Raw genomic sequence first — 57259 nt, forward strand, 5'->3', positions numbered from 1 at the left:
ATATGCGTATCATGGCCGCAGGCGTGCATCACACCGGTATCATTGCCCTCTCGGGTTTTGGCGCGCACTTTGGATGCAAAAGGCAGTCCGGTTTTTTCAACCAGCGGCAGGGCATCCATATCCGCGCGGACCATCACCGTCGGGCCATCGCCATTTTTCATCACCGCAACGACACCCGTGCCGCCGACTTTTTCGGTCACATCAAAGCCAAGCCGCTTGGCCTCAGCCGCCAGCTTGGCCGCTGTCTGAAACTCTTCGCCGCTCAATTCGGGATTGGCATGCAGATCACGATAAATTTCCATCAGCGATGGCAAGTCCGCCTGGATCGCATCTCTCAGTGGATCAGCTTGCGCCGGTGTACACAACAAAACAGTACTGGCCGCAACCAAGGCGGCTTTCGAAATCATACGCATCACTATCCCCGAGTTATTTCACTAGCTTGTGAACCTAACTGCTCAAACACCGCTTGTCAGGCACAAATTTAATCGGCGACGGGAGCCAGTTCCATGACATTCACAACCGACTCATAATAGGGATAGGGAAAAACCATGCGCCAGCGTTTCGGACCGATACGTTCAACCACGGCGGCCTGATCCCGCTTTTCCGTTTTTCCATAAGGCACGGCCTTGTCTTCATAGCCATAGAATGACGTACCCAGATAGATGGAATGGCGAGTGCCTGCCTCATACAACCATCCTGTCGTGCGTTGAGAGCCGGTCAGTTTGATAAAATGGCGGCGATCACCATTAACGGTGACACGACATCGAAAAGCCGGATAGGCTATGTAAGGTAAGCCGCCACTGGCATCGCCATCCAGTTTGGTGACCGAGCAGGAATAAAGTCCCGCCGGAATCTTGCTGTCCGGCAATGCTGCCTCTTCTTCAAAGAGCGGTTTCCTCGCGGAGAGTTTGCCCCCTTCGCCGCCTTGGGTAGCGCCGGCGCGCCCTTCCTGCAGAGCCTTTTGCCAGTCATCCAGTCGTTTTTGGTCTGCCGCTGTCGCAAGCTCTCGCCATTGCGATTCCGGATGCGGGCTGTCTTTGGCCACTGCTACCGAAACCAATCCGGCCGACGCCAGCATTGCCATGATCACAAGCCGCCCGCGGGTCATTGGGCCGTCCAGCCGCCGTCGATGGAGATATTCGCGCCGGTGATTGCACTCGCTTCATCCTTGCACAAGAACACAGCCAACGCAGCGATCTGATCGATCTGGACAAATTGCTTGGTCGGTTGCCCTGCTAAAAGCACATCATTCATCACCTGCTCACGGGTCATATTCCGCGCCTTCATTGTGTCGGGTATCTGGTTCTCGACCAGCGGCGTCCACGCATAGCCGGGCGAGATCGTGTTTACCGTAATTCCCTGTTGCGCAACCTCCAGCGCAACCGTCTTGGAAAATCCCGCAATCGCATGTTTTGCGGCATTATAGGCCGATTTATAGGGGCTAGCGACCTTGCTGTGCATAGACCCTGTATTGATGATCCGGCCCCAGCCGCGTTCCTTCATGCCCGGCAAAACCGCCTTGGTCGTGTGGAATGCGCTGTTGCAGATGATGTCCATGATCGCGTCCCACTTGTCGTCGGGAAACTCATCGACCGGGGCAACATGTTGAATTCCGGCGTTGTTGACCAGAATATCGACTTCTCCCAATTGCTCTGTGCAGTCTGTCGCCATTTGCCGAATTTCCTCCGGCTTGGTCATGTCGGCATTGCTGTAAGCGGCCTTGGTTCCACTCAACTTTTCCAGTTCCTGCCGTAGCGTTTCGATTTCGCCTTCATCACCAAAGCCGTTGATCATCACCGCCGCGCCCTCAGCAGCCAGCGCTTTTGCATATCCACCGCCAATGCCCGAGGTCGACCCAGTCACGAGAGCGGTTTTACCCTTCAGAAACATAGATTTTCTCCTTTGGGCGACCTTAAAACAGTCACAAGTGACTGCAACGGCTTTTTGTAAAAGAATTGCGCAACGCTTGCGCTTTTGTCCGATTCAGGCGAATTGAACTCTAATAGGAGAGAAGCCATGCGTTTAGATGATCTGGACCCCAGCAAAAATGCCCGCGACCATGGAAGTGGTGGCGGCCGCAGAGGATTTGGCGGCGGCGGTGGAGGTGGCGGTCTGGGACTGCTACTAAGCTTCCTGCCCATGTTGCTCGGCCGGAAAATGGGCTGTGGAACCATCCTTTTGATTGGCGGCGCGGTATTGGCCTTTATGTATTTCGGCGGCGGTGCCGGTATGTTGACGGGCGGTGGAACGCAATCCGGCGGGTCGGGGGACGCGGTTGCCTATGACACTCAGGAAGAACGTTTTGCCGGTCAGGTGCTGGCTTCTACCGAACAGACCTGGTCCAAGCTGTTTCAGGCCAATGGATCTCGATACCAACCAACAACAATCAACTTCTACCAGGGCGGTGTAAGTTCGAACGGCTGCGGCTCTGCCAGTTCGGCCGCGGGGCCATTTTATTGCCCAGCCGACCAAGGCATTTATCTCGACACGTCTTTTTTCAATGAACTTGAAACAAAAATGGGCGCACGCGGCGATTTCGCCAAAGCCTATGTTATTGCCCATGAAGTAGGCCATCATATCCAGACTCTAAGCGGTGTCTCCCGGCAAGTTCGGCAGGCCCAGAGCCGAGCAAGCAAAGCAGAAGGAAATGCACTTCAGGTGCGCATGGAGTTGCAGGCAGATTGCTATGCCGGTGTGTGGGCCGCACAAAATGCCGATCGTATGGAACCCGGCGATGTCGAAGAGGGCCTGACCGCAGCCCATGCTATTGGTGACGACACCCTGATGCGCGGGGCTGGACAACGCCCTGTGGAAAGCATGTTCACCCATGGCACGTCCGAACAGCGCATGGCGTGGCTGAAAAAGGGTATGCAAACTGGCGATCCGGCCGCGTGCGATACTTTCGCACGCGGCGCGGTTCGCTAGTCTGTTGGCTTAGGTCGCCGGTCCTTTCTGCAAAGACCGCGACCAGTCAAGTCGGCGGGTAACGAACATCACCCCGGCCAGTGCAGCAAAGATCAGCAGCGATCCGATAAGCAGCGAGTAAGCCTCCAGGCTCAACAGGATATAGATCACGCCGTAAAGCGCAGCCAATAGTCCGCCGATAATCGATGCCCTTCGCCAACTCGACAGGACCGATGCAGCATAAGCGGTTATCAGCCCGATAGTGGCTATCGATGCAACGACATAGGCCAGCGCAAAGCCGATAATCTCGGCAAAGGCCAGCAGCAGGATGAAGAACAGTACCAGCGCTACCCCAACCAGAATATACTGAACGGACGAGATGCGAACGCCTCCGATCAGGTCAAACAGCAGAAACGCGACAAAGGTAAATCCGATAAACAGGAAACCATATTTGGTCGCGCGGCTCACCTGGTCATAGAGGTCAACCGGCTGGATCAGGTTTACGGTCACGCTTGAAGGATTGCCCGCGCCGCCGCCGTCATAAGAGCTGTAAGATCGATTGCCGGACTGCGGGTAAACTTGTTGTCCAGCCTGCGTGGATGTCAGAGAGCTGCCCAGCGCGAGGTTCGAGATACCATATTTCGCATCAAAGCCGGCATCGCTTACTTCATTGTCCGGCAAGAACCCGCCGGTGAAGCTGGGGTGCGGCCATTTGGATTTTACTGACCAGTTGGTTTGTCCGGCATCCGGCACCATCGTCAGGCTTTCGGTTCCGCGGAATTTCACGTCAAAATTCACCGCCATTTCACCATCTGCCAGCGCGGTGGCGTCCAGCCAGGCAAAGAAGCCGGTATTGCCCGTCTCGCCAAGACCTTTGCCAGGTTGCAGCACGAGCGACTGGCCGTCCACGGTCAACTTGTTATCTGCTGACAGGCCCCTTGCATCGGACAAGCCAAAGCGGATTTCGGCGCGAGCGAAATCAATGTCCGCGCGGTCAATACCGGAGCGATCGAAATCTTCCGGAAGTTTAAACGAAGCAGAGCCGGTCACATTGGTGTTGTAAATCACCACTTCATAGATGGAGCGGCTTTTGACTTCTGTCAGGATATCACTGTCAAAGGTCATGACTTCCGGCGAGATATAGAGTTCGCGGGTCACGACATTGGTGCGGGTTACGGTCTTGCCATCCTGCTCCACTGATTCCTGCACCTTGGCCTTGTAAGGTAGTACGATTTTCGGTCCGGCAAATACCTGCTGCCCGCCCCAACCGGTGACAATGGATTGCTCCGCCTGCTCACTCTGCGTCTGGCGGTCATATATCAGCAACCAACTCGCGAACAAAGGAATTGCCAGCAAAAAGCCGGTTAGCAGCACCAGCAGGAACTTGGCTCCGGGCGATCGTTCCGGTCGCCGCGGTGATTGAATATCTTCGTCGGTTTCAGTCATAGTGAATTTCCCTCTAAATCCCTGTATTTGCTGGACCACCGCTATTGCAAGCCGCAGCCATTGCTCTAATCATAAACCCCGAGCTCTTCCATCCGAGCGACGAATCGAGGCTTACGTGCGACGAATTACCACAATTACGGATTGCCATAACGTGAACGACTTTCGTTCTTTGGCCAAAAAGCGCCTGCCTTTCCCGATTTTTGACTATATTGATGGTGCCGCAGACGACGAAGTCACCCGTCGCCGTAACACCGAAGCTTATGAAGCATGTGATCTTGTGCCCAATGTGCTGGCCGGTGTCGAGGATATCGACATGACAACTTCGGTCATGGGGCAAAAACTCGCAATGCCATTATTTCTGTCTCCTACCGCCCTGCAACGACTGTTTCATTGGCAGGGCGAACGCGGTGTAGCGAGAGCGGCCGAGAAATTCGGAACCTTTTTCGGGATATCCTCTCTGGCCACGGTTAGCATCGAAGAAATCGGTGAAAGCATCGGCACTCCAAAGATGTTTCAGCTTTACGTCCACAAGGACAAAGGGCTTAACAAGTCGATGGTCGAACGCTGTAAGGCGGCAAAGTTTGATGCGATTACCCTGACCGTCGACACTATTGTGGGCGGCAATAGAGAACGCTGCCTGCGCTCTGGTTTTACCAGCCCCCCCAAAATCACGCCCGCCAGTTTTCTGAGCTATGCGACCAAACCGGCCTGGGCGCTTAACTACATGTTCCGCGAAAATTTTGAGCTGTCTAACCTCAAGGATCATGTCGCTGAGGGTACCAACGTTGCCCTGTCGGTAGCGGAATATTTCTCGACCATGCTCGATCAATCGCTGGACTGGACGATGGCCGAAGATATCCGCAAGGACTGGGGCGGTGAATTTTGCCTGAAAGGAATTATGTCGGTGGAAGATGCCAAACGCGCCGTCGATATCGGTGCGACCGCGATCATGGTGTCCAACCATGGCGGGCGGCAACTGGACGGGTCACGCGCACCATTCGATCAGCTTGCCGAAATTTGCGACGCCGTGGGTGATAAGATTGATGTGATATGCGATGGCGGCATCACACGCGGCAGCCATGTTCTGAAAGCGCTCAGCGTCGGTGCCAAGGCCTGTTCTGGCGGGCGCCTATACCTTTATGCACTGGCAGCCGCCGGACAGGCGGGGGTTGAACGTAGCCTCAGCTTGTTGCAAGCTGAGATTGAACGGGACATGAAACTTATGGGCGTGACATCCGTTGGTCAGTTGAACCGCGACAATTTGCGGTATCGAGCTTGACCACAAACAGGGAAAAGTGATGAAACATATTGCAAAATTAGCGACAACGTCAGCAGCAGCACTGCTTTTCCTGTCTGCCCCAGCGCAGGCACAAAGAGCCGATCCGGATGAAACAGCTGAAGAACATGCCCGGGATGCAGCAACCACGCCGGCCAAAGATGTCGGCCTAAAAAAGACCAAAATTCCTGCCAAGCTTATTGCCATTCAAGAAGATCCCTATTCTCTCGAAGGTTTGCGCCGCTGCTCCGCGATCATCAAGGAAGTCAAGGAACTGAATTCCGTGCTAGCGGCTGATGTGAACGAGAAAGTCGATAAATCCAGAGCCGAAAAGCGCGAAGAAACTGCGAGCCGTGTCGGTGGTGGATTGCTGGGCGGATTGATCCCCTTCCGGGGAATTGTGCGCGAAGTATCCGGGGCAGCAGGCGACGAACGCAAATATAACAGAGCCGTCTATGCGGGCGTCGTTCGTCGCGGTTTCCTAAAAGGTATTGGCAGAGAAAGAGGTTGCAAAGCCCCCGCCCGTCCATAGTCTATTTTATCAAGAGATGGCGTTCCTGTGTGCCGATCGGTTCGGCAGTTCAACGTGCCTGAACAATCCAGATACCACCAGGCAAAGCGACGCGTCCGCCATCATCATGAGGCGAAAGCGCTTCTTTCAAAGCCGCCAACAATCGAGACTTGAGATCATCATCAACCTCGCCTAGCGCCCGTGAAGCTGGTCCGATTTGCGATGAAAAATAGACCGCATCGTCAACACCACCAGATTGCGACATACAAATCTCAACAGAATGAGGTGCCATCGAAATCTCGTCAAAACCCGCTTCGGTCAATATATTTTTCAACCGCTCCGCATCGGCAAAAGCAAACGGACCAGGCGCATGCGGGTCAGTTTCCGGTGCTTCCGGCAATAGAGGCTTAATAGCCGCCATTGGAACCATCACCCACAGATTGACCTTCGGGCTCTGCCAGCAAGCAAAGACCATCCTGCCGCCAGGTTTCAGATTGGCTTTGATATTGGTGAAGGCCGCAACCGGATTTTCGAAAAACATCACACCAAAGCGTGACATGATCAGGTCAAAACCTTCGTCGTCCCGATATTCGGCGGCGTCAGCCAGCACAAGCGATCCACGTCCATTTGCCCTTGACCGTGCCAGTTCCAACATAGGTTCAGATACATCTACACCCGTGACCTCAGCGCCAGCGTCCATCGCAATTAACGACGTCTCACCAGTACCACAACCAATGTCCAGAACACGCTCGCCCGGCACAATCGCGGCAGCATCTATCAATAGGGATGTGACCGGCGCCAGCAAGGCGTCCATAACGTCCTGCTGTTCGGTCCACTTTACACCTGCATTGTCATTCCAATATTCGATCTGTTCTTCATTGGACATGACAGGCGCAAACTCCGTTAGGATGGTTGGAAACGGTCACTAGTGCATCAGGATGTGGCGAAAGCAGCCAATCAATAAACCCGCTTCTTCGGCTTCACATATTCTGCTTCGTCGGTCAGTGTAAAGTCATGGACCGGACGATAGCTGATATCGACTTTGCCGGTGCCGCGCGCCTTGTCAGGGCCGCCCCAACCGTCAAATGTCGCAACCGTGTGCTTCATCCATTCCTTGTCATTCCGGTCTTCATAATCTTCCTGCATATGGGCACCGCGGCTTTCCTTGCGGTTAGCGGCACTTTCCATTGTCACAACCGCCTGAGCCATCAGGTTATCGAGCTCCAGCGTTTCGATGAGATCGGTATTCCAGATCAACGAGCGGTCGGTGACGCTGACATCGCTCAATTTATTGTTCACCGCCCGCATTGCCGTCACGCCTTCGGTCAACAATTCGTCATCGCGGAACACAGCACAGTTTTTCTGCATTGTTTTCTGCATTTCCGTGCGCAGTGCGGCGGTCGTTGTGCCGCCTTTCGCATAACGGAAATGGTCCAGACGGGACAGTGACAGATCAGTTGAATCCTTGGGCAATGGTTTGTGCGATTCACCCGGCTTCAGCTTCTCTTTGAGACGCAGGCCGGTTGCGCGGCCAAAGACCACAAGATCGATCAGTGAGTTGGAGCCCAAGCGGTTTGCACCATGCACGGAAACACAAGCCGCTTCGCCGACCGAATAAAGTCCCGGGACCACAGCATCCGGATCATCCTTGGTCGGATTCACCACTTCGCCATGATAATTACAGGGTATACCGCCCATATTATAATGGACCGTCGGCACCACGGGTAGCGCCTGACGCGTCAGATCAACGCCCGCAAAAATCTTGCCGGTTTCGGTGATTCCGGGCAGTCGTTCTGCCAATACGTTAGGGTCGATGTGGTCTAGGTGCAGATAGATATGATCTTTCTCTGGGCCAACACCACGACCTTCCCGAATTTCGGTAGCCATACAGCGCGATACCACGTCGCGAGACGCAAGATCTTTTGCGCTTGGCGCATAGCGTTCCATAAAACGTTCACCTTCGGAGTTGGTCAGATAACCGCCCTCCCCGCGCGCGCCTTCGGTAATCAACACGCCCGCACCGTAAATGCCGGTGGGGTGGAACTGAACAAACTCCATATCCTGCAAAGGCAGACCAGCGCGCAATACCATGCCGCCGCCGTCACCAGTACAAGCATGAGCAGAGGTCGCACTATAGTAGCAGCGGCCAGAACCGCCCGTCGCGAGCACTACGGCATGCGCACGGAAGCGATGGATCGATCCGTCTTCGAGGCAGATAGCGATAACACCGCGGCACTCACCATCTTCCATGATCAGATCGATGGCAAAATATTCGATAAAGAAGTCAGCATCATATTTCAGGCTCTGTTGATAGAGCGCGTGGAGCATTGCGTGACCGGTTCTGTCCGCCGCTGCGCAGGTACGCTGTACCGGAGGACCATCGCCCATATTCTGCATATGACCGCCAAAGGGACGCTGATAGATAGTGCCGTCTTCATTGCGTGAGAATGGCACGCCAGCATGTTCCAGCTCGTAAACCGCCTGTGGCGCTTCGCGGACGAGATATTCAATCGCGTCCTGATCACCGAGCCAGTCAGAGCCTTTAACCGTGTCATACATATGCCAGGACCAGTGATCCGGCGTATTGTTACCCAGTGAAGCGGCGATGCCGCCTTGCGCCGCAACGGTATGCGAACGGGTTGGAAAAACCTTGGTAATACAAGCGGTTTTCAGGCCAGCTTCGGCAGAACCCATGGTGGCGCGCAAACCGGATCCACCGGCACCCACGACAACCGTGTCGAACGTGTGATCAATAATCTTGTAAGCGGGTTTTGAATCTGTGTCAGTCATTAAGCGACCACTCCGGTAAAGGCGACCTTGGCGACAGCGAAAATTCCCAGCGCTGCTCCACCAATGGCGAAAAAGTTAAGCAAGATGATAAGGCCGAATTTCATACCATGATCAGGAACATAGTCCTCGATCAGAACCTGAAGGCCCAGGCGCAAGTGCCAGAAGATACTCACCAGCATCAGCATCATCGGAACCGCAACCAGCGGCGAGGATAGCCAGCCAATCAGCAATTCATGCTCATAATTGGGCAATCTCAGTAAAGAGATGAGCAGCCATGCAATCAGAGCGAGATTGCCGACCGCCGTAACCCGTTGGATGATCCAGTGATGAGCGCCTTCCTGAGCAGAGCCAAGACCGCGAACCTTGCCGATATTTGTTCCTGATCCCATCGTCTTATCCAATCAGCTTTGCATAAATGACAAACCAGAGAGCGGCAGTCGAAAGCAGTGCCAGCACCGGCACGGCACCGGACCATAGTTTGTTCGTCTGAAGTTCATAACCTGCTCCGGCATCAAGCACGAAGTGGCGCAGGCCGGAATATGTATGTTCGAACAGGGCAAAGGTCATGCCTATCATCACGATAAAACCCGGGATTGTCGTCATAATGCCGACAAAAGTCTCATAGGCCTCTGGACCAGCAGAAATACTGTACAGCCACCACACCAATATCGGGGCTCCCAAAAAGGCGAGCGCATCACCCGTAGCACGGTGAAGGATGGAAACCAGCATATGTGGTCCCCATTTATAAATTCCCAAATGCGGCGATAACGGCCGGTTCGTTGGCTTAACCAATTTCAGTCCCCTGATCACGGACCCCGCGTCTTCCTCGGAGTCTTTGTAAACGAACCAGTGCTTTAGCGAAAACATGACAGCATGCAAACAGGATCACGGGGTTTTTATCGCCCACTTGTCAGCTTTTTGGGTGCAAATCCTTGCTTGGCGCCTGCAAATCACGAAAGTGCTGTCAAATTTATGAGGCTTTTAGCATCTCTTGTTGGACCTTTTGCGATCACGGCCTTATTCGTCCGCAGCATGACTGATGCAAAAACACATATTTTGGTGACTGGCGCCAGCCGCGGTATTGGCAAAGCGATATTGGATAGTTTCGGCGGGGCCGATGTTATGGCGGCTGGGCACAGTACTTCCGGTGAGGCAGACTTGCTGAAATCAGATTTTGCGAACTCCGATGAAGTCTCGCAATTGTGGCAGGATGCACTGGAAAGGCTGGATGGCCGGATTGATGTCTTGATCAACAATGCCGGTATCTTTGATCCCAACCCTATTACCGGCAGCGACGCAGACTGGCTGGAAAGCTGGAGCCGCACCATGCAAATCAACCTCACCGCCTCGGCGCAGCTTTGCCGACTGGCCGTGCAGCATTTTCAAGAGCGCGAGACCGCCGGGCGCATTGTCAACATCGCCAGCCGTGCTGCCTATCGCGGCGACAGCCCGGATCACTGGCACTATGCGGCATCCAAAGGCGGAATGGTCGCCATGACCAAAACCATCGCCCGCGCCTATGCCCATGAAGAAATTCTGGCCTTCGCCATCTGTCCGGGCTTTACCATGACCGGCATGGCCGAGGACTATCTGGAAAGCCGGGGCGGCGACAAGTTGCTCAAGGACATCCCATTAGGCCGCGTTGCGCAGCCAGAGGAAATTGCATCCATGGCGAAATATTGCGCACTGGAAGCGCCGCCATCCATGACCGGCGCAGTGCTCGATGCCAATGGTGCGAGCTTCGTCAGGTGACACCGCGCGTTCTTTTGGACACAGCCGAAATTCCCAACGGCGGGGGTGAGCTTCGGCTCTTTCAGCGCGGCCATGAATTTTCAATCATGCTCGGCAGTAACGAGCTGATGAACAGCCGCCTCAGCGGCTCAGAAGAAGCGCTCGCCACTCTGCCCTGCGAACGTCTGTCCGACCGGACCGCAGCACGCATATTGATAGGCGGCATGGGCATGGGCTTTACCCTGCGCGCCGCCCTGCCCTTACTGGATGCAAAGGCAGAGATTATCGTCGCCGAGCTGGTACCCGCTGTCGTGCAATGGGCACGAGGGCCGATGGCGGAAACATTCGATGGCAGCCTGGACGACCCGCGTGTTACCATTGAAACGGTGGATGTATTTGATCTGATTTCCCAGAATGAAAATCATTATGACGCGATCCTGCTTGACGTAGATAATGGGCCCGACGGTATTACCCACGCCTCTAATGATCGCCTATATACCACTGCCGGTTTGAAAACCGCGAAAGGGGCACTGCGTTCAGAAGGCATATTGGCCGTCTGGTCCTCTGCGCCGGACACAAAGTTCACAAGACGGTTAAGAGATGTCGGCTTCGCGGTCGAGGAAGCACCAGTACGTGCCCGCGGCAAACGTGGGGCACATCATATGATATGGTTGGCGCAAAACTAATATGCGACCAATGTCTGCTTTGGGCGCAAAAGCGGACGTTAGATATTCAGCTGATCGACAAACTCTCGCGGCCACCCTAAGCATATGAAATGATGGCAAGTACGAGAGGTTAGATTTGAGCACAACTCTATTTTACTGGGCAGCAGCGCTGATTTGCTATGCTACGGTTCTGATCCATATATTCGCTGGCGGAAGAGTGTTCGTCCGGCCATTCATGGGCGTCGAAATGGAGCCTAATTTAAAATGGATGGCCTACTATAGCTGGCATATTGCAACCATAATTATTGCCGTGGTTGCCTTGGGTTACACGGCAGCGGCTATTTGGTCAGCGCGGTTGGACTATGCCATTGTCTCAACCGGGATAGCCTTTTCTCTGGTAGCGCTAGCAATAGGCGTGGCGGTAAAAGCAAAATTGCCTTTACGGACTTTTCCAATCATCCCATTATTTGGTTTAGTGGTCGTTCTTGGGTTAGCCGGAATTTGGGTATAATCTCGGTTGTTTCGCAAGGAGGCTGGTCAATCTCGATAGTCAAAGTCATAGGCCCATCAATCTCCCCCTTTGTGACAAAGGTAAAGGCAGCGATTGCCTATAAGAAACTTCCTTTCGAACATCAGGAATATGTAGGCATATCTGAACTCAGGAAGCTGAACCCTCAAACTGGGAAGGTTCCAATAGTTCTGATTGGCGATGAAGTGATTTTTGACTCCAGTCTAATCTTACGCAAATTAAATATCGAAAAACCATCGCCTCCTCTGATTTCAAAGGACACAGCGGTCGCTGCAAAGCAATATTTGCTCGAAGACTGGAGTGATGAATCTCTTTACTGGTATGTTCAGGCACTGCGGTGGAACGCAAGAAACGAACCGCAGACACTTGAAGAAAATAGGCAGTTTGTTCCTGCTCCCCTCCGTTTTTTTGCAAAGCCGATATTGCGCCAACTGGTTGGCAAGCAACCGTTGAGCCAAGGGCTGGGCCGGTTACCTTACGAAACTCTTGTTGCCGAATTAGAGCGGCAATTGGACAATCTTGCAGAACTGCTCAAAGAGGAGCCGTTTTTCTATTCTGACCAGCCAAGTGTTGCTGACTTCGCTATCTACGGTATCAGTAGCACCGGCTTTTCTGGGGCCACACCGGAATTTGCCAATGCTTTCTCCAATAGAGCCGCGCTGCAGGATTGGCGCGAAAGAATGGATGCCATAATCTGAAGTCGGGGAATACTTCTAGTGTCCGCTTTCGGGATAAAACAGACGTCCCATTGCTTTCCTACAGCCCCTCTCATGGGTTATGTTCAAGCTGGCTCTTTGAATCTAGCAAATATGTGACGGTGTTGCGGTTTGATGGGCGTTTGCGAAAGGTCACACTCTCCAGAGTCGAATTAATTGTTAAACTATTGATACTAAAGTATTTTCTCCAGTCGAGATCGAAAACAAAACCGGCTTTGGGTGTGAACACCGGAAGCGAGCTTGTTATCCACTTTCGAGATGTAGCGGATAGTTTAATATAACGGGATCTCTGGCAAGAGGCTTTGAGGTCACCAAACCCACTCTCACTAGCCGAATCCCCAAAGCTCCGCTAACGAGCGCCCATGCTGAATTTTAGCAACATCACGGTGCGCCTTGGCGGCACAGTCATATTGGACGGGGCGACCGCTGCCCTGCCTCCCGGCGCGCGCGTCGGTATGATCGGCCGCAATGGTGCGGGCAAGTCGACCCTTATGAAAGTCATCGCTGGATTGCTCGAACCGGATGATGGCAGCGTCGACATGCCAAAAGGCGCCCGTTTGGGATATATAGCGCAGGAAGCTCCAGCGGGATCGGAGACACCGCTCGAAACCGTGCTGGCGGCCGACATGGAACGCGCGGACTTGTTGGCAGAAGCGGAAACGGCAGATGATCCGCACCGCATTGCCGAAATCCACGAACGGCTGAATATGATCGAAGCGCACAGCGCGCCTGCGCGTGCTGCCAAAATCCTAATCGGGCTGGGTTTCGACGAAGAAGCGCAGCAACAACCTATGGACAGCTTTTCCGGCGGCTGGCGGATGCGCGTCGCGCTTGCCGCACTATTGTTTTCGCAGCCTGAACTGCTGCTGCTCGACGAGCCGTCAAACCATCTCGATCTTGAAGCGACCCTGTGGCTGGAAAATTTCCTGACCAGCTATCAGGCGACGATTTTGGTGATCAGCCATGAGCGGGATCTGCTCAACAATGTCGTCGATCATATCCTCCATCTGCAGGGCGGGAAGACGACGCTCTATCCCGGCGGCTATGACGCATTCGAGAAACAGCGCGCCGAACGTCAGGCGCAAATGGCGGCTGCCCGGGAAAAGCAACTGGCTCAGCGTGAAAAGCTGCAGGCCTTTGTCGACCGCTGGGGTGCCAAGGCCCATAGCGCCAAACAGGCGCAGAGCCGGGTCAAGGCGCTGTCCCGCATGGAGCCGATTGCGGCGGCGGTTGAAGATCCCTCGCTCAGCTTTCATTTTCCCAGCCCTGCCGAGCTCAAACCGCCGCTGATCACGCTGGATGATGCGGCCGTCGGATATGGCGACAATATCATATTGTCCGGCCTGAACCTGCGCCTCGATCCGGACGACCGCACAGCGCTGCTGGGCCGCAACGGCAATGGCAAGACCACGCTTGCCCGATTGCTCGCCAGCCAGCTCGATCCCAAAGCCGGTGCGATGAACAAGTCCGGCAAATTGACCGTCGGTTATTTCACCCAATATCAGGTGGAAGAGCTCGACCCGACCGATACGCCATTGGAACATATGACCCGGCTGATGAAGGATGCGAAACCGGGCGCGGTCCGGGCGCAACTGGGCCGGTTCGGGTTTTCCGGTGACAAGGCGACGATGAAAGTCGGCAAATTATCAGGCGGCGAACGCGCGCGGCTGGCGCTGGCCCTGATCACCCGCGATGCGCCGCATCTGCTGATCCTTGATGAACCGACAAACCATCTTGACGTCGACGCCCGCGAAGCGCTGGTCCACGCATTGAATGAATATAGCGGTGCCGTCATCATGGTGAGCCATGATCGCCACATGCTGGAACTCACCGCTGACCGTCTGGTGATGGTCGACAGCGGTAAGGCCAAGGAATTTTCCGGCTCGCTCAACGACTATACCGATTTTGTGTTGGGGCGAAATCAAGAGGTGAAGACGGCCACAAACGGAGGTGGCGGGAATCGCAAGGAAGAACGACGTCTTGCCGCCGAACGGCGCAAGCAACAATCGGAGCTACGCAAAACGGCCAGTACCGCTGAAAAGAAAATAGAAATGCTCGGCAAGAAACTGTCCGGTATTGATCGCGCCATGTTCGATCCCGCCAGTGCGGAAAAGGACTATGCGGACCTGACGATGACCGAATTGATGAAATTGCGGGCCACGGTTCAGGATGAGTTGGAGCAGAATGAGGCCGCCTGGCTGGAAGCAAATGAAGCGCTGGAGATGGCGAATGCTTAGGGCTGGTAATGCTCCGGACCTGTTCCTTTGACCGACACATGGAAAATCAGCCTGCCCTGCACGCGTGAAGAGGCGGATAGACTGTCAGAGGACAGCCTGTTTGACGGCTCGACCGACAGCATGCCGACCATTGTCACACGCGAAGCAAATCCCGAAACACCCGATGACTGGGTGATCGAGATATACAGTGACGCCGAACCCAATGCGGCATTTCTCGAAGAAACTGCCAAACTATCCGCGTCTGCGAAGGCGGTCAATGTCCATCCCGTAGTTGAAAAGCTGGATGACGAGGATTGGGTAACACTGAGTCAGCAAGGTTTGGAACCTCTGCGCGCCGGTCGTTTTTATGTGCATACGTCCAACAGTGCGCCGATGAAAGATAGCAATGTCACCAATATTTGCATTGATGCCGGCCAAGCCTTTGGCACCGGACATCATGAGACCACCAAGGGATGTCTTGAAAGTCTTGATCGCCTGAAACGGTTAGGTCAAAGTTATAGCAATATTATTGATGTTGGCACAGGCACTGGCCTGCTTGCTTTTGCTGCGCGCCATCTTTGGCCGACATCCCGGATTATCGCCAGTGACATTGATCCCGTCGCCGTTCAGGTCAGTGCTGAAAATGCCGAAGTCAATAATATCGCAATCGGCCGTTCCCATCGGGCAATCCAACTGCAGACCAGCAACGGTCTCGATCACCCTGCCCTTCGCGACCGCGCGCCTTATGATCTGATCATTGCCAATATATTGGCGGGTCCGCTGATCGCGCTGGCCCCGCAACTTGCCGCAGCGGCAACCTCCGGCACAGTTCTGGTCCTTGCAGGCCTATTGGAAACCCAGAGAGCGGAAGTCCTGCATGCTTATATCCGGGTAGGCTTTCGCCCGCGTCATAGCCGCATGGAAAATCAATGGCCGTGCCTGACGCTCGTCAAAGCAAAAGAATATGGGCCTGCTAAAACACACCGGATTTTGAGATCACCACTGGCATCAGACTATTTTGGAGAATGCTGACCGGTTAAACGATAACCGCTCTGTCCGACTTTGCACTGGGATGGTCCTGCTTGCCACGCGTCAGTACAACGTCGTCGTCGATAATATCGGCAATCGCAATGTCCGGCATATCGGCAATTTTCTCGTAAACCGGTTTGAAATCGGTCTCGACAGTCACGCGCAACAGCTCGTCGAGACTGGGAATAACAAAGTAATTTTGCTGAAAATCATCAATCCGATATTCGGTGCGCAAGACCCTTTCCAGATCGAACATGATACGATTGGGGCTGTCGCTATCGAGTGCGAAGACACTTTCGCCATAGCTGGAAACTATTCCGGCACCATATATACGCAGCCCTTCCGGTTCCTGAATCAGGCCGAATTCGACAGTGTACCAATATAGTCTGGCGAGCTGTTTCAGCGTCCCGAATTTCAGCGCTCTGAGGCCGCCACGCCCATAAGCGGCCATATAGTCAGCAAAGCGCTGATCCGCGAGCATTGGAACATGTCCAAAAACATCATGGAAAATATCCGGTTCCTGCAGATAATCAAGCTGATCCGGTTTTCGAATGAAGTTGCCGGATACGAAGCGCCGATTGGCAAGATGCTCAAAAAAAACGTCATCCGGTACCAGACCTGGAACGGCCACCACTTGCCAGCCAGTCGCATCCATCAATATCCGGTTGAGTTCCTCAAAATCCGGAATGCCGGGTTTCGACAGTTGCAATATGTCAATGCCATCAAGAAAGGCCTGCGCCGCACGCCCTGGCAACATTTCCCGCTGGCGCGCAAAAAGCGTGTCCCAGGTTGCATGTTCCTCGGCGCTGTAAGCGGACCAGTTCTGATCTATTGTCCAGTCGGCATTTGCGTGCGCTGGCGGCTTGTCATAGACATGGGTTTCCGGGTCGGGGGCTGTCAACATGACGGCATCTTACAGCAGAAAAGGTTTCAATGGCAACTTCTCGCATGAAATGGCCCAAACGCATCATCAAAGGTCTCGTGGCTGTAGTCATGCTGTATCTTGTCGCTGCGTTATTCGGCAGCATATTGCCAGCCAATCAATTCTGGAAAAGCCCGGATGATGGCATCGAATTGTTCATAGAAACCAATGGTATACATACTGGTATCATTATGCCGATTCAAACTGATGTGTATGATTGGTCAGAACTGGTCCGTCCCGAACATATGGGTGAACCGGCAAGATATGGCAGCCACATTCTGGTCGGTTGGGGTCACGAAGGTGTCTATCGCAACGCGGAATATTGGCAGGACCTGCGTTTCAAGGACGCCGCCAGTGCCGTATTCGGCAGTGATGACGTCCTGTTGCATATCTATCACCTGAACTATCCACAGGCTTATCCCCATTATCGCCGGAGCTTCCGGGTCAGCGAGGCTGAATATCGTCTGATTGTCGCTGCGATAAAAGGCCGTTTTGTCCTGAATGATTCTGGCCAGCCGATCCCGTCCAAGGGCTACGGCCAGAGCGACCTGTTCTACAAGTCCTGGGGCCACTACAACGCCTTTTATACTTGTAACAGCTGGACTGGCGACGTCTTGCGTAAAGCAGGTATCAGAACCGGAATCTGGACTCCTTTTCAGGGCGGCGTGATGCGATGGTTTTTGGAATGATTTTCGAAAATGGGCAAATCAAATTGACAAGCTATAAGGTTGCGGAATGATGGCGTCGCCGGGAGAGCAGCGGATTCAGCACGACTATTTCCCCATAGTTTCGTTCTATATTACCTGATTGCTCAAGTTTGCCCAGCGCTTTGCCGAGCGAAACCCTTGATACGCCGACCAGATCGGCAAGCTCCTGCTGAGTAATCGATATCGAGACTGTGTGCCCCTCCCCCTCGCAAAGACCTAACAGGGCCCGGGCAACGCGTTCGACCGTAGACAGATTGCGCCCTGCATTGACAAGGTCGAAGGCCTGTTGCACCATATGAGCCATTGTTTTCAGCAATATCCTCGCCACACGCGGATCGGACGTGATGGCTTCTTGAAGCTCTTTTTCGCCAATCCGAACCAGTGTCACGTCATTACCGGCAATGGCGTCTACCATCCTCGGAAATTCGCCGAGAAATGCCTGCTCTCCAAAACTTTCACCCGGTCCCAGCACCGCAAAGATCGACAATTTGCCATCAAAGGAATAGCGGCCGATTTGAACGTTGCCGCTGCGAATATGCCAGAACTCCTTGCCCGGATCACCGCGCTGCTGGATCAATTCTCCTTTTGCGAATTGACGTACTAGTCCGAGATTTAAAAGGCGGCAGCGAACATCTTCGGGTAACGCTGTCACAAATCCGGCAGCCGCAAAAGTAGACCGGGAGAAATGGCCTGATTCAACCAATTGTAAACCTCTTAGCATTTGAGAAACCAGCTATCTGCTATCAGCGGATCGATTTCAAGACGTTTTAAGGTCGAGGAGCCCGGCAGTGAGGCCAGAGATATTTGCTATTGTGGGTATTTTCGCGCTGTTCGGCCTGCTCGAACTGTTCCGCACCAAGCTGTTCGCAAAGCCCGAGCAAAATTTCGACGATGCGATGGTAGAGATTATCGGCTCGGCCGTTTTGCTCATTTTCACCCAGCCCATGATCATTGTATCCGCGCAATTCCTGATGGGTGCTGTCGCCCCTCAATGGGCCGGCGCACTGACCAACATCCCGATTCTCGCAGCCATCGCGCTGTTCCTGGTCTTTGACGATATGATGCAATACTGGCTGCACCGGCTGTCACACCAGATCCCGTTTCTCTACAACCTCCACCGGGCACATCATAATGCCAAATATATGAGCATCCGTCTCGTTTACCGGAACAACATATTCTATTATCTGCTGATGCCGAGCATCTGGTTTTCCGGTGTACTCATCTATCTTGGCCTGGGCTGGGTCTATGTCGGTTATATCATTGTCAAAATGGCCGTGATCATTGGCGCACATAGTGATGTTGCCTGGGATGAACCGCTTTATAAAATCAAATGGCTATCACCCGTAATGTGGCTTGTGGAAAGAACCATCTCGACACCCGCAACGCACCATGCCCATCACGGCCGCCACATGGAAGATGGCGCGACCAACTATAAAGGCAATTACGGCAATCTTCTTTTCTTCTGGGACGTCCTGTTCGGCACAGCGAAAATCACGCGCCGCTACCCGGACAGTTATGGCGTCGAAAATCTTGCACCGGCAACCCTTGGTCAGCAACTGGCCTGGCCGCTTTTTCCTGAGAATACGGATGGCGGCTACGGGGTAAAAGAACTCGCAGCCAAGGAAGCTGCGGCGAAGGCCGGTTAACAGGTTGGGGTGGGACCAGGGCGGCTGACGGATGGGGGAAAACCGTCAGTCGCCTTGGACTTTTCCCGGTTCAGAAGATTTCGCACAGCACTCAATAATCCGGCTTCTTGCGCGTCAGCGGATAAGCAAACTGCTTCAAATAACCCTTAGGCACATCTTCCGGTATCCCATAGCCTTCCGGCCATTTGGATGGCGGCAGATAGAAGGTCCCGAACAGCTTGTCGATCCACGGAAAATGGATCGCAAAATTCACATCAAACGCCTCCCGTTCCAGTCCATGATGCCAATGGTGAAAGCGCGGTGTTGCAATCCAGTGACCCAGCCAGTTGAAATCACCCTTGATATTCGCGTGCAGCAGGGACGAGTAGATATAGACGAATGCGATATAGGCCTGCAGCACGGACGGGCTGAACCCCAGGGTCATCATCGGCAAGGATGTGATACCGCGCAGCAATATGATCTCGATGAAATGCATCCGCGCACCGGCCAGCCAGTCCATCGATTTGGCCGAATGATGCACCGCATGAAAGCCCCAGAGAAACGGGAACCGGTGAAAGGTCCGATGAAAGAAATATTGCACCAGATCGGTCAGCACCAGGACGATCAGAAACTGCAATATCCACGGGATGGAGGCGACCATCGCCCGGAATGCATCCCAGCTGTTCGTATTGGCCACCACGACGTTGGACGGGGCCAGCGCCAGAAAGGTCAAAGCCTGCACCATCATCGAGCTGATCAGATAGTAAAACAGATCCTCTCGCCATTCGATGCGGAACAGACGTTGCGACCGTTTATGCGGCAATATCCTTTCCAAAGGCGCGAACATCAGTCCAGTGGCCACCATATTGACGATGAAAAAGTCTAGGCCGAAAAATATGCCCCAGCTTCTCGTATCTTCCGGCTGCACATTGGCCCCTCCCAGAAACGCAGCAGTAATACCAATGGCGAGAGCAAAAAAACCGAGAGACTTGCGGGGGCGCAGCAGCAGGCTCAGCAGCGCCAGCGCATAGGAACCCAGCAACAACAGGTGAACCACTCCGCGAAAACCGGTCCAGTCCTTCACGGCCTGCAATTCCGGAGTGGCGAACCAATCGGGAAAGCGCAGCGCGATCACCATGCCCAGCCCTGCAATGGCCATCACGACCGCGAAAAAGCCGGCGAACCAACCGCTACCGAAACGGCGCACTTCAGGTGGTGCCTCCAGGTCCTTGGCAAGCTGCTTCAATATTCCCTGTTTCTTCGCCATTATTGTCCTCGCAAGTTTTGGCTTATCCGGCCGCCTTCACAATGTCCGCCCATGCCGCTTCGTCAATCACTTCAATGCCGAGTTCGGCGGCCTTTTTCATTTTTGATCCTGCGCCCGGTCCTGCGACGAGCAAGTCGGTCTTCGCACTAACCGAACCCGATGCTTTTGCTCCCAATGCCTCGGCCTGCGCCTTGGCCTCATCGCGGCTCATGGTTTCAAGCTTGCCTGTGAAGACAACGGTTTTCCCGGCCACAGCGCTGTCCCGGGTCTCGACGATATAATCCGGCGGCGTGACCTCGCTCAGCAAATCCTCCCAAACCGCACGATTATGAGGCTCATGGAAGAAATCCGCCAATGCTTGCGCGACCGTTGGTCCGACCCCGTCAATGGCGGTTATCTCTTCACGGATCGCCTCATCCTCGCGCGCTGTTATGCCGATTTCAGCCAATTTGGGCAGCGTTGTGAAATTTTTCATCAGATCCCGCGCCGTTACCGCGCCGATATGGCGGATACCCAGACCAAATAGCAGGCGTGCGGCATCAGCGGACCGTTTCTTTTCCACAGCCGCCAACAGATTATCCACAGACTTTTCCTGCCAACCGTCTCGCGCCAATATGGCATCCCGATGCTGGTGCAGCCGGAAAATATCGGCAGGGCTTTCGATAAACCCGGCTTCGATAAATTCCGCGATACTCTTTTCGCCCAGACCATCAATGTCCAGCGCCGCGCGGGACACAAAATGCACCAGCCGCTGGAACCGCTGCGCCGGACAAATCAGCCCGCCCGTGCAACGGACGTCCACCTCGCCCTCTTCGGCGACCGCCTCGCTGTTACATTCCGGGCAATGATCAGGGAAATTGTAAGGCTCGCGCTTCTCCTCAGCGGTCAGATTTTCTACGACCTGCGGGATGACGTCACCGGCCCGCTGAACCACCACACGGTCGCCCGGACGCACGCCCAGCCGTTCAATCTCATCCCGATTGTGCAGCGTTACATTAGACACGACCACACCGCCCACCGTCACCGGCTTCAACCGTCCAACCGGAGTGAGTTTGCCTGTCCGCCCCACCTGAATATCAATGCTCTCGAGCGTCGTCTGCGCCCGCTCCGCTGGAAACTTATGCGCCAGTGCCCAGCGCGGCGCTTTGGCGACAAAGCCAAGGCGTTGCTGCCAATCGAGCCGGTCAACTTTATAGACCACCCCATCAATATCATAAGGCAGGTCTGCCCGTTCCGCCTCGATATGGCGGTAATGGCTGAGCATTTCTTCCAGCGTTTCAAACCGTTTGACCAAAGGCGACAGCGGAAGGCCCCAGCCTTTAATCGCTGTCATGACGTCAAATGCCGTTTCCCCCGGCAAGGCGCTTGCCACACCCCAACCATGGGCCCAGAATTTCAGCGGACGCTTGGCAGTGATACTGGCATCTTTCTGCCGCAGCGAACCCGCCGCCGCATTGCGCGGATTGGCAAACTGACGGATTTTGTCGGGATCAAAGGTGGTGTTTTTGGCCGCAGCATCAGCCTTGCCTTCGTCCATCAGGCGCGTGTTGAGGCCATCAAAATCAGCCTTGGCCATATAGACTTCACCGCGGATCTCAAAGACATCCGGCGCTTCGCCCGCTAAAGTCTGCGGGATATCCGATATCATCCGGACATTGGCGGTCACATCCTCCCCAATCTGGCCATCACCACGCGTCGCCGCCAGTACCAGTTCGCTCTTCTCGTAACGCAAGGCGCAGGACAGACCATCAATCTTGTCCTCCGCCGTCACCGCCACCGGCTCGCCCTCTGGCAAATTCAAAAACCGCCGCACCCGCGCCAGCCATTCGGCGATATCCTCGTCCGAAAAGCCATTATCGAGGCTCATCATCCGCTGCTCATGCGCCACCTTGGACAGCGGGGAAGCCGCGACAGCCGCGCCGACCAGCTTGTTCGGGCTGTCATCGCGCACCAGATGCGGGAAAGCCTCTTCCAGCTCGTTATTGCGCCGCACCAGCGCATCATAATCCGCATCGGATATTTCCGGCGTGTCTTCCGCATGGTAGAGCTTGTTATGCTTGGCGATAGTCCTCGCCAGACGCATCAGTTCATTGGCTGCTTCGGCTTCGGAGAGATTGGTTTTTTCGGACAAGGTCATCACATTCCAGCGACAGGTGCGACCTCGAACCGATGGCCAAATCCGTTGATCATCGACCTGCCTTTACCAATCGCTTCCTGTACAGATTCCAGTTGTAATGAAGCCGTGTGCGCGTCCTTGGTCTCCCAGTATTTGGTGATCCAAATTGCATTTTCGTCGTTCATGTCTTTCGATATCGCGTAAGACAGGTTACCCGGCATATTGCGCGTCCCCTTTGCCAAAATGGAGATTAATTCATCACGCTTGCCTTCGGCAACTTTCATCTGACCGATAATACCGTAAGCATTTTCGAGTTCTGTATCTTTCATTTTTGCAATCCCTGCTGATGTAATAATTGGCAGAACAGCCCCGACCAAACCACCGCCAAAAATCTGCATTAAATGCCTCCGGTCCACTCAAACACCCTCCAGCAAACGATCCGCCTGCGCCCTCGCCTCATCGGTCACGTCGGCGCCTGACAGCATCCGTGCAATTTCCTGACGACGGCCATCGTCATCCAACGCGTTGACATCGGTCCGCGACACCGTGCCGTTGGAGCTTTTGTTGATCAGCATATGGGCGTTACCCTTGGACGCGACTTGCGGACTGTGGGTCACGACCAGCAATTGCGCGCTGTCTGACAGGCGCGATAGCCGGTCGCCAATGGCTGAGGCCACCGCGCCGCCGACGCCGCGGTCGACCTCGTCAAAGATTATCGTCTTTGCCCCGCCCTCTTCGGCCAAGGCCACTTTTAAAGCCAATATGAAGCGCGACAGTTCACCGCCAGAAGCGATCTTGCCCAGCGGGGCCAAGGGTGCGCCGGGGTTTGTGGATATCAGAAATTCGATCCGGTCCATGCCATTGGCACCCCAAAGATCTTCTTCCAGCGGTTCCAGCAACGTTTCAAAGCGTGCGGCATCCAACTTCAAAGGAGCGAGTTCCCCGGCCACGGCTTTGTCGAGTGATTTGGCCGCTTTGGTCCGTTTGAGCCGCAACGTCTCCGCCGCATCCACATAGGCCTGCCGGGCGGCTTTCACATTTGCTTCCAACGTCGCCAGCGACTTCCCGCCGTCGCTGATAGCAGCCAGCCGGCTTTCCAGGTCGATCAGTAACTGCGGCAAAGCATCGCCCTCAACCCGATGCTTGCGCGCCAAGGCACGCAGGTCAAAGAGCCGCGTTTCCATGTCGTCGAGCCGCTGCGGATCAAAGGTGAGCGCATGGGCCGCGTCATTCAGCTTTTCTTCCGCCTCACTGGCTTCGATCACCGCGCGGTCAATGGCCTGCAACGCTTCTGCCAACAACGGATGATCTTCCGAAATCCGGTCCAGCCGCCGCGCCGCCGCCCGCAGGGACGCCAGACCGCCATTTGATCCATCAAAAGCCGCTCTGATCGCTTCGAGATCACCGGTTAGCTTCTCGCCCTTCATCATCGTCGCACGCTCGAGGGCTAATTCTTGTTCTTCACCCTTTTGCGGCGCGAATTTGGACAGTTCGGCTACGCTATGCTCAAGATATTCGCGGTCCTGTTCCGCCGCTTCCTGATCGTCCAACGCTGTTTGCAACACGGCTTTTGCAGACTGCCAACCTTCAAAGGTTTGCCTGACTTTTGCGCCGTCAGCGCCAGCATAGGTATCGAGCAAAGCCCGATGGCCCTTGGGATTGATCAAACCGCGATCATCATGCTGTCCGTGTATTTCGATCAACCTGCTACCGACTTCACGCAACAAAGCCGCTGAACATGGTTGATCATTGACAAATGCCCGGCTGCCGCCATCGGCCTTGACTGACCGTTTGATAATCAATGGCTCGCCCGGCTCCACATCAATATCATTGTCCTGGAGATAGACCGCCAGTTTGCTGTCGTTAGTGGGCGCGTCAAAGCTCGCCGTCACCTGTGCCTTTTGCGTTCCTTGCCGGACCAAACCGCTATCCGCTCGATTGCCCAACGCCAGGCCAAGTGAGTCCAGCAGGATCGATTTACCCGCCCCGGTTTCGCCGGTCAGCACCGACAAGCCAGACCCGAATTCCAGGTCCAGCGCCTCGATAAGAACTATGTCACGAATGGAAAGGGACTGCAGCACAGCCCCCTCTTAAATCACGTTTATCTTAGCTGCAACGCTCCATAACATTTGGAACGCGGCAATTTACAAATGATCAGGTTGCGCCGTGTTTTTGCACCAGCTCATAAGCCCGTTCATACCATTTCGAGCCGGGATAATTTGTACCCAGAACAGCTGCGCTTTTCTTCGCTTCTGCAGGAATGCCCAATGCCAAATAGGATTCCGTCAAACGCATCAAGGCCTCGGCCGAGTGGGTCGTGGTTTCATATTTGTCGATAACCGTGCGAAACCGGATTGTCGCCGCCAGCCATTTGCCGCGACGCTGGTAAAAACGGCCAATTTCCATTTCCTTACCCGCCAGATGGTCGTTGACCAGATCCATCTTCAACAGCGCATCCGCAGCATAGCGTGTATTAGGATAGCGACGCGCCACTTCACCCAGAGTTGCAAGGGCTTGTTCGGTAATCTTCTGATCCCGTGTCACATCACTAATCTGCTCATAATAGCTGAGCGCGATCAGATAATAGGCATAAGGCGCGTCTTTATTGCCGGGATGGATAGACAGGAAACGGCGCGATGATTGAATCGCCTTGTTATAGTCACCGGCTACATAATAACTGAACGCACTCATCTGCTGCGCACGGCGGGCCCAGGGCGAGTAAGGGTGTTGGCGTTCGACCTCGTCGAACAAGGCGGCTGCGATCTTGTACTGACCACGATCAAGCCGGTCTTTTGCAGCATTATACAGCGTGTTCACATCGCGAGCGACATAGCGGGTATCCGCACTGCCGCCACCTCCGCCACCTAGCCCTGCACAGGCAGACAGCATTGTTAGAGACAGGGTCGATGCGAGGACGAGGCTGATTTTTCTATTCATGGCAAATCCCTTAAACGCAAATCTTGAGCAGGCCAACAGGTTATTGGAGTGCGTGGTTAAAGGATCGCATAACGCGGCCTTGTTATCTGTAAGATGAATGATGCCTTTATTCTCCAGCACTTTGGTTAGCGGCATCATTGACCAAAAATACCACATAGCCGCGAAAATTGGGATTTTGCTTCAATGAAGCGGGAGCACGCCATTCCCCGCCTTGCACCAGACCAATACGAAACGGCATCGGCAAATCATCGATATTGTCGAGCCAGCGCTCGTAACCCGGTATAGTGCTACGCCCCTGATAAACCTGAAACACGGTCTCATCGATCACATCAGCCAGCGAAGCTAGTGCGGCAGGATCTCCATTGGCGCTCCAGTCCAGCAGCCCGGTAATACCAAGGGTATATTGCTCCGGAAGCTGTTCCCGAAGGTCGCGCAAAAAAGCCGCATATTGATCCAGCGCGCGGGTATTTGCATCAAAGTCAATTTGTAAACCGACCACAACATTGCCTTTCGCAGACCACTGCCCCAGCCGGGTCAATATCTGACGATAGACTTCCGGCGACAAGTCAAGTGTCTCCACCCGTATAACCATCCAGATTTTTGCATGTTTGATGTCAGGAATTCCCGGCCGCAGCGACACCAAAGTCTTTGCATCCGACGCTCGCACTTCGCCCTCCAGAATATAGACGGTCTTCGCACGTTCAAGAACCGGCTGCGGCCTAACACCCGCCCACAGCCAAAAACTGTCATGATCAGAGGCGTTTACTGTTTGATCTACCTCCCGCTGCTCACAGGCCAAGAGTGTCAGCGACATGATCGCAATTATGAACCCCAGAAAGGTACGCCGGTCCACTACCAGTAATATTTCAAGGCCTTGGCCCATTTCGAATTCGGATAACCGTTTTTCAACCGCCGGAACCAGGCTTTACGCTGCGACACTTCGACAGATTTGCCACCACAGCTATTATTTCCGGTGCGGGCATAGCAATAGACTGCCCGATACAAGGCATAGGATATATCTTCCTTGTTGGCACGCCGATCGGCAATGATGTCCTTGTAGATATCCTGTCGCACCAGCTCGTCACTGGCGAATTTTGATTCTGCGCTTCCCAATGCACCTTCTTTCGGCAAGCGGTTACTCATGCTGAAATAGTCGAAACCATTCAGGCGAATAAATTCCCCCAGGCACAGACGCGCGCGGTGCTGTTTCGGGCTTTTTGCCAGCGACCGAACCGTTGCCGTCAGGCTAGGGCATGAAAACTCATCCTCGACAATTCCCTTGTTGAATAGTCCCAGTGGAACATTTTCATCGGCGTGGAGCATTGTCAGATATCCGTTTATCACCGCATCGGCCGGGATTGATCTGGAATCCTTCAAAAAGTCCGAATATTGGCCGCTAGCCAGTTGCTTGTAGAGCAAGGTGAATAAGGCCACTTGCCGCTCATGCGCTGATCGTGACTGATCGCCAGCCGTACGCCGCAGGATGTCAGGGCCGACGGAATATTGCAGCAATATTTCGCGAATAGTCTGCTCCTGAACCAGGGAATCAGACTCAAAAACTTTGTCCACCTGACCTTTGGATTCCAGGCTGGTCGCCAGTCCTAGTTCAACAAACGGACGCTGATAAGGTTGCTTTGCGCCAGCGATCATATCTCGCCAGAACCCTTCTTCATTACGGTCGTTGAGCTGGGCAAGTGCCATGCCGCGCAACGCTTGCCGGCTGAATTGCAGATAGCTGAAGTTTTGCTGTCGTGCGGCATCCGGAATGAGTTGCAAAACTCTGCGAGCATCACCCTCCACGTGAAAGGCGTGGCTTGCCTGCAAAAATTCGTAAATTGCCGGGCTATCCGACAAGGCATCTTTCATTCCATTTAACTCGGCAAGGCTGATTTGCGTGCCCTCGTAAACCGGTTCACGCATTTTTTGGAGGGCTATGACCGCCAATAGCAGTGGATCGGAAACCTGCGTTTTTGCCTTGTCGTTATACAACAGCTTTACATCAACCTCTTCTGCAAAAGCACCAGGATCAAGACTGTTTGTTTGCGCCAGCATCTTCTCGTAAGCACCAACCAGGTTTTCATTCTCCCCTGCCAGCCAGAAAATACGCCGCATCAATCCCTTTGCCGAGGCTGTGTAACGACCTTCTGGAAAATTTTTGATGTAAGCGTCAAAAACCTTTTTCGCGTTCGTTATCGCTATTTTGTCAACGGCGTCCGGCCCTGAAAAATCACCCCAGTTACCGAAAGCGGATACCTGCGCACGATTTATCTCGGTACGGCCAATCATATAAATGGCGGTTTCGCTCAGCCAGCCATTCGAGCTTTTGGTAAGCTCTGCAAAACGATCATGCGCCACCTTGAAATCACCAATGTAAAACGCCTGCGCACCAAGCAGATATGTCAGAAACTCTCGCCCTTTTCTTGACCGGATCATTTTGGATGGATCACTCCATTCCAGTTTCGCCAGCGCCTTTTGTTCTTCAGAAAAATAATAACGGGAATAACCGCCGCGCTGCGGATCAGCGCAGATCGAAAAGATAGTGGAGCGAGCCGCTATCAGTGCATCTTGCTCTTTCCGTTTTATCTTTGCAGCGCGTAGTTCAGCTTCAAACAGCTGCGTTCCGGCGTGATAGCTTTGGCAACGAGAGCCGCCGAAACGGGACCGGTCGAGTTTTTGGGCAGGCTTGGGATAAAGTGCCTGATCAAATGTGTTCCAGCGGAAGAAATTTCGCCCTTGTCCTTCATAAAGATCAGTTTTGGGGTAGCTGAAATCGGAAGCATTGGGAACGCGGTCCGCAAGCAACAGCATCATATTGGTCCGCGTATCATTAGCCGGCGTGAGGACAGCTATCCCGGAACAAGTCGCGTCAGTGCCAAGCTTCCATTCAGGATAGCAGCCAAAGTCTCCGCTGGCCTGAGCCGGACCGGTCAACAAGAGAGCTGTGAAAGCTGCAAACCCCGCTAGCAAAAATTTTTGCATTACCATCCCCCATCCGCTTTGATCGCCCGAAACACCGGACTCGATAGATTTGAGTTTACCTTGGGCCCCACAAACAACAAGGTCGCAATATTTTCAAAACGTGCTGATCATTGCTTGAATCTATCTGTTCGCAAGATAACCGAGTCTTGATATCTGCGCGATGAATGCGCAAACTGAGCTTATGACAGACGCCCCCAACACCCCCACAAACCCTGTCCCTCAAAATAATAGCGGTGTCCCGACCGTTGATGGTGCTGATCCCTATCAGCGGGAGGAACAGACATTTCCCACTCTTAAAGAGAGTCACCTCGACCGAATGCTGTCTTTCTGTGAAAAGGAAACGGTGAAAGACGGGGCTCTGTTGTTCGAACGCGGCGAACGCAGCGTGGACTTTTTCGTCATCCTGTCCGGTGCGGTCGAGATTTTCGACACAGATGATCAGGGCAATGCCAATGTTTTTACGGTCCACCGGAAAAACCAGTTTACCGGCGAGCTTGACCTGTTCAATGATCGCGAAATTCTGGTTAGTGGGCGCGCATCGGGTATAACCGAGGTTCTTCGTTTCAAGCGTGCCGATTTTCGCCGGATGGTGGTGGCCGAGCCGGATATTGGCGAAATCATCATGCGCGCCTTCATTCTGCGCCGGGTGGGACTGATCCAGCATGCACAGGGCGGCGTTACAGTGATCGGGCGCAAGCAAGATGCTGTCACGCTTCAAATTGATCGGTTCCTGACCCGCAATGGCTATCCGCACCGCATGCTGGATATTGATGCCGATGAGGACAGCGCGAGCGCGATGGAAGGATTTAGCATTGATCGCGGTGACCTGCCGGTAGTCATTCTGCCGGACGGAAAACTGGTAAAATCGCCATCAGATAAGGAACTGGCCGATGCGCTGGGCTTGACCGAAGAATTGCGCCCTGACCATCTTTACGATCTTGCCGTTATCGGTGCAGGGCCTTCCGGCCTCGCAGCAGCCGTGTACGGAGCCTCAGAAGGGCTGGAGACTATCATAGTCGAGAAGCTGGCACCGGGCGGTCAGGCAGGTACAAGTTCCAAAATCGAAAATTACCTGGGCTTCCCAACAGGGATTTCGGGACAGGCACTGGCCGGACGCGCCCAGATACAGGCCCAGAAATTCGGCGCAAAGCTCGCCATTTCACGCAACGCGGTGGGGTTGGATTGCGATGGCGATTACAACAAGGTCAAGCTGGAAGGTGATGAAGCCATCTGCGCCCGGGCCTTGGTTATCGCGACGGGCGCCAGTTACCGCAAACTGAACCTGGAAAATGACGAAAAGTTTGAAGGTCAGGGCATTCATTATGCAGCTACTCCAATGGAAGCGAAACTATGCCATGATGAAGAAGTGGCGGTTATCGGCGGCGGCAACAGTGCCGGACAAGCCGCCATGTTCCTCTCCCAGACCGCTAAACATGTCCACCTGCTGATCCGCAGCGACAGTCTGGCCGCCAGCATGTCGAGCTATCTTATCGATCGTCTTGAGGCATCGCCCAAGGTCACGATACGATTTGGAACGGCAATCACGGAACTGATCGGCAAAAACCATCTGGAATACCTCCGCTGGAAAGGGCCTGATGGCATTGAGGACAAGGATATCCGAAATGTCTTCGTCATGATCGGTGCAGTTCCGAATACCGATTGGATTGGCGACTGCCTGCAATTGGACGGTTGCGGTTTCATTCGCACAGGCAGTGATTGTCAGGGCGAGCCAACCGACAGTCCCTATATGACAAGTCGCCCCGGTGTTGTCGCTGTAGGTGATGTCCGGTCCGGCTCGGTCAAGCGGGTGGCATCCGGCGTCGGCGAAGGGTCTGTGGTTATTCAGGCTGTGCACAAATTTCTGGCCGATCAGAAAGAGGCCGAGCAAGTTAAGAGCCAATTGGAAATGACATAGAAAAAGGGCCCCGCTTTCGCAGAGCCCTTTTCATGCAATCTTTGCAAAGACCTAGTCTTCGGTGATCGAGCTTGGCAATGGAATATCGCCGCCCTCATCTTTTGGACCGTCATTGTTTCGGCCACGACCGCGTCCACCGCCGTCACGTCCCCGACCACGGCCACCGCCGCCATCCCGGCGCGGACCGCGCGGTTTGCTTTCGCGTGGAGGACGCGTGTCTTCCAGCTCTTCACCGGTTTCCTGATCGACAACCCGCATCGACAGGCGAACTTTGCCGCGCTGGTCAATCTCGAGAACCTTGACCTTGACTTCCTGACCTTCGGACAGTTCATCAGCAACCTTCTCGACACGCTCATTCTTGATTTCAGAGACGTGGACGAGGCCGTCTTTACCGCCCATGAAGTTCACGAACGCACCAAAGTCGACGAGGTTCACGACCTTGCCTTCGTAGATTTTGCCAACTTCGGCTTCTTCCACAATGCCTTCGATCCATTTCAGAGCTGCTTCGATCTGCGACTTGTCGGAGGATGAAACCTTGATCAGGCCTTCATCGTCAATGTCGACCTTCGCGCCGGTTTCGGCCACGATTTCGCGGATCACTTTACCGCCGGTACCAATAACGTCGCGGATCTTCTCTTTGTTGATCTGCAGCGTTTCGATACGCGGAGCATGCTCGGACATTTCGGTACGAACCGATGACAGAGCTTTGCTCATTTCGCCAAGGATATGTGCACGGCCGCCGCTGGCTTGTTCCAGAGCAGACTTCATGATTTCCTGCGTAATGCCGGCAACCTTGATGTCCATCTGAAGCGACGTGATACCTTTTTCGGTACCGGCCACCTTGAAGTCCATGTCGCCGAGATGATCTTCGTCGCCGAGAATGTCGGAGAGAACGGCGAAATCTTCGCCTTCCAGGATCAGACCCATCGCAATACCGGAAACCGGACGCGCCAATGGCACACCAGCGTCCATCATTGCAAGTGAACCACCACAAACGGTCGCCATGGAAGAAGAACCGTTGGACTCGGTGATGTCAGACAGCACACGGATTGTGTAAGGGAAATCATCCACTGTCGGCAATACCGGACGCAGCGCGCGGAAAGCGAGCTTACCATGACCGGTTTCCCGGCGGCTGGTAAAACCGAAACGGCCCACTTCGCCAACCGAATAAGGCGGGAAGTTATAGTGCAGCATGAAGTTGCTGTAGCTCAATCCGTCCAAGCCATCGATCATCTGCTCGGCATCTTTGGTGCCAAGCGTCGTGGTTACAATCGCCTGTGTTTCACCACGGGTGAACAAGGACGAACCGTGGGTCCGCGGCAGCAAGCCAACCATGGCTTCGATCGGGCGAACCTGATCCAGCTTACGGCCATCAATACGCGTGCCGTCCTTGATGATCGCACCGCGAACGATTTCCGCTTCCAGCTTCTTGACCATCTTGCCAGCGGTCATTTGAACCTGACCTTCTTCTTCGGCATATTTCTCTTTGGCTTTTTCGCGAACCGCATTCAACGCGTCGCTACGCTCTGATTTGTCGGTTTTCTTGTAAGCCGCAGCAATATCGTCACCAACCAGCTTGCGCAGGTCTTCTTTGATGTCGCTATTGTCTTCGGCAGAAGCCAGTTCCCAAGGCTCTTTCGCAGCCTGTTCAGCAAGCTCGATGATCAGGTTCGCGACATCCTTGGATGCTTCATGCGCAAATTGAACGGCACCAAGCATGACATCTTCGGAAAGCTCTTTGGCTTCCGATTCCACCATCATTACAGCGCCAGGTGTCGCCGCAACAACCAGATCGAGATCGCCCTCGGCAACTTCTTCCATGGATGGGTTCAGCTGATATTCGCCTTCTTTGTAACCGACACGAGCCGCACCAATGGGCCCCATGAAAGGAACGCCGGAAATGGTCAGCGCAGCAGAAGCCGCAACCATCGCCAGAATATCGGGTTCGTTCTGACCGTCATAGCTCATCACCTGACAGATCACGTTGATTTCGTTGTAGAAACCTTCGGGGAACAGCGGGCGGCAAGGACGGTCAATCAAACGCGATGTCAGTGTTTCTTTTTCCGTCGCGCGGCCTTCACGCTTGAAGAAACCGCCCGGAATACGACCAGCGGCTGAGAATTTTTCCTGATAGTGTACGGTCAGCGGGAAGAAATCCTGTCCTTCGCGTACCGATTTGGCGGCTGTCACTGCACAGAGAACAACCGTTTCGCCGAGGGTCGCGAGTACCGCGCCATCAGCCTGACGGGCAATACGGCCCGTTTCGAGGGTGAGGGTCTGTCCGCCCCACTCCATTTCAACTTTCTTTACATCAAACATTCGTATTTTCCTTTGTCCCGCCTGCCCTATGCAGTGCGGGGGCTTTCATTTGTCCAGCAATCCGGCTGAACAGCGGTTCGGGGTCATTTGTGCCCCTTGTGTGGAGCATTGCTGCCTTATTGCTGCAACGCCCAATAAGAAAACGGCCCCGCAAGGAGGCCGTCTTCGAAACTCTTATTTCCGGAGACCAAGGTCTTTAATCAACTTGGAATAGCGTCCCGCATCTTTCTTGCGGAGATAGTCCAGCAAGCTGCGACGCTTGTTGACCATCATCAGCAAACCACGACGGGAGTGGTTATCCTTGTGGTGGCCTTTGAAATGCTCGGTCAGGTTCACGATACGCTCGGTGAGGATCGCAACCTGAACTTCCGGGGAACCGGTATCGCCTTTTGTCTGGGCGAATTTTTCAATCAGTTCCTGTTTTTTTTCTGCGGTAATCGTCATAATCTAATTTTTCCTTCGAACATCTTTACATATTAAATCCGCGAACAACCTTTACGGTTCCAACAACAAGCTCTGCCAAGGCAACCGGAGAACCATCTTCGGTCGCTAGAAAAAGCCCGTCATTTGGCGGGTTCCCGATCAATTCCTGTTCGTCCAGCACTTGGCCTTGTCGAAGCAGTCTTGCCTGATCAGGAGTGAGGTCAAAAGCCGGGATGTCGTCCAGCCCCGCCTCAAGCGGCAAGAGACAATCTTTAATGTCCGCGCCCTTACCAATTTCATTGAGTTTGTCCAGCGAAATCGCATGATTGAGCGTAAACGGCCCCGCCTTTGTGCGGCGGAGCATGGAAACATGGCCAAAAGTACCAAGCGCACGCGCAATATCGCGGGCCAGAGAGCGGATATAGGTGCCTTTGGAAACATTGGCTGTGAGAGTCACAGAATCAATCCTCTCCCCTTGAGGGAGAGGAAACGGAGACTTGACAGCTTGCTGCCCTAGTCGAGTTGGCGAGGGGGCTGGCTTGGCGCTCCCTCTCTTCCTCTCTCCAAGCTTAGCTAACTCGCTTTGCTCATAAGCATCGCTGTCCTCTCCCTCCGGGGGAGAGGAAATGGAAAGGGCATATATCTCCACCGCCCGCATCTTCATCTCAACCGCTTCGCCGGCCCTCGCCAGATCGTAAGCGCGCTTGCCATCAATTTTCAGCGCCGAATATTTGGGCGGTATCTGATCAATTTGCCCGGTAAATTGGGGCAAGACAGCCTTCACCTCAACCAAGGTCGGAAAATTGTCAGAGGTTTCAGACACCTCCCCTTCAGCGTCCAACGTCTCGGTCTCTTTTCCGAAAGCAATCGTAAACTCATAGATTTTCGACGCGTCCAGCATACGCCCGCACAGCTTGGTCGCCTCGCCTATGGCAATCGGCAAAACCCCAGTCGCCAGTGGGTCCAGCGTCCCGCCATGACCAACCTTGGTCTTGTCCTTGCCCTTACCGAGAAGCCCGGCCTCACGCATATTGCGTTTAACCGCACCAACGGCTTGCGTTGATCCCAGTTCCAACGGTTTGTCGAGAATGATCCAGCCGTGCGGTTTCAAATATATTTCCTAGAATATTGCATCAGGAATTCGGCCATGCCAGACCGATAGCGTGATCACGGACCGAAGCCGACCATTGTTTGGACAGCAATTCAAAACGTTCGCGGTCATCTGCATAAAGCGCCCTTATGACTTCCTCAAATTGCGGCCAATCCCCCGCGATGACAGTCAGGAAATGATAGGCCGCATCTTGTCCCTTTCGTTTATCCAAGCCTGTTTTTCTTGCCTGATCAACCAATCGGCGCAATGTCGCTGACGCTCCACCGGATTGTTTTCCAAGCCAGTCCCAATGCCGTGGAAGCAAGGTAACCTCCTTGGAAACCACGCCAAGTTTTGGCCGCCCCCGCTTAGTCGGCGCTTCTGTTTCGTTGGTAGCCCGCAAATCAAAATCTATCTGGCTGCCGGTCTCGTCATCGAAAACCAAAATGTCGGAACTCCGCTTGACCGCAGGCAAAGCCCGCAAAGTGTCAATAATCTCGGAGCGCGACCCTGTCGCTAACCAGTTTGCTTCCGAAAATGCTGTATAGGTTGTCATGGGTAATCCTTTCGGACGCGCATTTATACCCTGATAATATTAGAGTCAATATACCCGGGTAAAATATTCTTACCGGCTTAAACGGGCTTTCCCCACTCCTCCTGGAGCAGGCCAAATACTGCCGTATCGCGAATATAGCCAGTCCAGGTAATCCGGTTTTTCCTAAGCGTTCCTTCATGCTTGGCACCCAGTTTGAGCACCGCCGCCATGGACCGCTTGTTACGCGTATCCACGCGAAATTCGATGCGGGTAAAGCCGCAGGCAAAGGCGTGATCGATCATCAGCTTTTTCATCACATCGTTAAAGCCGCTGCCGCGCACTGATGGTGCGATATAGGTGCCACCTATTTCGGTGACTTTGGTCTTGGGATCGGCATTGATATAATTGCTCATGCCAACCAGCTTGCCAGTCTCGGTATTTATCACAGCGAGTTGCACCCAGTTGTCCGTACTGTGAAAAGCCTTCATCGCCTTGTCGAAATGTTCATCCAGCATCGAGACCGGGTAAATGTCCCAGATCTCCTGATCCTCTGCGCAGGCCGCACGCAGCGGTTCGATATGGTGCTGGGCCAATGGTTCCAGACGGACCGAACCTTCCTCCAGTACGGCCGACAATTCAGCCATTGAGCTTTTCCATGAAATGCTTGCGGCACAGCGCGACATATAACTCATTGCCACCAATTGCGGTCTGTTGACCCGCCAGAACGGGATTGCCCCCTTCATCGACACGCATGTTCATTGTGGACTTGCTACCGCATTCACAGACCGCTTTGATTTCGACCAGCTCGTCCGCGATCGCCAGCAATTGGGCACTGCCGGGAAATAGAGCCGCCTGAAAATCCGTGCGCAAGCCATAAGCCAGAACGGGAATACGTAGCTGATCTGCAACCAGGGCAACCTGAAAGACCTGATCCTTGGTCATGAACTGGGCTTCGTCAATCAACACGCAATCCAGCGTATTCTCATCATGCTCCGTACTGATTTCAGCGAGCATATCTGTATCATTTTCAAAGAGATGTGCTTTTTTCTTCAGACCGATACGTGAGTTGATCCAACCAGCATCTTCCCGGTCATCAAGCGCCGCCGTCCACAGCATCGTGCGCATGCCGCGTTCACGATAGTTGAAATCGGCTTGCAGCAATGTGGTTGATTTACCCGCATTCATCGAGCTGTAGTAGAAATAGAGCTTGGCCATGGGATTGCCTCAGTCTTTCGTCATGCCGAACTAGTTTCAACATTCGCCATGACACTGAAACAAGTTCAGGGTGACGATCAACCATTAATTGCGTTTTTTTCGGCTACTCGTCCTCACCCAAATCCTGAGCAACCTTAGGATTACTCAACAGATTTTCGATATGCGCAGCTTCGTCAAAGCTTTCGTCGGCCAGAAATTTGAGCCGCGCGGCATATTTCATCTTCACTCGGCTGGCGACTTCCTTCTGGAAATAGGCGGTATTGGTTTTCAGCGCCTTGAGCACATCGGCCTCATTCGCGCCCAGCAAGGGTTTCACGAACACCGTCGCATGTCGCAAATCCGGAGACATACGCACCTCGGTGACACTGACACTGGTCGCTGTGAGAAGTTCATCATGCACCTCTCCGCGCATCAGCAGTTCCGAAAGGATATGCCGGACTTGCTCACCCACGCGGAGCAGCCGCACGGAGCGTCCTTCTGGAGATGTGTCGTTATATTTTGCCATTACTTTATCGTCGGTCCAACCTTAGCTGTCGATGTCGCCTTCACCAAAAGCTCACCCGCTTCATCATAGAGCTGCGCTTCCAAAAAAGCGATAGACCGTCCCATGCGGACAATCTGCCCTTCCCCATAAACCCGGCCCGGCAGAACCGGCTTGATATAGGTCACGCTCAAATCCAGTGTCAGCGGCGCATTTTCACCGCCGGATTTTACCAGCACCGGAATGCCAATCACTTCATCCACCATCGCAGCGACAAAACCGCCCTGGATCGTGCCACGGGGGCTGGTGAAGGTCTGAGGCGCATCAAATCGCATCCGGACAGCTCCGGTTTCCTTGTCCGCCTCCAGAATTACCGCGTTTACCGCTTCGGAACATGGTGGGCGCTTAAAACCCAACACGTCTTCTTGCCTCAGCGCCTCAACCATTTCCGTTCCCCAGAAGGACTGATCGGCCGTCAAAGAACGCGTTCTTTCTCTTCAACCTCAAAGACTTCCAGCATATCGCCCGGTTTGATGTCGTTGGTGTCTTCCAGCACCGCACCACATTCCATACCGGCGCGGACTTCCTCGACATCGTCCTTGAAGCGGCGCAGCGAGGCGATGGTCGTCTTGCTGACGATAACATCCTCGCGGGTAAGCCGCGCGAACAGGCCTTTGCGGAGAGAGCCTTCGGTGACCAGCAGACCAGCAGCCTTGTCCCGCTTGCCGGACTTGAACACCTCTTTGACCTCGGCGCGGCCCATGACATTCTCGATCTTCTCTGGACCGAGTTCCCCTGCCATTTCAGCGCGGATTTCATCGGTCAGATCATAGATGATGTCGAAATATTTCAACCGCACGCCATCGCGCTTCGCAATTTCGCGCGCCTTGGCATTGGGCCGCACGTTAAAGCCGATAATCGGGGCTTTGCTGGCGCTTGCCAGGGTCACGTCGGATTCGGTAATCGCGCCGACGCCGCTGTGCAGGATGCGGACCTTGATATCGTCATTGGATATCTTGTTCAGCGCCTGGACAATCGCCTCGGTACTGCCCTGCACGTCGGCCTTGACGAGCAGCGGGAATTCAACCGCACTGTCTGCAGCCGCAGAGAACATGTTCTCCAAACTCGTCGGCGCTTGTGTCGTGCGCTGCAGTTTCTCTTGCTCGGCACGGTAGGTCGCGACTTCGCGCGCGCGTGATTCATTCTCGACTACGGTCAGCTTGTCGCCGGCAGACGGAACGCCGGATAGACCCAGCACTTCAACCGGAACCGATGGACCGGCTTCCTTGGGCTGTGCGCCCTTGTCGTCGATCATTGCCCGGACCTTACCGGTTTGCGAGCCGACAACAAAGATATCGCCACGTTTCAAGGTACCGCGCTGGACCAAAACGGTGGCCACAGGACCACGTCCCTTGTCGAGCTTGGCCTCAATCACAATGCCTTCAGCGGCACGATCCGGGCGGGCCTTGAGTTCAAGCAGCTCCGCCTGCAAGTGAATCTTCTCGATCAGTTCTTCGAGATTGGTCTTCTTCAGTGCAGAAACCTCAACATCCTGCACATCACCGGACATTTCCTCGACGATCACCTCGTGTTCCAGCAGACGCGTGCGCACCTGCATCGGGTCAGCGCCTTCCTTGTCGATCTTGTTGATCGCCACAATCATCGGCACATCGGCCGCCTTGGTGTGGTTGATCGCTTCAATCGTCTGCGGCATCAGGCCGTCATCGGCAGCCACCACCAGGATCACGATATCGGTCGCATTCGCCCCGCGCAGCCGCATGCTGGTAAAGGCTTCATGGCCAGGCGTATCGAGGAAGGTAATCTTGTCGCCGTTTTTCATTTTGACCTGATAGGCGCCAATATGCTGGGTAATGCCGCCTGCTTCGCCAGCAACCACATCGGTCCCGCGCAGCGCGTCGAGCAGCGACGTCTTACCATGATCAACATGACCCATGATCGTCACGACCGGCGGACGCGGTTTCAGCGTTTCTTCCGGATCAACATCCGATTCCGTATCAATTTCGACGTCGGCCTCGGACACACGTTGAATATTGTGGCCAAATTCCTCGACCAACAATTCTGCCGTATCCTGATCAATCGTCTGGTTGACGGTGACCATCGAGCCCATGTTGAACAGGGATTTGACGAGGTCAGCACCCTTTTCACCCATACGCTTGGACAGCTCCTGCACGGTAATTGCTTCTGGAACAATCACATCACGGATCTGCTTCTCACGCGGTTCGCGCGGCTGACCCGACATTTGCGCACGCTTTTCTTTCTCACGCGCCCGTTTGAGCGCCGCAAGCGAACGTGCGCGCGCTGCGCCATCTTCACCGCGTAGAGCGCGGTTAACGGTCAGCTTGCCGGATTGGCGGCGATCACCACGATCGCTGCGTCCGGTTTTTGGCTTTTGCTTCGGTTCAGGCCGCTTCGGAGCCTCAACCGGCGTAAATTTCCGCGCAGGCGGGTGCTGCGAGCCGCTGGTCACTGGCTTGGCCTCGGCAGCTTTTGGTGCTTCTGCCGCTTCGGCAGCCGCCGCAGCCGCCGCTTCTTCCGCCGCCTTAATTTCTTCCTGAGCCTTTTTAGCGGCTTCTTCTTCGGCCTTACGCTTCTCTTCCGCGCGCTTTTTCTCTTCGGCGGTCTGGTCTTTCTTCGCCTTGGTATCGCGTTTGCGCGCTTCTTCCATGGCGGCCAGACGGGCTTCTTCGGCCTCGCGCAGCAATTTTGCCTGCTTTTCCTGACGGGTCAGCACATCTTCCTGCTTCGCCTTAGGGGCTGGAGCGGGTTTCTTTGCTTCTGCTGGAGCAGGCGCAGGGGCGGGTGCAGGCGTTTCCTTGACCACTTCTTTCGCGGCTTCCTGCGCTCCGGGCTTGCCCACCAGCTTGCGGCGTTTGACCTCGACGACGACCTTATTGGTCCGTCCGTGGCTAAACGTCTGTTTGACTTCACCGGGCTCAACCGAACGCTTCAGTCCCAAAGGCTTGCGTGCAGGTTTTGCGGTATCTTTATTATCTTCACTCATCGAACAGACTTAATCCTTAAAAAAATTCATTACTTCAATATTTTAACTGATTAACTTCAAACCAGTTCACGCAACTTTCTTCTCCGCCTCGCTGCCGTCATCAGCCTTATCGGACCCGATAAAGTGACGCCATCTATCCAGCATGTGCGATATTCGCCCCGCCGCCCTGTGGTCGGTTATACCTATATGCACGACATTTTGACGGCCCAATGCCACAGAAAGGGCCTGTCGGTCCACCGGCAATATCTGACCGCGGACATCCTGCCCTTCCCGGTCACTGCCAACGCGCCATGCCTGATCCAGTTTAGAGGACCCGTCACGACCAGCATCAGCGGCGTGGAGGAGCATCTTAAGATCGCCCTGCCGTGCAGCCGTTTCAATCTTTTCTGAACCGGTCAGAAGCATCCCGCCACGCGCTTCCAGACCCAATCTATCTAATGTGGCGCGTTCAAGCGCATTTTCAACCTGTGCGGCCAGATCATCGGGAATATCAAGCTTGCCGGTTTTAAAAGCGCGCGACAATGCGCCTTTCAGTGTGCCCTTGGCCTGCGCCTGCTCCAATGCATTGCAATCGACGCTGATCCAGGCGCCCCGGCCCGGCGCTTTGGCGCGGACATCCGGAGCAATCCCGTCATCGGGGCTGAGCGCCAAACGCACCAATGCTTCCTGGGGAAAGCTTTCCCCAGTCAATATGCATTTACGGTGTGGTGCGCGATCTAAAGGTTTAGAAGGCGTCTCATTGGGGAGCTTCCGCATTCGCGTCCTCCCCTGTTTCTGCCTCGGCTTCAGCAGCCGGAGCAGCTTCTTCCTCGTCGTCAAACCAGTGCGCACGAGCGGCCATGATAATCTCATTGCCCTGCTCTTCGGTCAGACCATATTGCGCCAGTACGCCATCGGGCTCAGGCTTGCGATTGTCGTTGCGGCGGCGTGGTTCGGCTTTGCGCTTCAGGACCAGCTCGTCGGTTGCCAGATCGGCAACATCGTCAAGGGTCTTGAGGCCCGCTTTACCCAAGGTCACCAGCATGGCTTCGGTCATGTAAGGCAGTTCGGCAATGGCATCTTCAACGCCAAGCTCGGTACGCTCTGCCTTGGCAGCGGCTTCCCGGCGCTCCAACGCTTCCAGCGCACGGCTTTGCAGCTCGGCCGCCAGTTCATCGTCAAAGCCTTCGATATTGGAAAGCTCTTCCGGAGCGACATAAGCGACTTCTTCCATTTCGCTGAAGCCTTCGGCGACCAGGAGCTGCGACAGTGTCTCATCCACGTCGAGATCTTCCTGGAACATCGCGGTGCGGACAGCAAATTCGGCCTGACGCTTCTCGCTGCTGTCGGCTTCGGTCATGATGTCGATGGCCAAACCGGTCAATTGTGACGCGAGACGGACATTCTGTCCGCGGCGCCCAATGGCAAGGCTGAGCTGATCATCAGGAACAACCACTTCGATGCGGCCTTCTTCTTCGTCGATCAACACGCGGCTCACCGTTGCAGGCTGCAGTGCGTTCACCACAAATGTCGCGATATCGTCGGACCAAGGAATGATGTCGATTTTCTCGCCCTGCATTTCCTGCACGACGGCCTGAACGCGGCTACCCTTCATACCCACACAGGCACCAACCGGATCGATTGAGCTGTCCTGGCTGATCACACCGATTTTGGCGCGGCTGCCGGGGTCACGGGCGGCGGCTTTAATCTCGATAATGCCGTCATAAATTTCAGGAACTTCCTGAGCAAACAAGAGCTTCATGAAATCGGGATGCGCGCGAGACAGAAAAATCTGTGGTCCGCGGTTTTCACGGCGGACATTCATGATCAGCGAACGGACGCGGTCGCCAACACGAGCGGCTTCGCGCGGAATTTGCTGATCGCGGCGGATAACGCCTTCGGTGCGGCCCAAGTCAACGACGACATGGCCGAATTCAACCGATTTCACGACACCAGTGATGATTTCACCAGCGCGGTCCTTAAATTCTTCAAACTGCCGCTCACGCTCTGCGTCGCGGACTTTCTGGAAGATAACCTGTTTCGCGGACTGCGCATCAATCCGGCCAAGATCAACAGCAGGCAGAGGGTCAACGATAAAGTCACCCAGTTTCGAACCTTTTTCGAGCTTTTCAGCCTGCTTCAGGTCAACCTGCTTGAAATAATCTTCGACTTCCTCGACCACCTCAACCACACGCCAGAGACGCAAGTCGCCGGTTTGCAGGTCGAGCTTGGCGCGAATGTCATTCTCTGCGCCGTAACGGGCCCGCGCGGCTTTCTGGATCGCTTCTTCCATCGCTTCAACGACGATGGTCTTGTCGATCATCTTCTCCGATGCAACGGCATTGGCGATAGCTAGCAATTCAGCCTTATTTGCAGAAATGGCACTGGCCATGATTAGTCTTCCTGTTCTTCGTTTAGAGTATCTTCTTCAATTTCATCCGCGCCATCGGCAGAAACCGGAATGGTCGCAGCAATCAGGGCATCGGTCAGAATCAGTTTTGCGCTATGCACATTGTCGAGAGTGGTCGTTTGACGCCCCGCCTTCTTGTCGTCAATCGCTATTATCTCACCTTCGATGCCGTCTAGCAAGCCGCGCAATTGTTTCTTGCCCGAAACCGCCTCGATCAGATTGATCCGCGCTTCATGCCCGACCCAATTCGCATAATCTTTTGCGCGGGTTAGCGGGCGGTCAATGCCGGGCGAGCTGACTTCGAGCCGGTAGGCATCCTCAATCGGATCGCGCCCCTCTTCTTCCAGTACATCAAATTTTTCTGAAATCCGCCGTGACAAGGCCGCGCAATCATCAATGCCGAGCTGCCCCGTCTCTGGCCGCTCCGCCATGATCTGCAAGGTTGGCTCATCGGCACCTGACACAAACTGCACGCGCACCAGTTCAAAACCCAAAGCTTCCGCTTCCGGTTCGATCAGGTTCACAATGGCAGTCATATCCGTCAAATCTTGCTCTTTCTTTCATCGTCATCCCAGCGAAAGCTGGGATCTCCCTAAGCATTGCGCCTCTTTTAAAGAGATTCCAGCTTACGCTGGAATGACGAATGAGTTTTTGCGCCGGCCCCGTTTGGCGCCAGCCCCTTCAAAATCTCACAATGTTGGGATGACTGCTATTTAGGGATTGATTCCCAAATTTGCAACGTCTTAATTTTGGGTGGCAGGCGGAGGCGCAAATAACCAGCGCGTGACCATCCATGCGAGGGCCGCACCGGCAAACTGGGCGGCGACAAATCCGATCACGTCCGCTGGGGCGATTCCGGCAAAGCTGTTGGAAAAAGCGCGGCCAACGGTAATCGCCGGATTGGCAAAGCTGGTCGAGCTGGTGAACCAATATCCCGCAGAGATATAGAGCCCGACCGCTGGTGCCACCCAATCGGGTCGGAACCGCACCGTCCCCAATATTGTGAACAGCAGACCGAAGGTGGCGATCAATTCCCCGAGCCATTGGCCGCCGCCGGTGCGTGCCTTTTCGCTGAGCTGGAAAACCGGCAATTCAAACATGATATGGGCCGCCCAGACACCAATCAGACCACCGATCAGTTGCGCAGTGACAAACAAAACGCCAACATTCAGTGTCAGTTCTTTGCGCAAGATCATGACAAAAGTGACTGCCGGATTGAAATGAGCACCGGATATCGGCGCCAATATGGCGATCAGCACGAATAATATCGCTCCGGTTGCCAGCGTATTGCCAAGCAGAGCGACGGCGACATTCCCGCCTGCCAGATTTTCCGCCATGATCCCGGAGCCCACCACGGTGACAAACAGGAAAAACGATCCCAGCGCCTCGGCACCGAGCTTTTGCGCCCTCGAAAATTCCCCCATTTTAATCGCTCTCGGCTTCAGCAACAACTCACGCTGGCTTCGCTCTGCTTCAGTTGCGGCGGCTTCCCATAGTGAGTCACCTGCCCGTCCGTGTGGAAAACTTCCCAGATCAATCCGTCAGGGTCGCTGGTCCAGTTTTTCTCTGATGAGGCGTAACAACAGGTTGTTGCGCCTTCTTCGAACCGCGGACCGGCGGCATCCTGCACCCGTTGATAGGCCGTCTCCAACTCTTCGAGATTTTCTGCCTGCAGGCCAACATGGGCAATGCCCGTCTGATCGCTGGCAGGTTCAATCGAAAAATTGATGTACGGGTCATCCAGCATCCATTTGATGTAATCGGGCTTCACGACAGCAGGCTGCTCGCCAAATAGCTTTGCGTAATAGGTCCGGGATTTTTCGAGGTCCGAGACTTTCAGATTGAGGTGAAATCTTTTCATGCGTCTTGTCCTTCCATACATGTTTCGGCCGCGTCTGCGGGCAGGCAGTCATCGCCCGCGCAGCAATTTTCCAAAAGAAACGCCATCAACCGGTTCATCGCCTGAAAATCGGCGCGATAGATGATCGAACGACCATCCCTTTCATCGCTCACCACGCCGCCATTTTTCAGGTGCGACAGGTGAAAGGATAGCGAGCTGGCCGGCATATCGAGTTGTTTGGCGATCTGCCCCGCCGGCAATCCGCTGCGCCCCGCCTGCACCAGCAAGCGAAATATCGCCAGACGATGTTCCTGCGCCAGGGCAGAGAGAGCGTCGACGGCTGTGTGATTTCGAATCGTTTCCATATTTCCAGTATTATCGAAATACAAACGCAGAGTCAATCTCCGCGGCCCTTTCGCAAACTTCGACAACCAGGAACGCGCTTAGACTGCCACCAGATTGTAAACGAGCTGAGCGACGTAGATGACCAAGAGGATAGCCCCCTCCCACCGCGTTATCCGCCGCCCGGTGGCCGCGAAGATCATCAGCAAGACAGAGATAGCGATCAACAAAGGCAGGCCATAGCTGGTGATCTCACCGGGAATAGTACCCGGCGCAATCACCGCCGTTACCCCGCCGATCAGCAGCAGGTTAAAGATGTTCGAACCTAGCACATTGCCCAGCGCAACCGCACTCGCCCCCTTGTAAGCCGCAATGACCGAAGTGACGAGTTCCGGCAGCGATGTTCCGATAGCAATGACAGTCAGACCGATAACAGCCTCACTCATACCGACAAGGCGCGCCAAATCAACCGCTCCCTCAACCAGCCAGCGTCCGCCAGCAATGATCAGCACAATGCCTCCGATCAGGATAAGAATGGAACGCCAGAGCGGCCCCTCATCATGTAAATGTGTATCGGTCACTTCAAGTGCCTCTGCTTTTTCATGCAATGCACTAGCCCCTACAGGCTGGGTTTTCTCGGCCCAGTAGGCGTAACTGAGATAGGCGCAGAGCAAGATCAGAAAAGCGGCGCCGATGGTGATAGTAATCCCGCTGGTGCTAGCTACAAACCAGAGGATGATAGTGGCGACCAGCGCTAAACCGCCGTCACGCCATAGCGGTCCACGCGGCACGACCATCGGCAATATCAAGGAGGCCGTGCCCAGGATCAGCAGACTGTTGGCGAGATTCGAGCCCACAACATTACCCCAGGCAATACCAGGCGACCCTGCCCGCGCTGCCTCTACGCTAGCCACCAGTTCAGGCGCCGACGTTCCAAAACCGACAATTGTGAGACCTATGAGCAGTTGCGACATACCCGCACGCTCAGCGACACGCACCGCTCCCCGAACAAGCAATTCACCGCCGCCGATCAAGACTACAAAACCAGCCAACAGGGTGAAAATTGCGATCAGCATCCTAGGTTATCTTAACCGTCGCGCTTGCCAAGCAATCGAAGCCGCAGAGCGTTGAGCTTGATAAAACCTTCCGCATCCTTCTGGTCATAGGCGCCGGCATCATCCTCAAAAGTCACCACATCTTCGCTATAAAGGTTGAAGTTAACATCGGCCTTCCGGCCAACAACATTGACCGACCCTTTGTATAATTTGAGCCTTACCGTGCCGGTTACCCGCTCCTGGCTCTTGTCGATCGCTGCCTGCAGCATCTCACGCTCTGGCGCGAACCAAAAGCCGTTATAGACAAGTTCCGCATAGCGTGGGGCCAGTTCATCCTTCATATGCGCCGCGCCACTGTCGAGGGTTAATTGCTCGATCCCGCGGTGCGCTGCGTGATAAATGGTACCGCCGGGCGTTTCGTACATGCCCCGTGATTTCATCCCGACAAAGCGGTTCTCGACCAGATCGAGCCGGCCAATACCGTGCTCACGGCCATAGTCATTGAGTTTTTCAAGCAAGATCGCAGGGCTCATGCCTTCGCCATTAATAGCGACACCATCACCGCGTTCAAAGTCTATGGTTATATATTCCGGCTTGTCCGGCGCATCTTCCGGGTGGTTTGTGCGGGAGTAGACATAATCGGGGACCTCTTCCCAAGGGTCCTCCAATATCTTGCCCTCAGAAGAGGTATGAAGCATATTGGCATCAGTTGAGAAAGGCGCTTCCCCGCGCTTGTCCTTAGGTACCGGTATCTGATGTTTCTCGGCAAACTCGATCAATCTTGTCCGACTGGTCAGATCCCATTCCCGCCAAGGCGCGATAACCTTCACCTCCGGATTGAGGCCATAATAGCCAAGCTCGAAGCGAATTTGATCATTACCTTTGCCGGTAGCACCATGTGCAACGGCATCTGCTCCGGTCAACTTGGCGATCTCGATCTGGCGCTTGGAAATTAGCGGTCGAGCGATGGATGTACCGAGCAGATAAAGCCCCTCATAAAGCGCATTGGCCCGCATCATCGGAAAGACATAATCTTTCACGAATTCTTCGCGCAAATCGTCGATAAAGATATGTTCCGGCTTAACGCCCAGCAGTTCAGCCGTCTTACGTGCGGGCTCCAGCTCTTCACCCTGCCCGAGATCGGCGGTGAAGGTAACAACCTCACAGCCATATTCCTGTTGCAGCCATTTCAGAATAACACTGGTATCAAGTCCGCCGGAAAAGGCCAGAACCACACGCTTTACGGAATCGCTCATGCTCATACTTTCAAAAAGAGAATTTCGCCGCGCCTAACAGGCTCCATATTTGTAAGCAATATGATATGCAGGGTTGAGAGGAGGAAAACATGGCAGAAGCAAAAAACAAGACAAGAGAGAATAATGGTGATGTGAACGCTTTCATTGCCAATGTCGAACATGATGGGCGCCGAGCGGACGCCATGGAATTGCTCGATATGTTCAAGGACATAACCGGCGAAGAACCCAAAATGTGGGGAGAGAGCATCGTCGGCTTTGGCAGTTATCATTATAAATATGACAGCGGGCGTGAAGGCGATATGTGCCGGTCAGGGTTTTCGCCCAGAAAACAAAATCTAAGTCTCTACGTATTGGGCTGTACCAGTGAACAGGAGAACATAGCGAAACAATCGGAATTGCTTGAAAAGCTGGGGCCGCACAAACGCGGATCCTCGTGTCTTTACATCACCCGGCTTGATCGGATTGATCGCGGCATACTGACAGAACTCATCGCATTCGACAAAGTGGCGATGGACAACAAATATCCTCGATAACCGATTTACCCAACAATCAGGCGTTTAAGGTCTGCTCGACCTCTCCGATATAATCGCGCGTCAAGGGCAATGTATGCCGGTTCCGGCTGAACTGAATCTGATAATTACACATGCTGCCGCTCTCAAACGCCGCCGTGGCACCCGCCAGATAAAAGGTCCAGAGCCGGAAGAATCGCTCATCATATAGAGCGACAATCTTTTCTTTATTTGCCACAGTCCGCTTGTACCATTCACGCAAAGTCAGCGCATAATGCAGCCGAAGTGTCTCAATATCCGTTGCCATCAACCGGAAATGCTCGCTGGCCTCGACCGTCTCACTCAATGCAGGAATATACCCTCCGGGAAAGATATATTTACGAGTGAAGGCGTCAGTGGTTCCCGGCTTGCCCATCCGTCCGATCGTGTGGAGCAGCATAACCCCGTCGTCAGTCATCAGATTGGCCGCACAACGAAAAAAGGTTTTGAAATTCGGTACACCGACATGCTCAAACATGCCGACAGAAACTATACGATCAAACTGCCCGGCATCGCGCTCGGCAAGGTCACGATAGTCGATCAACTCAAATTGGACCTTGTCTGCAACGCCCTCTCTTTCCGCCCGCTCCTGAGCGACTTTCAGCTGCTCTTCGCTCAGCGTAATGCCTAGCACATCAACACCAAATTTTTGATTTAGATAGAGTGCCATCCCGCCCCAGCCGCAGCCGATATCCAGCACGCGCTGGCCTGCCTTCAGATCCAGCTTTGCTGCGATATGGGCCTTCTTGTCCAGTTGAGCCTGCTCAAGCGTATTGTCTGGGTCAGTCCAATAGGCACAGCTATATTGCATGTCTTTGTCGAGAAACAGCTCATAGAGATCACGGCTAAGGTCATAGTGATGGGCAACATTGGCCTTGGATCGGCGCTGTCCGTTGATACTATCCAAACGCGCAGCAATGAGGCTTTTGACTTTCTTGAAAGCGCTGGGATCACTCAGGCGGCCGCCTCTTTCCCAACGCTTGTTGGCACGCAGTAGCTGGACCAATTCCATGATATCACCCTGCTCGACAACAAGGCGCCCATCCATAAAAGTTTCGGCAGCACCCAGGCGCGGATCGAGCAATATCTGCCGCATCACGCCTTTGTCGGTCAAACGCACAGCGACATCCGGAAAGCCGGTTTCCGATTTCCCAAATTTTTCCGTCGACCCATCAGCATGAGCTACTGTAATTGATCCTCTTGTTACTACGCTCCCAAGAAAGCGACCCAATATGGACATCCATTGCTCCTCAGCACAAAAAACCCGTTAAATTCCTGCATACCATTCGTAGCTGCCGACATCTTCCCAATATCCGCCCTTGCCTTCACCGATATTGTCCAGAGTGGCAACCGCTTCAATCCCGGTAACATATTTTGCATGTTTATAGCCCAGCTGCCGCTCTACGCGCAGCCTCAGAGGTGCACCATTTTCAATCGGTACAGATTCACCGTTCAGTCGATGCGCCATGATCGTTTGAGGATGGAAAGCGTCGAGCAGGTCAATGCTTTCATAATATGGTCGTCCGCCAAGCCGATCAGCGCAGTGGAAAACCAAAAATTTCGCACTGTCTTGCAGTTGCGCCAAGTCGAGTAACAATTTGAGTGGCACTCCGGTCCATTGGCCAATAGCGCTCCAGCCCTCAACACAGTCGTGCCGGGTGATCTGCGTACGCTGCGGCATTGACAACAAGGCTGCCAAAGAAAAATTTTGAGGTTTCTTGAACAGCCCGGTCAAGCGCAATTGCCAGTCTGCGAAGCCCTGTGCCGCGCTGGCCGCATAGTCTGGAGTCCCTGGATCGCGCGTACCATTTGCTCGGAATTTCGGAGACAGGTCCTTGATGCTATATTCGCTGGCTAGCTCCATCCGGTCACCCAGAGCGCGCTGGACCAGAAAATTTGCATCCTCTGCACTACCCAATATGTTCTGGAAAGTCTGGTTGCGGCTGAGTGCATCACAACCACTCAGCAAACTGCCAGCGCCAAGTGCGCCAGTGGTAATGAGAGTTCGCCGGCTAAGCATCTTACGCATGATCGCTATCCTCTCGTTTGCCGCCGGTGGTCATGGCGCACGTCTGTTTGAATGGCCCTGCCAGCAACAACGTGATCATATGAACAATGAAGAACAATACCAGCAGAGACATGCCAATAAAATGAATGGACCGTGCTGACTGGCGACCACCAAATATATCGGTGAGCCACGGCCAGTTCGCATCCATTGCTGGCGACATCGCCAATCCGGTAAAAATCATTAGCGGCAAAAGGATAAAAATTACCCCAACATAGCTGAACTTCTGAAGAATATTATAGATATTGACCGTACTGGCTTCGTGAAACCGTAACCGCAAATGGTTTCTCACATCGCGCAAGATGTTGGAGGGCCGCCATTCCGCACGAGAAATATGCAAATCTTCTTGCACATGGCGATTGAACATGGATCGGATCATGAAAAATGCTAATCCGACGCTGAAAATCCATGCAAAAAAGAAATGCCAACGCCTTCCTTCAGCAAGGCTGTAGTAGGACGGGATGGTTGCCCAGCCCGGAAAAGCCCATGTCTGTATCTCGCCATTGCTATCTCGCCAGTTGCCGATAAAGCCGGTTGTCTCGATTTTTGTCTCACCTAACCGGACATAACCTAAGGTTTGCGAAGACCCGACAGCCGCCCAGGCATAGTCATCACTGGAGCCATATTCCCCCCAATAGAGCCGCGGGTGAGCATTGAAGATCGTCAAACCGCTCATCACCAAAGCAAGCAAGCAGAGAGCGTTAACCCAGTGCCAGAGCCGGGTCGTCAGCTTGTGGCGCTTTTCAGGACCATTTTTTGAATCTGTATTTTGCATTTGCACCATGTTATCGGATAGTTCGCAATATAGGAACAAAAGGTTACCGGGCAAAATGTGACGAATTTGTCACCTACCATCGCACATAGTGCAAATCCTGTTTTTGAATCAAATAAGCTGTTTACTACCCGTTTCAGCATCAGTATTGGCGTTTCGATTTCTGACTATCAATAATTGAAATAATAGAGTCGGAAATTATTATCTATATATCAAGGGCAATCAAAAAAATGAAAATATTTACTCTCGCGGTTGCGGCCGCAGCTTTCTTTGTCGCGTCCCCGGTAATAGCAAAAGACACTCGCGATTTTTCTGGTTTTAAAGGCACGGCGGTGGTCGGCTACGATAACGCTGACTTCGGCGTGTTTATAACTACCGAGCGCTTTGATCTCAAAAATGCAGAAGGTCTGATATACGGCATCAATCTTGGCTATGATCGTCAGAGTGGTAGTTTTTTGTACGGAATTGAACTCGAAGCAACAGATTCAGCTGCTGATGTTGATGACCGGTTCCTTGGACAAATCGAAATGGGCCGCGAACTTTATGCCGGCGGCCGTGTTGGCTTCGTCGTCAGCGGCAATACTCTGATTTATGGCAAAGCTGGTTATGTCGATGCACGCTTGCGGACGGTCGGCTTCCAAAGCATCGGCCTCGACGGCTTTCGCGTGGGCGGCGGCGTCGAATATAAGATCAACAAGAGCATTTTCGCGCGGGCGGAATATCGTTACTCCGAAATCGACCGGGGAGTAAAACGCAACCAAGGCGTCGTAGGACTTGGGGTGAATTTCTAACTGAATATTTAAATTGCATTGAAGAGAAGGTGGGCGATACGCTCGCCTTCTTTTTATGGTCAGGGCGCGCTTTTTTGTAGTCAGGGCGGATTAACAGAACTAGAATTGGCAGCATCACGATATTGGAATTGTCATGAATAATAGACAAGCAATCACATTGAACCCCGATCCACTCGCCCCCTACGCCATTGCGCCCGGTTGGCGGGTTGGCGATATGTTGTTTCTGTCAGGTCAGGCCGCCATTGACGAAGCTGGTAACATCGTCGGTGCAGGAGACTTTGATCAACAGCTAGCGCAGGTCTTCATCAACATCGACCGAGTGCTAGCGGCTGGCGGTAGCGATCGGGAAAAGATCGTCAAGGTTACCATCTATCTTACCGACATGGCCTTTTTCCCGCAGATCGTCGAAGCCAGAAAACACTATTTTTCAGAGCCCTATCCGGCAGATACAATTGTCGAAGTCAAAGCCTTGGCACTCCCCGACCTGATGGTGGAAATTGACGTAATCGCAACTATTTAGATCTGCCACATCAGCCGAGCGCCGCTTGCTTCTCTTCCGCCAGACGATCGAGTTCAGCCCGGCTCTTCTTTTCGCTGGCCGACTTTAACTGTCCGCAAGCGGCCATGATATCACGCCCGCGCGGGGTCCGCACGGGAGCACTGATACCAGCATCAAAAACGATCTTGGAAAACGCCTTGATCCGCTCCGGCGTCGAGCATTCATAGGCCGAACCGGGCCACGGGTTGAACGGTATGAGGTTCACCTTGGCGGGCAAGTCATATTGCCGCAGCAGATTGACCAATTCGCGCGCATCTTCGTCGCTGTCATTCTTGTCTTTCAACATCACATATTCAAACGTGATCCGCCGCGAGTTGCTGGAACCGGGATAATCCGCACAGGCCTGTAGCAGTTCTTCAATAGAATATTTGCGGTTGAGCGGCACGATCTCGTCGCGCGTTTCCTTGTTTACGGCATGTAGGGATATTGCCAGATTGACGCTTATTTCTTCGCCGGCCCGCGCGATCATAGGTACCACTCCGCTCGTCGACAAAGTAATCCGGCGGCGCGACAGAGCCAGTCCGGCCCCATCCATGACGACTTTCATCGCATCACGGACATTGTCAAAATTATACAGCGGTTCACCCATGCCCATAAGCACGATATTGGTCAGCAAGCGGCCATCAGATTTATAGGCCTGATTATATTCCTTGGTGTTTTCTGCTTCTTCTTCGTCGGCAAAATCCATGACGCCTTTGGGCCACTCGCCCAACGCATCGCGCGCAAGCATCACCTGTCCAACAATCTCGCCGGGAGTTAGATTACGCACCAGGCGCATTGTCCCCGTGTGGCAGAACCGGCAGTTGAGCGTGCACCCGACTTGCGAGGAAATACATAGTGTCCCGCGATCTTCATCGGGAATGAAGACCATTTCATAATCCTGCTTGTCGGCAGACCGCAGCAACCATTTGCGCGTTCCATCTTCCGACAAATGAGCTTCGACAATCTCTGGCCGTCCAATCACAAACCGCTGTGCCAACCAAGGACGCAGGGTCTTGCTCATATCGGTCATGATAGAAAAGTCGTCGATGCCGCGATGATACATCCAGTGGAACAGCTGTTTGGAGCGCAACTTCCCCTGCTTCTCATCCAATCCCGCTTCGATCAGCACGTCGCGGATTTCAGCCACGCTCAGACCGATCAGGTCAACGCGCCCGTCTTCACGGGGCGTAACTTTGGCGGGAAGCGGGACAGGATCAATATGGCCGGGAATCTGCATGGGGCGCATATAGGACCACAACGGCTGAAATACCAGCCATCAGCTTTTCAACCGCGAACAGCCCAATGATGCCGCGTCAATTGCAGTTGCCGCACCGCGCAGCAAGTAAGCATCAACAATCGGTTTGCCATCACGTCCGGTGCTCTCGATCGTCATGCTGTTAGCAGACCGCAAGGCAGCAATAATTGCTGCATCCATGCGTTTATCCTGCGACCAGCCATCGGAACGATTGGCCGTCAGTTGGAACCGACGGCCGCCAATACCGACCATGACACGGCTATTGGTGGAGCGATCGCGACTAAGACGCACATGAAATTGTGCGCGAACATTACGCCTGGGCCAGAAACCAACGGAGGCATAAGATTTGCGCTCGGCCTTGCCCCTTATGTCCTCTGACTCTGCAATGGCGTAACAGCGTGGCACTGCGGGATCACGAAAAGCGCCCCAGCTGTTGAACACGCCGAGAGAGTCCTTGGCCGCAATCGGCGCAGAAAATGCTGCTAGACAGATGGCAGTCAGGGTGGCTGCAGTCCTCATGCCTTCTCGCTCTCTCCCGCGCCGAGGTGGACAATCGTCTCCTCGCCATCGACAATTTGGACCATCGAACCCTGCGGAAGGCTCTCAGCAATCGGCGCATTGATCAATTCTAGTGGCGGCTGCCCGGTCAACAATCCCCGCAACACGCGGCTGGTCATACCGTGGCTAATCAGCAGCATGTCACGATCAAATGCTTGATCGGCAAGCCAAGTCTTCAGCCGGTTCACAATGTCACGATAGGTCTCTCCGCCAGGCGCTTGGGTAAGAAATAATCCCTGTTGGTGATCAACTTGCAGCTGGCCATTGAGCTTGCTGTAATAAACGCCCTCCCATTCTCCCATATCGATTTCTCGAAGACGGGAATCAGGAATGGTATTATGCCAATCCAGTTCAATATGCTCACAAACGATCGACAAGGTTTGTAGCGCCCTGCCCGTGTCAGAAGCAACGAGATCAAGGTTGCAAAAACCGCCCAAATAAAGCGCAAGCGCACGGCCCATTTCATCAGCCTGGGCAAAGCCGCGTTGTGTCAAAGGGGTATGCGCATCATTGCCCTGAATACGGCCAGCCAGATTGAAAATCGTCTCGCCATGGCGAGCAATGAACAGGCGTTTTCCATTTGTACTGATATTGCGGCTTAAATTGCTCATAACTATGGTCTAATTCGCTTTTGCATAACGTCGCTGGTCGATATCTTTAGCGGGTTTAACCGCATTGTGTGTTTTTTCCACAGATTTTCACCGCAATATCTTTATCACCTCATGTATCGGGCTTGCCCTATTGGTTGATATTGTTAATGAGACGATGACTATCTGTGAACTGGACGGAGTCTTTGCCTTGTCCGGGCACAGTCATTGGGGCGAAATACATTGCCCAAGGACAGGAAATGAAGGACGGTATATGAAAGCGACAATTGAACGCGCAGCACTGCTGAAAAGTCTGGGCCATGTCCAGTCAGTGGTTGAGCGGCGCAATACGATCCCAATTCTGTCCAATGTGTTGATCGAAGCCAGTGAAGGTGGCGGAATTAAGTTAATGGCGACCGACCTAGACCTGCAGGTCGTTGAGACCGTCGAGGCACAAGTGGAAACTGCCGGCTCGATAACCGTTTCCGCCCACACTTTGTTCGATATTGCCCGCAAATTGCCTGATGGATCACAGGTTCAACTGGACGCTGCCGATGGCAAGATGAAAGTCAATGCAGGCCGTGCACGATTTAATCTGCAAACTCTTCCCCGCGATGATTTTCCCATCATTGCTGAGGGCGATCTGCCCACCAGTTTTGAGTTACCGGCAGCATCCTTGGTACAAATTATCGACAAAACCAAATTCGCGATCTCTACTGAGGAAACACGCTATTATCTGAACGGCATTTTCCTGCACGTTCAGGACGAAGAGACGCCGGTCCTGAAGGCTGCGGCCACGGACGGCCATCGTCTGGCCCGTGTCACCCTGCCCCGCCCTGCTGGTGCCGAAGGCATGCCGGACGTCATTGTGCCGCGCAAATGCGTCAACGAACTGCGCAAGTTGCTCGACGAAAATGGTGAAGCATCTGTCCAGATTGATCTGTCCGCGAGCAAAATTCGCTTTACCCTTGGTACTGCTATCCTGACCAGCAAGCTGATCGACGGTACTTTCCCGGATTATACACGCGTCATTCCAACCGGAAATGACAAGATCCTGAAAATCGATCCAAAGAGTTTTGCGCAAGGCGTTGACCGAGTTTCCACCATCGCCACCGAAAAGACCCGCGCAGTCAAAATGGCATTGGGTGATGACAAGATCACGCTGTCAGTCACGTCTCCGGAAAATGGCACAGCGGCAGAAGAAGTGCCTGGAGCCTACAAGGAAGACGGCTTCGAGATTGGCTTTAACTCGCGGTACTTGTTGGATATTTTGAGCGAGATTGAAGGCGACAATGTCGAGCTTCACCTCGCCGATGCCAGCGCGCCCACATTGATCCGTGAGGATGACAAGTCACCAGCTCTATATGTGCTGATGCCAATGCGGGTGTAGTAAAGTCGCTTCATCCGACACCGAACTATTCGTGCTCTGGGGTTTCCCGATAGATGAGACCACGATCTTGGCTCTGTTCCCGGTCTTGTTTCTGGGTATGTGGTTGCTTATTGTTACCTTGCTTGGACGGATGTCGGGATGGAACAAGCTTCAAAACCGATTCCCAGACAGACCTGACGAAAGCCTGATCATCATGCGAGCCCAATCTGGCGCTATGGGCGGGATATCGTCAGCAAAAGTGAATTTTTCGGGCTGTTTACGTCTCGACGTTTGCCGGACAGGCCTGCGCGTATCCATGTGGAAAATTTTCGGACCATTCCAAGACCCCTTCTTTGTTCCTTGGGGCCAAATCGATGTTTCGGATGCATCGATTTTCAAATTTAAACGCCATCGCCTTGCCTTCGGAACCCCGGAAAGCGGCTTCCTGATCATTGCAGACAAAACCGCAAAGATGATTGCAACACAAAGCCCGATAAAATTATCTTGATAACAATCCTTGCTAGCCATGGATGGTAAGCAGGATTATAGACCCGCCACAGCGATGAATGCAGCTCCTTCTTCTCGACAGCCTTTACGAGGCCATCTGGTGACTATCACTCTGACTGTGGTCGCGCTGCTGCTTTCTGCTCTGGCTCCGCAGGGCTTCATGCCCAAATATTCTACAGACGGTTTTTCCATCGAGCTGTGTTCCGGTCATGCGAATAACAAGCTCGCTATCACACCGGATCATCCCGACTATGCGATGCTGGCGATGGTATATGACGGCCCGGAAAAACCCGATACACCAAATTCCGAAACTGGAAACTCAGTCTGTACCTATGCGGCGTCCTCAGGCGCCGGCCTGATTTCAGCCGCCTCCGCTATTACGCTCTCCGATCACGTCATGGCCCCACATGTGCCAGAAGCACAGCGCCATTTTGCCGTCCGCAATCGGATCAATATTCCGCCAGCAACCGGACCACCTGTCGCCGTCTGATCTCAGTTACCGGCCGTTTCTGGAACTTTTCAGCGGCTAAATATCAGACAATCGCAGGAAAAAACTATGAAATACTCGCTTTGCGCAGGGGCGTTTTTCGCCGCCTGCCTTTCTACTCCCACGCTCGCCCATGATGTCATGGCCGATGATCACGCCCCGATAGGTGTGATGGCCGACCATGCTCACAAGAAGGGCGAGGTTATGTTCTCCGTCCGCCATATGCATATGGAAATGAGCGGCAATCAGATCGGGACCGACAGCATCTCTCCCGAAGATATTGCAACCACTATACCCAACCGTTTTTTCGGCGCTCCAGGCCAACCGCCAACTTTGCGAATTGTGCCAACCTCCATGCGCACCGACATGACCATGGTGGGAGCGATGTACGCACCGACCGATTGGGTCACTCTGATCGCCATGGGTAGTTATGTCGAAAAGGAAATGGAGCATATAACCTTTGCAGGAGGTGCCGGTACTAATGTGCGCGGCAATTTCACGACCAATCCAAAGGGATTTGGCGACATCACACTCGGCGGTATTTTTCCGATACTCGGAGTATCGGATCGCAAGGGCGATGTGCAGCGAGAGCTTAATGTCCGGGCTGCGGTCTCCATCCCGACTGGCTCGACAACAAAGACGGCACAAATCCTCACACCGATGGGTGCAGAGCCAACCGTCCGTGTGCCCTACATGATGCAAATCGGATCGGGCACATGGGACCTCAAACCGTCCGTGACTTACAAAAGCTGGCACGGCTCTATTGGTCTTGGCTCACAATATTCCGGGACGATCCGTACTGGCACGAATGACCAAGGTTACCGCTTTGGTGATGTGCACGAACTGACCACCTGGATCAGCTATCGCCCGGCCCAATGGATCAGCCTGTCTGGCCGTATCAAGGGCCGAGCGACCAGTCCGGTGGAAGGCATTGATCCGATGATCATGGGGCCGGTCCAAACCGCCAACCCCGACTTTCAGGGCGGCGAGCGTGTTGACCTGATCGGTGGGATCAATTTGGTTGGAACGCACGGGCCGCTAGCAGGTCATCGTCTGGGAATCGAGGTTGGCGCTCCGGTTTATCAGGACCTTAATGGACCCCAAATGACGGGCGACTGGATGTTCACCATCGGCTGGCAAAAGTCATTCTAGCCATTTGAATAGGGTGCTCCGCATTTGATGCGGAGCACCTCTAACCAAATGCTTACTCTGCCGCTTCCAGCATCTCGGCATTTTGCGGACCGCGGATCAAACCACCGGGGCGCTTGTCTGTCACCACACCGCCCTTGAAAGTCACCTGTCCCGACTTGATCGTATAGTCATAGCCGTCAGCCTTTTGCAGCAATCGCTTGCCGCCAGCAGGCAGATCAAAGGCAAGCCATGGTTTGCCCAGTTTGATCCGGTCCATGTCGATCACATTGACGTCAGCGAGATACCCGGGTTTCAAAACTCCGCGGTCATTCAGCCCGTAGAGACGAGCCGTATCCAGGCATTGCCGCTTGATCGCATTTTCAATTGTGATGGTTCCGCG

General features: G+C 53.9%; 59 protein-coding genes (2 of these 59 running past the window's edge). 18 read left to right on the top strand and 41 right to left on the bottom strand.

The window, feature by feature from the left end:
* The 3 genes from DK507_RS16015 to DK507_RS16025 all read right to left on the bottom strand — a co-directional run.
* On the bottom strand, positions 1-413 hold the start of the coding sequence (locus DK507_RS16015) for an amidohydrolase (protein WP_109357292.1). Its footprint begins 916 nt before the window's first position; only the first 413 of its 1329 coding nucleotides appear in the window; the start codon lies at positions 411-413; its stop codon lies off the left edge, out of view.
* Positions 414-481: 68 nt separating this feature from the next.
* Positions 482-1108, bottom strand: a complete 627-nt coding sequence (locus DK507_RS16020) for a DUF4893 domain-containing protein (protein WP_109357293.1) — start codon at positions 1106-1108, stop codon at positions 482-484.
* Positions 1105-1890, bottom strand: a complete 786-nt coding sequence (locus DK507_RS16025) for a 3-hydroxybutyrate dehydrogenase (protein WP_109357294.1) — start codon at positions 1888-1890, stop codon at positions 1105-1107. Before DK507_RS16025 ends, DK507_RS16020 begins: the two co-directional genes overlap by 4 nt.
* Before the next feature lie 126 nt (positions 1891-2016).
* Between DK507_RS16025 and DK507_RS16030 the strand changes: the two genes are divergently transcribed.
* Positions 2017-2925 carry a neutral zinc metallopeptidase gene (locus DK507_RS16030; RefSeq protein WP_109357295.1) on the top strand — a complete coding sequence of 303 codons (909 nt, stop codon included), beginning with the start codon at positions 2017-2019 and terminating at the stop codon, positions 2923-2925.
* A gap of 9 nt (positions 2926-2934) precedes the next feature.
* Here the strand turns inward: DK507_RS16030 and creD are convergent, their stop codons facing one another.
* Positions 2935-4350: a cell envelope integrity protein CreD gene (gene creD / locus DK507_RS16035; RefSeq protein WP_109357296.1), complete on the bottom strand. Its 1416-nt coding sequence runs from the start codon at positions 4348-4350 to the stop codon at positions 2935-2937.
* Between the two features lie 151 nt (positions 4351-4501).
* On the opposite strand from creD, the gene DK507_RS16040 reads away from it, so the two are divergent.
* Together DK507_RS16040 and DK507_RS16045 are read left to right on the top strand one after the other, a co-directional pair.
* Entirely contained in the window at positions 4502-5629 is a 1128-nt protein-coding gene (locus tag DK507_RS16040) for an alpha-hydroxy acid oxidase (RefSeq protein WP_254054421.1), read from the top strand.
* A gap of 19 nt (positions 5630-5648) precedes the next feature.
* On the top strand, positions 5649-6158 hold the full coding sequence (locus DK507_RS16045; protein ID WP_109357298.1) for a hypothetical protein: 510 nt from the start codon (positions 5649-5651) through the stop codon (positions 6156-6158).
* Positions 6159-6207: 49 nt separating this feature from the next.
* Here DK507_RS16045 and DK507_RS16050 read toward each other — a convergent pair whose 3' ends face one another.
* From DK507_RS16050 to sdhC, 4 genes are all read right to left on the bottom strand, one after another.
* Positions 6208-7023, bottom strand: a complete 816-nt coding sequence (locus DK507_RS16050) for a class I SAM-dependent methyltransferase (protein WP_109357299.1) — start codon at positions 7021-7023, stop codon at positions 6208-6210.
* A gap of 71 nt (positions 7024-7094) precedes the next feature.
* Positions 7095-8927: a succinate dehydrogenase flavoprotein subunit gene (sdhA, locus tag DK507_RS16055; RefSeq protein ID WP_109357300.1), complete on the bottom strand. Its 1833-nt coding sequence runs from the start codon at positions 8925-8927 to the stop codon at positions 7095-7097.
* Positions 8927-9316 (bottom strand): succinate dehydrogenase, hydrophobic membrane anchor protein, encoded by a 390-nt coding sequence (gene sdhD / locus DK507_RS16060; protein WP_109357301.1) that lies wholly within the window; start codon positions 9314-9316, stop codon positions 8927-8929. The genes sdhA and sdhD overlap by 1 nt, the downstream gene beginning before the upstream one ends.
* Positions 9317-9320: 4 nt before the next feature.
* Positions 9321-9719, bottom strand: a complete 399-nt coding sequence (sdhC, locus tag DK507_RS16065; protein WP_109357743.1) for a succinate dehydrogenase, cytochrome b556 subunit — start codon at positions 9717-9719, stop codon at positions 9321-9323.
* A 240-nt stretch (positions 9720-9959) separates the two neighbouring features.
* On the opposite strand from sdhC, the gene DK507_RS16070 reads away from it, so the two are divergent.
* The 6 genes from DK507_RS16070 to DK507_RS16090 all read left to right on the top strand — a co-directional run bounded on the left by DK507_RS16070 (position 9960) and on the right by DK507_RS16090 (position 15816).
* On the top strand, positions 9960-10679 hold the full coding sequence (locus DK507_RS16070) for an SDR family NAD(P)-dependent oxidoreductase (protein WP_109357744.1): 720 nt from the start codon (positions 9960-9962) through the stop codon (positions 10677-10679).
* Positions 10676-11344, top strand: coding sequence for an MnmC family methyltransferase (locus DK507_RS16075; protein WP_109357302.1), 669 nt, complete (start codon positions 10676-10678; stop codon positions 11342-11344). Before DK507_RS16070 ends, DK507_RS16075 begins: the two co-directional genes overlap by 4 nt.
* Positions 11345-11459: 115 nt before the next feature.
* On the top strand, positions 11460-11834 hold the full coding sequence (locus DK507_RS17895) for a hypothetical protein (RefSeq protein ID WP_162559087.1): 375 nt from the start codon (positions 11460-11462) through the stop codon (positions 11832-11834).
* Positions 11835-11905: 71 nt separating this feature from the next.
* Positions 11906-12550: a glutathione S-transferase family protein gene (locus DK507_RS16080; protein WP_162559088.1), complete on the top strand. Its 645-nt coding sequence runs from the start codon at positions 11906-11908 to the stop codon at positions 12548-12550.
* 380 nt (positions 12551-12930) lie between these two features.
* Entirely contained in the window at positions 12931-14805 is a 1875-nt protein-coding gene (locus DK507_RS16085) for an ABC-F family ATP-binding cassette domain-containing protein (protein ID WP_109357304.1), read from the top strand.
* 27 nt (positions 14806-14832) lie between these two features.
* Positions 14833-15816 carry a 50S ribosomal protein L11 methyltransferase gene (locus tag DK507_RS16090; RefSeq protein ID WP_109357305.1) on the top strand — a complete coding sequence of 328 codons (984 nt, stop codon included), beginning with the start codon at positions 14833-14835 and terminating at the stop codon, positions 15814-15816.
* 4 nt (positions 15817-15820) lie between these two features.
* Here DK507_RS16090 and phhA read toward each other — a convergent pair whose 3' ends face one another.
* Positions 15821-16717 (bottom strand): phenylalanine 4-monooxygenase, encoded by an 897-nt coding sequence (gene phhA / locus DK507_RS16095; protein ID WP_109357306.1) that lies wholly within the window; start codon positions 16715-16717, stop codon positions 15821-15823.
* A gap of 29 nt (positions 16718-16746) precedes the next feature.
* Between phhA and DK507_RS16100 the strand changes: the two genes are divergently transcribed.
* The gene (locus tag DK507_RS16100; RefSeq protein WP_109357307.1) at positions 16747-17424 is read left to right on the top strand and encodes a TIGR02117 family protein; all 678 of its coding nucleotides are present in this window, start codon (positions 16747-16749) and stop codon (positions 17422-17424) included.
* 31 nt (positions 17425-17455) lie between these two features.
* Here DK507_RS16100 and DK507_RS16105 read toward each other — a convergent pair whose 3' ends face one another.
* On the bottom strand, positions 17456-18163 hold the full coding sequence (locus tag DK507_RS16105) for a Crp/Fnr family transcriptional regulator (RefSeq protein ID WP_109357308.1): 708 nt from the start codon (positions 18161-18163) through the stop codon (positions 17456-17458).
* 67 nt (positions 18164-18230) lie between these two features.
* Between DK507_RS16105 and DK507_RS16110 the strand changes: the two genes are divergently transcribed.
* Positions 18231-19088 carry a sterol desaturase family protein gene (locus tag DK507_RS16110; protein WP_216822397.1) on the top strand — a complete coding sequence of 286 codons (858 nt, stop codon included), beginning with the start codon at positions 18231-18233 and terminating at the stop codon, positions 19086-19088.
* Positions 19089-19179: 91 nt separating this feature from the next.
* On the opposite strand, the gene DK507_RS16115 is transcribed toward DK507_RS16110, so the two are convergent.
* The 7 genes from DK507_RS16115 to DK507_RS16145 all read right to left on the bottom strand — a co-directional run bounded on the left by DK507_RS16115 (position 19180) and on the right by DK507_RS16145 (position 28366).
* Positions 19180-20334 carry a sterol desaturase family protein gene (locus tag DK507_RS16115; RefSeq protein ID WP_109357309.1) on the bottom strand — a complete coding sequence of 385 codons (1155 nt, stop codon included), beginning with the start codon at positions 20332-20334 and terminating at the stop codon, positions 19180-19182.
* A gap of 22 nt (positions 20335-20356) precedes the next feature.
* The gene (ligA, locus tag DK507_RS16120) at positions 20357-22471 is read right to left on the bottom strand and encodes an NAD-dependent DNA ligase LigA (RefSeq protein WP_109357310.1); all 2115 of its coding nucleotides are present in this window, start codon (positions 22469-22471) and stop codon (positions 20357-20359) included.
* Positions 22471-22848 (bottom strand): putative quinol monooxygenase, encoded by a 378-nt coding sequence (locus DK507_RS16125; RefSeq protein ID WP_216822398.1) that lies wholly within the window; start codon positions 22846-22848, stop codon positions 22471-22473. Before DK507_RS16125 ends, ligA begins: the two co-directional genes overlap by 1 nt.
* Positions 22849-22866: 18 nt before the next feature.
* A complete protein-coding gene (gene recN, locus DK507_RS16130) occupies positions 22867-24531 on the bottom strand; it encodes a DNA repair protein RecN (protein ID WP_109357311.1) in 1665 nt (554 codons plus the stop codon).
* Between the two features lie 73 nt (positions 24532-24604).
* The gene (locus tag DK507_RS16135; protein WP_109357312.1) at positions 24605-25387 is read right to left on the bottom strand and encodes an outer membrane protein assembly factor BamD; all 783 of its coding nucleotides are present in this window, start codon (positions 25385-25387) and stop codon (positions 24605-24607) included.
* Between the two features lie 106 nt (positions 25388-25493).
* Complete coding sequence (locus DK507_RS16140) at positions 25494-26270, bottom strand: DUF3142 domain-containing protein (protein ID WP_216822399.1); 777 nt, start codon at positions 26268-26270, stop codon at positions 25494-25496.
* Complete coding sequence (locus DK507_RS16145; protein ID WP_162559090.1) at positions 26240-28366, bottom strand: hypothetical protein; 2127 nt, start codon at positions 28364-28366, stop codon at positions 26240-26242. Before DK507_RS16145 ends, DK507_RS16140 begins: the two co-directional genes overlap by 31 nt.
* A 181-nt stretch (positions 28367-28547) precedes the next feature.
* Here DK507_RS16145 and DK507_RS16150 point away from each other — a divergent pair, with 181 nt between their 5' ends.
* Positions 28548-30281, top strand: a complete 1734-nt coding sequence (locus tag DK507_RS16150; protein ID WP_109357314.1) for an FAD-dependent oxidoreductase — start codon at positions 28548-28550, stop codon at positions 30279-30281.
* Positions 30282-30332: 51 nt separating this feature from the next.
* Here the strand turns inward: DK507_RS16150 and pnp are convergent, their stop codons facing one another.
* From pnp to DK507_RS16235, 17 genes are all read right to left on the bottom strand, one after another.
* The gene (pnp, locus tag DK507_RS16155) at positions 30333-32600 is read right to left on the bottom strand and encodes a polyribonucleotide nucleotidyltransferase (RefSeq protein ID WP_109357315.1); all 2268 of its coding nucleotides are present in this window, start codon (positions 32598-32600) and stop codon (positions 30333-30335) included.
* A gap of 174 nt (positions 32601-32774) precedes the next feature.
* On the bottom strand, positions 32775-33044 hold the full coding sequence (rpsO, locus tag DK507_RS16160) for a 30S ribosomal protein S15 (RefSeq protein WP_109357316.1): 270 nt from the start codon (positions 33042-33044) through the stop codon (positions 32775-32777).
* Positions 33045-33069: 25 nt separating this feature from the next.
* Complete coding sequence (gene truB / locus DK507_RS16165; protein WP_109357317.1) at positions 33070-34134, bottom strand: tRNA pseudouridine(55) synthase TruB; 1065 nt, start codon at positions 34132-34134, stop codon at positions 33070-33072.
* 22 nt (positions 34135-34156) lie between these two features.
* The gene (locus DK507_RS16170; protein WP_109357318.1) at positions 34157-34669 is read right to left on the bottom strand and encodes a DUF2239 family protein; all 513 of its coding nucleotides are present in this window, start codon (positions 34667-34669) and stop codon (positions 34157-34159) included.
* Between the two features lie 77 nt (positions 34670-34746).
* On the bottom strand, positions 34747-35292 hold the full coding sequence (locus DK507_RS16175; protein WP_109357319.1) for a GNAT family N-acetyltransferase: 546 nt from the start codon (positions 35290-35292) through the stop codon (positions 34747-34749).
* Positions 35285-35863 carry a thymidine kinase gene (locus DK507_RS16180; protein ID WP_109357320.1) on the bottom strand — a complete coding sequence of 193 codons (579 nt, stop codon included), beginning with the start codon at positions 35861-35863 and terminating at the stop codon, positions 35285-35287. The genes DK507_RS16175 and DK507_RS16180 overlap by 8 nt, the downstream gene beginning before the upstream one ends.
* A gap of 103 nt (positions 35864-35966) precedes the next feature.
* The gene (rbfA, locus tag DK507_RS16185; RefSeq protein ID WP_109357321.1) at positions 35967-36368 is read right to left on the bottom strand and encodes a 30S ribosome-binding factor RbfA; all 402 of its coding nucleotides are present in this window, start codon (positions 36366-36368) and stop codon (positions 35967-35969) included.
* A complete protein-coding gene (locus DK507_RS16190) occupies positions 36368-36823 on the bottom strand; it encodes a PaaI family thioesterase (protein ID WP_162559091.1) in 456 nt (151 codons plus the stop codon). Before DK507_RS16190 ends, rbfA begins: the two co-directional genes overlap by 1 nt.
* Positions 36820-39366, bottom strand: coding sequence for a translation initiation factor IF-2 (gene infB / locus DK507_RS16195; RefSeq protein ID WP_109357323.1), 2547 nt, complete (start codon positions 39364-39366; stop codon positions 36820-36822). The genes DK507_RS16190 and infB overlap by 4 nt, the downstream gene beginning before the upstream one ends.
* 66 nt (positions 39367-39432) lie before the next feature.
* On the bottom strand, positions 39433-40122 hold the full coding sequence (locus tag DK507_RS16200; protein ID WP_109357324.1) for a DUF448 domain-containing protein: 690 nt from the start codon (positions 40120-40122) through the stop codon (positions 39433-39435).
* Complete coding sequence (gene nusA, locus DK507_RS16205; protein ID WP_109357325.1) at positions 40103-41737, bottom strand: transcription termination factor NusA; 1635 nt, start codon at positions 41735-41737, stop codon at positions 40103-40105. Before nusA ends, DK507_RS16200 begins: the two co-directional genes overlap by 20 nt.
* A gap of 2 nt (positions 41738-41739) precedes the next feature.
* Positions 41740-42291: a ribosome maturation protein RimP gene (rimP, locus tag DK507_RS16210; RefSeq protein WP_109357326.1), complete on the bottom strand. Its 552-nt coding sequence runs from the start codon at positions 42289-42291 to the stop codon at positions 41740-41742.
* A 207-nt stretch (positions 42292-42498) separates the two neighbouring features.
* Positions 42499-43179 (bottom strand): MIP/aquaporin family protein, encoded by a 681-nt coding sequence (locus DK507_RS16215; protein ID WP_109357327.1) that lies wholly within the window; start codon positions 43177-43179, stop codon positions 42499-42501.
* Positions 43180-43196: 17 nt separating this feature from the next.
* On the bottom strand, positions 43197-43616 hold the full coding sequence (locus DK507_RS16220; RefSeq protein ID WP_109357328.1) for a VOC family protein: 420 nt from the start codon (positions 43614-43616) through the stop codon (positions 43197-43199).
* Positions 43613-43960: a helix-turn-helix transcriptional regulator gene (locus tag DK507_RS16225; RefSeq protein WP_109357329.1), complete on the bottom strand. Its 348-nt coding sequence runs from the start codon at positions 43958-43960 to the stop codon at positions 43613-43615. Before DK507_RS16225 ends, DK507_RS16220 begins: the two co-directional genes overlap by 4 nt.
* A 78-nt stretch (positions 43961-44038) precedes the next feature.
* On the bottom strand, positions 44039-45013 hold the full coding sequence (locus DK507_RS16230) for a calcium/sodium antiporter (RefSeq protein ID WP_109357330.1): 975 nt from the start codon (positions 45011-45013) through the stop codon (positions 44039-44041).
* An 11-nt stretch (positions 45014-45024) separates the two neighbouring features.
* Positions 45025-46248 (bottom strand): argininosuccinate synthase, encoded by a 1224-nt coding sequence (locus DK507_RS16235; protein WP_109357748.1) that lies wholly within the window; start codon positions 46246-46248, stop codon positions 45025-45027.
* 89 nt (positions 46249-46337) lie between these two features.
* Between DK507_RS16235 and DK507_RS16240 the strand changes: the two genes are divergently transcribed.
* A complete protein-coding gene (locus DK507_RS16240) occupies positions 46338-46781 on the top strand; it encodes a DUF1801 domain-containing protein (protein ID WP_109357331.1) in 444 nt (147 codons plus the stop codon).
* Positions 46782-46797: 16 nt separating this feature from the next.
* Here DK507_RS16240 and DK507_RS16245 read toward each other — a convergent pair whose 3' ends face one another.
* The 3 genes from DK507_RS16245 to DK507_RS16255 are packed head-to-tail and all read right to left on the bottom strand — an operon-like array spanning position 46798 to position 49636.
* Positions 46798-48036, bottom strand: coding sequence for a cyclopropane-fatty-acyl-phospholipid synthase family protein (locus DK507_RS16245; protein WP_109357332.1), 1239 nt, complete (start codon positions 48034-48036; stop codon positions 46798-46800).
* Between the two features lie 27 nt (positions 48037-48063).
* Entirely contained in the window at positions 48064-48825 is a 762-nt protein-coding gene (locus tag DK507_RS16250) for a molybdopterin-dependent oxidoreductase (protein WP_109357333.1), read from the bottom strand.
* Positions 48818-49636 (bottom strand): cytochrome b/b6 domain-containing protein, encoded by an 819-nt coding sequence (locus DK507_RS16255; protein WP_254054422.1) that lies wholly within the window; start codon positions 49634-49636, stop codon positions 48818-48820. The genes DK507_RS16250 and DK507_RS16255 overlap by 8 nt, the downstream gene beginning before the upstream one ends.
* Before the next feature lie 227 nt (positions 49637-49863).
* On the opposite strand from DK507_RS16255, the gene DK507_RS16260 reads away from it, so the two are divergent.
* Positions 49864-50424: an outer membrane protein gene (locus tag DK507_RS16260; protein WP_109357335.1), complete on the top strand. Its 561-nt coding sequence runs from the start codon at positions 49864-49866 to the stop codon at positions 50422-50424.
* Between the two features lie 133 nt (positions 50425-50557).
* Positions 50558-50944, top strand: coding sequence for a RidA family protein (locus tag DK507_RS16265; protein ID WP_109357336.1), 387 nt, complete (start codon positions 50558-50560; stop codon positions 50942-50944).
* A 10-nt stretch (positions 50945-50954) separates the two neighbouring features.
* Here DK507_RS16265 and rlmN read toward each other — a convergent pair whose 3' ends face one another.
* From rlmN to DK507_RS16280, 3 genes are read right to left on the bottom strand one after another with little or no spacing between them, the layout of a single operon-like run.
* Positions 50955-52211 (bottom strand): 23S rRNA (adenine(2503)-C(2))-methyltransferase RlmN, encoded by a 1257-nt coding sequence (rlmN, locus tag DK507_RS16270; protein ID WP_109357337.1) that lies wholly within the window; start codon positions 52209-52211, stop codon positions 50955-50957.
* Between the two features lie 30 nt (positions 52212-52241).
* On the bottom strand, positions 52242-52739 hold the full coding sequence (locus tag DK507_RS16275) for a hypothetical protein (RefSeq protein WP_109357338.1): 498 nt from the start codon (positions 52737-52739) through the stop codon (positions 52242-52244).
* Positions 52736-53389 (bottom strand): histidine phosphatase family protein, encoded by a 654-nt coding sequence (locus tag DK507_RS16280; RefSeq protein ID WP_109357339.1) that lies wholly within the window; start codon positions 53387-53389, stop codon positions 52736-52738. The genes DK507_RS16275 and DK507_RS16280 overlap by 4 nt, the downstream gene beginning before the upstream one ends.
* A 250-nt stretch (positions 53390-53639) precedes the next feature.
* On the opposite strand from DK507_RS16280, the gene dnaN reads away from it, so the two are divergent.
* The 3 genes from dnaN (at position 53640) to DK507_RS16300 (ending at position 56880) form a co-directional block, all read left to right on the top strand.
* A complete protein-coding gene (dnaN, locus tag DK507_RS16285; protein WP_109357340.1) occupies positions 53640-54755 on the top strand; it encodes a DNA polymerase III subunit beta in 1116 nt (371 codons plus the stop codon).
* 586 nt (positions 54756-55341) lie between these two features.
* Positions 55342-55731: a hypothetical protein gene (locus tag DK507_RS16295; RefSeq protein ID WP_109357342.1), complete on the top strand. Its 390-nt coding sequence runs from the start codon at positions 55342-55344 to the stop codon at positions 55729-55731.
* A gap of 66 nt (positions 55732-55797) precedes the next feature.
* Entirely contained in the window at positions 55798-56880 is a 1083-nt protein-coding gene (locus tag DK507_RS16300) for an alpha-amylase (protein WP_109357343.1), read from the top strand.
* 52 nt (positions 56881-56932) lie between these two features.
* On the opposite strand, the gene DK507_RS16305 is transcribed toward DK507_RS16300, so the two are convergent.
* Positions 56933-57259, bottom strand: partial view of an amidohydrolase family protein gene (locus DK507_RS16305; protein WP_109357344.1) — the end only. 1416 nt of this gene lie beyond the right edge of the window; the window shows 327 of its 1743 coding nt (coding positions 1417-1743); its start codon lies off the right edge, out of view; its stop codon occupies positions 56933-56935.

Origin of the sequence: Sphingorhabdus sp. EL138 (assembly GCF_900258045.1) — a bacterium.
In the GTDB taxonomy this organism is placed as follows: domain Bacteria; phylum Pseudomonadota; class Alphaproteobacteria; order Sphingomonadales; family Sphingomonadaceae; genus Parasphingorhabdus.

Coding starts and splice junctions, on each gene's coding strand:
- DK507_RS16020 (WP_109357293.1), bottom strand. CDS start 1,108: ATGACCCGCGGGCGGCTTGTGATCATGGCAATGCTGGCGTCGGCCGGA.
- DK507_RS16025 (WP_109357294.1), bottom strand. CDS start 1,890: ATGTTTCTGAAGGGTAAAACCGCTCTCGTGACTGGGTCGACCTCGGGC.
- DK507_RS16030 (WP_109357295.1), top strand. CDS start 2,017: ATGCGTTTAGATGATCTGGACCCCAGCAAAAATGCCCGCGACCATGGA.
- creD (WP_109357296.1), bottom strand. CDS start 4,350: ATGACTGAAACCGACGAAGATATTCAATCACCGCGGCGACCGGAACGA.
- DK507_RS16045 (WP_109357298.1), top strand. CDS start 5,649: ATGAAACATATTGCAAAATTAGCGACAACGTCAGCAGCAGCACTGCTT.
- DK507_RS16050 (WP_109357299.1), bottom strand. CDS start 7,023: ATGTCCAATGAAGAACAGATCGAATATTGGAATGACAATGCAGGTGTA.
- sdhA (WP_109357300.1), bottom strand. CDS start 8,927: ATGACTGACACAGATTCAAAACCCGCTTACAAGATTATTGATCACACG.
- sdhD (WP_109357301.1), bottom strand. CDS start 9,316: ATGGGATCAGGAACAAATATCGGCAAGGTTCGCGGTCTTGGCTCTGCT.
- DK507_RS16070 (WP_109357744.1), top strand. CDS start 9,960: ATGACTGATGCAAAAACACATATTTTGGTGACTGGCGCCAGCCGCGGT.
- DK507_RS16085 (WP_109357304.1), top strand. CDS start 12,931: ATGCTGAATTTTAGCAACATCACGGTGCGCCTTGGCGGCACAGTCATA.
- phhA (WP_109357306.1), bottom strand. CDS start 16,717: ATGTTGACAGCCCCCGACCCGGAAACCCATGTCTATGACAAGCCGCCA.
- DK507_RS16100 (WP_109357307.1), top strand. CDS start 16,747: ATGGCAACTTCTCGCATGAAATGGCCCAAACGCATCATCAAAGGTCTC.
- DK507_RS16105 (WP_109357308.1), bottom strand. CDS start 18,163: ATGCTAAGAGGTTTACAATTGGTTGAATCAGGCCATTTCTCCCGGTCT.
- DK507_RS16115 (WP_109357309.1), bottom strand. CDS start 20,334: ATGGCGAAGAAACAGGGAATATTGAAGCAGCTTGCCAAGGACCTGGAG.
- ligA (WP_109357310.1), bottom strand. CDS start 22,471: ATGACCTTGTCCGAAAAAACCAATCTCTCCGAAGCCGAAGCAGCCAAT.
- DK507_RS16125 (WP_216822398.1), bottom strand. CDS start 22,848: ATGCAGATTTTTGGCGGTGGTTTGGTCGGGGCTGTTCTGCCAATTATT.
- DK507_RS16135 (WP_109357312.1), bottom strand. CDS start 25,387: ATGAATAGAAAAATCAGCCTCGTCCTCGCATCGACCCTGTCTCTAACA.
- DK507_RS16140 (WP_216822399.1), bottom strand. CDS start 26,270: ATGGGCCAAGGCCTTGAAATATTACTGGTAGTGGACCGGCGTACCTTT.
- DK507_RS16145 (WP_162559090.1), bottom strand. CDS start 28,366: ATGCAAAAATTTTTGCTAGCGGGGTTTGCAGCTTTCACAGCTCTCTTG.
- DK507_RS16150 (WP_109357314.1), top strand. CDS start 28,548: ATGACAGACGCCCCCAACACCCCCACAAACCCTGTCCCTCAAAATAAT.
- pnp (WP_109357315.1), bottom strand. CDS start 32,600: ATGTTTGATGTAAAGAAAGTTGAAATGGAGTGGGGCGGACAGACCCTC.
- rpsO (WP_109357316.1), bottom strand. CDS start 33,044: ATGACGATTACCGCAGAAAAAAAACAGGAACTGATTGAAAAATTCGCC.
- DK507_RS16170 (WP_109357318.1), bottom strand. CDS start 34,669: ATGACAACCTATACAGCATTTTCGGAAGCAAACTGGTTAGCGACAGGG.
- DK507_RS16175 (WP_109357319.1), bottom strand. CDS start 35,292: ATGGCTGAATTGTCGGCCGTACTGGAGGAAGGTTCGGTCCGTCTGGAA.
- DK507_RS16180 (WP_109357320.1), bottom strand. CDS start 35,863: ATGGCCAAGCTCTATTTCTACTACAGCTCGATGAATGCGGGTAAATCA.
- rbfA (WP_109357321.1), bottom strand. CDS start 36,368: ATGGCAAAATATAACGACACATCTCCAGAAGGACGCTCCGTGCGGCTG.
- infB (WP_109357323.1), bottom strand. CDS start 39,366: ATGAGTGAAGATAATAAAGATACCGCAAAACCTGCACGCAAGCCTTTG.
- DK507_RS16200 (WP_109357324.1), bottom strand. CDS start 40,122: ATGCGGAAGCTCCCCAATGAGACGCCTTCTAAACCTTTAGATCGCGCA.
- nusA (WP_109357325.1), bottom strand. CDS start 41,737: ATGGCCAGTGCCATTTCTGCAAATAAGGCTGAATTGCTAGCTATCGCC.
- rimP (WP_109357326.1), bottom strand. CDS start 42,291: ATGACTGCCATTGTGAACCTGATCGAACCGGAAGCGGAAGCTTTGGGT.
- DK507_RS16215 (WP_109357327.1), bottom strand. CDS start 43,179: ATGGGGGAATTTTCGAGGGCGCAAAAGCTCGGTGCCGAGGCGCTGGGA.
- DK507_RS16220 (WP_109357328.1), bottom strand. CDS start 43,616: ATGAAAAGATTTCACCTCAATCTGAAAGTCTCGGACCTCGAAAAATCC.
- DK507_RS16225 (WP_109357329.1), bottom strand. CDS start 43,960: ATGGAAACGATTCGAAATCACACAGCCGTCGACGCTCTCTCTGCCCTG.
- DK507_RS16230 (WP_109357330.1), bottom strand. CDS start 45,013: ATGCTGATCGCAATTTTCACCCTGTTGGCTGGTTTTGTAGTCTTGATC.
- DK507_RS16235 (WP_109357748.1), bottom strand. CDS start 46,248: ATGAGCGATTCCGTAAAGCGTGTGGTTCTGGCCTTTTCCGGCGGACTT.
- DK507_RS16240 (WP_109357331.1), top strand. CDS start 46,338: ATGGCAGAAGCAAAAAACAAGACAAGAGAGAATAATGGTGATGTGAAC.
- DK507_RS16245 (WP_109357332.1), bottom strand. CDS start 48,036: ATGTCCATATTGGGTCGCTTTCTTGGGAGCGTAGTAACAAGAGGATCA.
- DK507_RS16250 (WP_109357333.1), bottom strand. CDS start 48,825: ATGCGTAAGATGCTTAGCCGGCGAACTCTCATTACCACTGGCGCACTT.
- DK507_RS16255 (WP_254054422.1), bottom strand. CDS start 49,636: ATGCAAAATACAGATTCAAAAAATGGTCCTGAAAAGCGCCACAAGCTG.
- DK507_RS16260 (WP_109357335.1), top strand. CDS start 49,864: ATGAAAATATTTACTCTCGCGGTTGCGGCCGCAGCTTTCTTTGTCGCG.
- DK507_RS16265 (WP_109357336.1), top strand. CDS start 50,558: ATGAATAATAGACAAGCAATCACATTGAACCCCGATCCACTCGCCCCC.
- rlmN (WP_109357337.1), bottom strand. CDS start 52,211: ATGCGCCCCATGCAGATTCCCGGCCATATTGATCCTGTCCCGCTTCCC.
- DK507_RS16275 (WP_109357338.1), bottom strand. CDS start 52,739: ATGAGGACTGCAGCCACCCTGACTGCCATCTGTCTAGCAGCATTTTCT.
- DK507_RS16280 (WP_109357339.1), bottom strand. CDS start 53,389: ATGAGCAATTTAAGCCGCAATATCAGTACAAATGGAAAACGCCTGTTC.
- dnaN (WP_109357340.1), top strand. CDS start 53,640: ATGAAAGCGACAATTGAACGCGCAGCACTGCTGAAAAGTCTGGGCCAT.
- DK507_RS16300 (WP_109357343.1), top strand. CDS start 55,798: ATGAAATACTCGCTTTGCGCAGGGGCGTTTTTCGCCGCCTGCCTTTCT.